The sequence below is a fragment of the Amycolatopsis orientalis DSM 40040 = KCTC 9412 genome, from assembly GCF_000478275.1.
Lineage (GTDB): Bacteria > Actinomycetota > Actinomycetes > Mycobacteriales > Pseudonocardiaceae > Amycolatopsis > Amycolatopsis orientalis.
The window spans coordinates 1-57,120 of sequence record NZ_ASJB01000050.1; the positions used below are offsets into that span (position 1 = coordinate 1).

The following is a 57,120-nucleotide window of genomic DNA, read 5'->3' on the forward strand; positions in this document are numbered from 1 at the left end:
GGTCGCGTGGGTCGTGAGTGGTAAGTGTCGTTAGAACGACACTTACCACTCACGACCCACGCGACCCACTTATCCACAGCCACCCCACCTCGCACCCTGCTTATCCACAGATCCGCTCGGCGCTCTCCAAATGCCCGGCTCGGCGGTGATCGTCGAAGGGTGCCCACTCACAAACGCTGGTCGGAGGAGTCGATCCCGGCCGAACAACGCCCCAGCTGGCCGGTCCTCCTGGGCGAGCAGCATGGAATCGTCTCGAGGCGGCAATTACGCGCCTACGGCCACACCATGTCGGACATCAGGGCGAATCTCGACAGCGGACGCTGGCGACGGGTCCTCCCCCGCGTTTACTCGACGTTCACCGGCGAGTTGTCCCGCCCGGCCAAGATCCGTGCCGCGTTGCTCTATGGCGACGGCTACGCGATCTTGAGTCATCGGACGGCCGCCGAGGAATGGAAAATCCTCCCGGTGATCGAAGGACCTGTCGAAATCACGGTTCCGTACACCTTCTCCGCGGTCTCGCAGGCTCCCCTGGTCATAGTGCATCGATCCCGCGCGTTGCCGCACATCGCCGCCGGAACGAACCCTCCACGGACCAGGGTCATGGACACGATCCTCGATCTGGCCACCGCGCAGCGAACACCACAGCGGGCGACGAACACCATTGTCGACCTGCTCGGCCGGACCAGGATTTCGGTGACCGCCATGCAGGCGTGCGTACTCGCCCGGCCACCGTTCCGCTATCGGCCCGCCATCCGGTACGGCATCGCACTCGTCGGCGGCGGGCTCATGTCGGCACTCGAAGTGGCGTACCAGGAGAAAGTCGAGGACGACCACGGATTACCACGGGGGAATCGGCAAACTCCTGTCGAGGTGGACGGCAAAACGCTCTGGGAGGACGTCACTTACGATCCTCATGGGGCCGCGGTGACCGTCAGGCTCGATGGCCGGGCCACGCACTCCACGCCCGGCGTCGCCTTCCGGGACCGCCGTCGCGACAACGCCGCCGAACTGGCCGGACGGGCAAGACTCGTCTACGGCTGGCAAGACGTCCAGGACTCGCCGTGCGCGGTGGCCGCCGAGGTCCGCACGATCCTGATCCGGGAGGGTTGGGATCCCACCGGTGCACGAGAAGTGACTTGTACGAAGTGCGGGCGGCGGGACCGAGTGGGTCGTGAGTGGTAAGTGACGTTCTAACGTCACTTACCACTCACGACCCACGCTCGCTTCTAGCCAGCCGACCGGTTCAGACTCTAAGTTGACTTTCCTCGACGATGAACGCCTGGGGGCGTCCGTGAAGACGGGTGCGCTTCGGAGAGACTGGGGAAATCAATGCGAAGAACATCGGTTCGCGCACTCGGCGCCCTGACGGCGGCCTTCACGCTGGCCGGACTGGCGACCGCGATGCCCGCGAGCGCTGAGACAGGACCCGATCTGCGAGTGACGGCGACGGTTCAGGGCGGGCACTGGCTGCCGAATGACCAGATTCCCATCGACGTGACCATCACCAACGTCGGTGACGTCAAGGCCGAGGGAGTCAAGGGCCAGGTCTGGATGTACGCCGGACCCTACTTCTCCATTTGGCCGAACGCCTGGGGTGACCTTTACGACCGGGGAGCCGGGGCCTCTTTCGCTCCAGGAGAAACCCGGACCTACCGGGTACACGGGACGGTCGGCACGCTCGACCAAGGCGATCCCGTGTTCCGTGTCCGGGTGATCGGCACAGCCGATGCCGACGAGTCGGACAACGCTCCCGAGGTCACAGCGGGTCTGGTCCCCGCGGGTACCACCGACCGCGTCGCGGGGCATCTCTACGGCGACGCCGATCACGACGGACGTCCTTCCCACGGCGAAGACCTGGCCGGGGTAGAGATCCGGCTGCGCAGCGGGGGGCCTGGAGTGACCGAGCGGGTCACGACCACCGATGACACCGGCCGGTTCACCTTCGACGGGGTCCCCGTCGACCGCTACTACTCCGTGTACTTCGAGAGCTTCCCCAGTGGCTGGGTGAACCCGAGTTTCGGGCCTCTGCGGGTCGACGGAACAGGGCAGCACACCGCGCTCGAAATCCGTGCCGGGCGGCCGTTGACCGACTCGCTTCAGGCGAGCGCACGCCTCGATAAGGCGAGCTACGCCGTCGGCGAGACCGCCACCGGGACGGTCACCATCACCAACGTTAGCGACCGTCGGCTCACGAACCTTTGGGTCGGCTGCGATCCCGTCGGCGCGGGCACCCATCTCGTGATGCCACCGGGACAGTGGGGCGACTTTGATCCCGCGAAGCAGGCAGGAGTGCTCACTCCGGGCCAACGGGTCGAACTCACAGCGTCGGGCAAGGTCACGGACAAGTCGAGCTATACCGGCCAAGCCCATCTCACCTGCTACATCGCAGCGGGGAACGACACCTCCGGCCCTGTTGCGGAGACCGCGAGCAAGGTGCCCGGCAAGCGCGTGGACGACCGCGGGCAGGTCTGGACGGACAAGAACGGCAACGCTCGGGTGGACACCGGAGAAGGGGTCCCGAACTTGACGGTCGCTCTCGTCACGAAGGACAACAGGCTGGTGTCGCTGGCCCGGACCGATACCAACGGCTTCGCGACCTTCCCCCAGGTTGGTGTCGGCACCTACCGTCTACGTGTGGCAGGGGCGTGGAAGAGCATCGGCGACACGGAAACCTACGTCATCGCTCCGCCCTATCGTCTTGGCGATTGGTCCCACCAAGTGGCGCCCCGCTGAACAAACGGCCCCGGAGTGGCGATTTCCCTCCGGGGCCGTTACCACTCACGAGACTTTCGTCAGCCCTGGACGAACTTCGTCGCCAGGCCCTCCCCCACGGACGTCGCCTTGTCGTGGTTCTCGATGGGCGACACCTTCGAGTTCTTGAAGCAGATGTAGGTGACCCCCGAGTCGACGCCGCCGTTCGCCGGGTCCGGGTTGATGCCCAGCGCCTTCGCGGTCGCGTAGGACGCTTCGCCGATGATGTCCTTCGGGCCGGTGTCACCGATGACGGTGTACAGCACCTTGTTGTTGTAGATCACCGCGCACGAGCCGGCGCCCTTGAGCCCGGCCTTCTCGAAGTTCCACGTGCTGCTGATACTCGGCACGACGATGTAGGGCGTCTGGTCGGCGATCAGGGCCTTGCCGTCGGATCGCGGGTACGCGGTGTCGGGCTGGAACCACGGGTCGGTGTTCTTGTTGCACCGCGCCGTCGGCTGCCCGTCGCAGTCGATGTCCATGTCGGCCTTCCAGAACACGGCGCTTCCCGCGTCGCAGACCGCGATGGTCCGGCCGGTTTCGTCGTCGGTCTTGTACTTGCCGTTCGAGACCTGCTTGCAGCTCGCGGTCTTCGCCAGCAGCTGCTGCGCGGTCGGGCCCGCCTGGATGGCGACGTCGCCCGCGGAGGCCGGCGCGGCCGCGGCCACCGCCGCCGGGGCCAGTCCCGCGGCCATCACCATCGCCGAGAACAGGAGCAGTTTCCGCATCGCGAGTACCCCTTAGTTAATAAAGCTTCTTTATCGAGGGTGCTCAGGATGCCGTCGCGCAGGAGCGGACTCAAGGGCTGTCAGGGTGTTGTTTTCCCACTACGCAACGAAAACCAGTCAAAAGTGGGCAAGCTTGGCGACCCGCGTCACGAACCTTCCCGCTCGGCGGTACAGGCTTTCCCGGTCACCGAGCACGCCGTCGATCCACTGCTGGTCAACATCGTGCCGGACCTTGATCCGCGGCCGCAGCAGGCCGTCGCGCGACGCCGTACCGCCTTCGGTCGTGTAGATCCTCGTCGCACCGGAATGCCGGAGCCTGCTGAGCACCCGCCGGTCGTAGGCACCGAACGGCGGCGCGTACGACCGCACCGGCGCCCCGCTCAGATCGGCGAGCAGCTTCGGCGCCGTTTCGAGTTCGCGTCGCGCGTGCCTGCCGTCGAGCCGCCGCCAGTCACGGTGCTCCCAGCCGTGCGAGCCGATCGACATCCCGGCGTCGGCCAGCTCGCGGAGGCCGTCCGCGTCGACGAAGCCCCGCTGGCCGATGCGGCCCGCCAGCGGGAAGAACTCCGCCGTGAGCTCGCGTTCGACCAGCCGCGGCAACGCGATCTCGACGTCGGAGGAGTTTCCGTCGTCGAAGGTGAGCCCGACGTCTTCCCGTCCGGCCACCGTGTCGAGTACCCGCTCGAACTGCTCGACCGTCACCCATGTGTCGTCTTCGCCTGGACCGAGCGTGCGCACGGGCTTGCCCACGCCGCCAATCGCCAGGATCACCATCCGCGCCTCATTCGGGACCGAGTGTGTTTCCCGATTAATCGTGTTGGCGAATGGAGTAGTTACATCATCCAGCGAAGTGTCCACGAACGGGTTACTTGCGGATCTCCAGGGTGCAGCACTTCGGGCCGCCGCCCGCCTTCCTGAGCTCGGAGATGTCCACGAAGACGGGTTCGTAGCCGCGTTCGGTCAGCCGGGCGGCCAAGCCGGTCGCTTCGACCGGCAGGACGACGTTGCGGCCGTCGGAGACCCCGTTCAGCCCAAAGCATTCGGCGTCGGCGCGGTCCGCGATTACCGCGTCCGGGAACATCCGCGCCAGCACCTTCCGCGACCCGGCGGAGAACGCCTCCGGGTAGTAGGCGATCTGGGCGGAGGTGGTGTCGGTGGCCTCGGCGAGCACGAACAGCGCGGTGTCGAGGTGGTAGTAGCTCGGGTCGATCAGCCGCAGCGAGACGACCGGGACGCCGAGGACCTCCTGCGCTTCGGCGTGCGCGGCCGGGTCGGTCCGGAAGCCGGTGCCGGCGAGCAGGACCTTGCCGGTCCAGGCGAAGTCGCCTTCGGCCTCGTTGATCTTCTCCGGCATGGTGATGTCGCGGTAGCCGTGCTCGACGAACCAGCGGCGGAAGTGCTCGGCCTCGGCGGCGCGCTGCGGGGCGCGGAACCGGGAGCCGAGGACGCGGCCGTCGACGACGGTGCCGGAGTTCGCGGCGAACACCATGTCGGGCAGGCCGGGCTGGGCGTCGATCTCCTCGACCGTGTGGCCGAGGCGGCGGTACGTGTCACGGAGTTCGGACCACTGCGCCATCGCGGTGTCCGCGCTGACCGGGACGGTGGGGTCCATCCACGGGTTGATGACGTAATCCACCGCGAAGTACCGCGGCGGGCACATGAGGTAGCGGCGCGTCGTGGGCACACGGGGCTGCTCTAGTACCGGCATACACGAAGGGTAAGGCTCACCTAATTCCGCAATCAATCGCTGTTCGCTGCGCGTATACCTGCTAAACATTGCGTGTGAACACCATCGACCAGCGAATCGTTTCATGTCTGATGGCCAACGCGAGGTCCAGCTACGCCGACATCGGGAAAGTCGTCGGTCTTTCCGCGCCCGCGGTGAAGCGGCGGGTGGACAGACTGCTCGAAACGGGCGTCCTGCGCGGCTTCACCGCCGTCGTCGACCCCGAGGCGCTGGGCTGGGGAACCGAGGCGTTCGTCGAGGTCACCTGCAACGGCAACATCACCCCGGCCCGCATCCGCGCCCGGCTGGAGCCGCTGCCCGAGGTCGTCGCCGCCTACACCGTGTCCGGCGCTGCCGACGCGATCGTCCACCTGCGCGCCTCGGACATCCACCATCTGGAGACCGCGCTGGAACGGCTGCGCGGACTGGAGATCGTCGACCGGACGGTCTCCACCGTCGTCCTTTCCCGGTTGCTGGAACGCCCGCCGACCCCCGAGGCGTGAAACCCTCGACCCCGTGACCGATCAAATCCGCTCCAGCCATGACGGCGGCGTCGCCGTGCTCACCATCGACGCGCCCGCGACCCGCAACGCCCTGACCCTCGACCTCTCCGCGCAACTGGCCGACGCCGTCGGGCGGGCCGAAGCCGACGAGAGCGTCCACGCGGTGGTCATCACCGGTGCGCCACCGGCCTTTTGCGCGGGCGCGGACCTCGACACCCTCGCCGGCGCGCGGGAGGACGGGCTCCGCGCGATCTACGACGGCTTCCTCTCCGTCGCCCGCTGTTCCCTGCCGACGATCGCGGCGGTCGGCGGCGCCGCGGTGGGCGCCGGACTGAACCTCGCGCTCGCCGCGGACGTCCGCATCGTGGGACCGAAGGCGAAATTCGTGGCCAGATTTCTCGACTTGGGCATCCATCCCGGCGGCGGGATGACGTGGATGATCCAGCGGCTCGTCGGCCCGCAGAAGGCCGCCGCGATGACCCTCTTCGGCGAGGTCGTCGGTGCCGAAGCCGCTGTCGAAGCCGGGCTAGCGCTCCGGCTCGTCGAAGGGGATCTGGTCGACGCCGCTCGTGAGCTGGCGAAACCCGCCGTCGACGCCCCGCGCGACGTGCTACTCGCGACGAAGCGCACGCTTCGGCACACCGCCGGCCTGACCGACCATTCGGCCGCCGTCGACGCCGAGATCGCGCCGCAGCTGGCGTCGCTCACCGCGCCGGCGTTCACCGAACGACTGGCCGGGTTGCGGGCTTCGCTGTCCAAGCGCTTGTCCAACCGCTGATCGCTTCTCGATCGGACTTCACTACGCTGGAAGGAGATACGGCTCACAATCGGGCCGCATTGTTAACCGTTACCATCGGTAACACATAAACCGGATAATCCCCGCTCAGCGACGAGCTCAGGACACTCGAGGAGTAGGTCCAGGCCGTTCTTTACGGCAACCTGGGAAGTGTGCCGAGGGCTAACCTCGGGATATGACACCTGTGACCTGGCCGACATCGCCGGGCGAGGCACGCCGATCTCCGGCTTGGCCGGGGACGACCGCACGTCGGGAGAGAGGGAATCCCTGACCTATGAGCACGAGTGCGAACGGCAACGGCTCCTTGTCGGCCGTCAGGCCCACCGAGGTCGCCAAGCTGGACCGGGTGGTCATCCGGTTCGCCGGTGACTCCGGTGACGGCATGCAGCTGACGGGTGACAGGTTCACCTCGGAGGCGGCCGCCTTCGGCAACGACCTGTCCACCATGCCGAACTTCCCCGCGGAGATCCGCGCGCCACAGGGCACCATTCCCGGCGTCTCGAGCTTCCAGGTGCACTTCGCCGACTACGACATCCTGACGCCGGGCGACCGGCCGGACGTCCTGGTCGCGATGAACCCCGCCGCGCTCAAGGCGAACCTCGCCGACGTCCCGTCAGGTGGGACGATCATCCTCAACACCGACGAGTTCACGAAGCGGAACCTGGTCAAGGTCGGCTTCGAGAACGACCCTCTCGACGACGACACCCTTTCGGCCTATCAAGTCCACCGGGTCGCGATGTCGACGTTGACCAGAGGCGCGCTCGAAGAGACCGGACTGTCCAAAAAGGACGCCGAACGCGCGAAGAACATGTTCGCGCTCGGGCTGCTCTCCTGGATGTACCACCGGCCGACCGAGGGCACCGAACGCTTCCTGCGCGAGAAGTTCGCGAAGAAGTCCGACATCGCCGAGGCCAACATCCTGGCCTTCCGCGCGGGCTGGAACTACGGCGAGACCACGGAGTCCTTCGCGACGACGTACGAGGTCGCGCCCGCGAAGCTGAACCAGGGCACGTACCGCCAGATCACCGGGAACACCGCGCTGGCCTACGGGCTGGTCGCCGCCGGACAGCAGTCCGGGCTGCAGATCCTGCTCGGCACCTACCCGATCACCCCGGCGTCGGACATCCTCCACGAGCTGTCCAAGCACAAGAACTACGGCATCCTCACCTTCCAGGCCGAGGACGAGATCGCCGGCATCGGCGCCGCGCTCGGCGCCTCCTACGGCGGAGCGCTGGGCGTCACCTCGACCTCCGGTCCCGGTGTCGCGCTGAAGTCCGAGGCCATCGGTCTCGCCGTGATGACGGAACTGCCGCTGGTCGTGATCGACGTCCAGCGTGGCGGCCCGTCCACCGGGCTGCCGACCAAGACCGAGCAGGCCGACCTGCTGCAGGCGATGTTCGGCCGCAACGGGGAATCGCCGGTCCCGATCGTCGCGCCGCTGTCCCCCGCGGACTGCTTCGACGCGGCCCTGGAGGCCACCCGGATCGCGCTGAAGTACCGCACGCCGGTGTTCCTGCTGTCGGACGGCGCGATCGCGAACGGCTCGGAGCCGTGGCTGATCCCGGACGTCGAGAACCTGCCGGACCTGCGGGTGGAATTCGCCACCGAGCCGAATGCGGAGGACGGTTCCGGGGAATTCTGGCCGTATGTACGCGATCCCGAGACCCTCGCCCGCGCGTGGGCGGTGCCGGGTACGGCCGGGCTGCAGCACCGCATCGGCGGGCTCGAAAAGGCCGACAAGACCGGCCACATCTCCTACGACCCGGACAACCACGACAAGATGGTCCGGCTGCGCCAGGCCAAGATCGACGGCATCGACGTGCCGGACCTCGTCGTCGACGACCCGAGCGGCGGCAAGGCACGGGTGCTCGCGCTCGGCTGGGGCTCCTCCTACGGGCCGATCGGCGCCGCGTGCCGCCGGGTCCGCAAGGAGGGCATGCCGATCGCGCAGGCGCATCTGCGGCACCTCAACCCGTTCCCGGGCAACCTCGGCGACGTACTCCGTTCGTACGACACCGTGGTCGTCCCCGAAATGAACCTCGGCCAGTTGTCGATGCTCTTGAGGGCGAAGTACCTCGTGGACGTGAAGTCGTACACGAAGGTCGCGGGGCTGCCGTTCAAGGCCGAGGAGCTGCAAGGCGTGTTCACGGAGATCATCACCAGTACGGAGGCGGCGAAGTGACCGCGATTGATCTGGGGATTCCCACCCTCGGCGGTTTGGACCTCGTGCCGACCGAGACCGAGCCGCAGAAGGCCAAGGACTACAAGTCGGACCAGGAGGTCCGCTGGTGTCCCGGCTGCGGCGACTACGTCGTGCTCAACGCCGTGCAGTCGTTCCTGCCGACACTCGGCCTCAAACGCGAGAACATCGTGTTCGTCTCGGGCATCGGATGCTCGTCCCGGTTCCCGTACTACCTGAACACCTACGGCATGCACTCGATCCACGGCCGCGCGCCGTCGATCGCGACCGGGCTCGCGACCGCCCGGCCGGATCTGTCGGTGTGGGTCGTCACCGGTGACGGCGACGCGCTGTCCATCGGCGGCAACCACCTGATCCACGCGTTGCGCCGCAACGTGAACATCAAGATCTTGCTGTTCAACAACCGGATCTACGGCCTCACCAAGGGCCAGTACTCGCCGACGTCCGGGCAGGGCATGGTCACCAAGTCCACCCCGATGGGCTCGGTCGACACCCCGTTCAACCCGCTCTCGCTGGCGATCGGCGCCGAGGCGTCGTTCGTGGGCCGCGCGCTCGACTCGGACCGCAAGGGCCTGACCGAGGTGCTGGAGGCCGCCGCGAAGCACCGCGGGTCGGCGCTGGTGGAGATCTACCAGAACTGCCCGATCTTCAACGACGGCGCGTTCGACGTCCTCAAGGACAAGGACGAGGCCGCCTCCCGGCTCATCCCGCTGCGCGGCGGCGAGCCGATCAGGTTCGGGCCGCAGGGCGAATACGGCGTCACGCGTGGCGGCTGGGGCGGACTCGAGGTCGGGAAGGTCGCGAACATCGGCGAGGAGAACCTCGTCGTGCACGATCCCACGATCGAGGACACCGCGTACGCGTTCGCGCTGTCGCGGATCGGCGACCAGAACCTGAACCACGTGCCGACCGGCATCCTGCGGCAGGTCGAGCGGCCCACCTACGACGACCAGGCGCGTGCCCAGGTCGAGGAGGCCCGCGCGGCGCGCAAGCCCGATCTGCAGGGGCTGCTGCGTGGCAAGGACACCTGGACCGTCGTCAGCTAGCCGGCGGTTCCGGCCCCGAACGCCATGAAAGGTCCTTTCCTTGCGAAATTTGCAAGGAAAGGACCTTTCATGGCGTTTGTCAGGCGAGCGGGCGGAAGCCGACCCGCTCCGCGTCGGTGGCGGAACGGAACCACACCTCGGCGACCATCTTCGGGAACTGCGGCGAGTCTTCGGTGCAGTACCGCAGCGCCGTCACGCTGGCCTTGACCGCGAAGTCGTCGGCGGGACGTCCGCCGCCCGGACGCGGCATCGCCGAACCGGGGCCGAACGGGCCCGGCGGGACGGACTCCGCCACCGGCGCGACCTGCCGCGCGGGCGGGGGCTCCGGCGCGGGCATCGCGTCACCCGGCTGGACGGCGGGCTCGAACAGCGAGCCGCTCTGCCCGCCGGACAGATCCGGCTCACGGCGTTCGATCGCCCGCATCGACGGCTGGATCGGCTGGGGCGGCTCGAAACCGCCGCGGACCGTGCCTCGCGGCGTGCGCTTGGGCAGCACCTGGGTGGCTTCGGCGGGCGTCTCGGGCTCCGAGTCGAGGAGACCGGCCTGCGCCTCTTCGTCGGAACCGAACGCGTACGCGGGCGGATCCTGCAGCTCCTCTTCCCGCTCGAACCAGTTGGTCTCGACGGGCGGCTGCTCCGTCTCCACGCGCGAAGCGGGGCTGAACAGCGAGACCGGCTCAGGCTGCGTCTCCGCGCCCTCGGGGTCCAGCTGGATCTCCAGCCGGGACCGGTACGGCCCCTCGCCCGGCAGCATCGGCTGAGGCTCGGGTTCCGGCTCGGGCCGGGGCTCCGGCTCGACGTCCAGCTGCGACGCCGGCTGCAGATACTCGGTCGCCGCTGCGGCGTACGGGTTCACCGGCTCCGGCTCGGGCTCCGGCTGGGTCGCCGGGATGTACTGGGTCCGCTCGGCGGGCTCCGCCTCGGGCTCGGGGTCGAGCCGGTCCGACGGGATGTACTGCGTCTGCGAGGCCGCGGGCTGTTCGGGCTCCGGCTCCACGTCGGACGTGGTGCGGTACTCGGCCTCGTAGTCCTCTTCGGGCTCGAAGGTCCGCGTCGCGAGCGGGGTGTGCACCGGCTCGGGTTCGGGCGCCGTCTCCTCGGCGAAGTCCTCCCGGACCTCCTGGGCGGGCTCCGGAGCCTGCTCCTCGGCCGGTTCGGACCAGCGCTGCGCGGGCTCGTGCTCGGTGAGCGTCTCGGGGTAAGCGGGCTTCGGCTCCTCGGCGGCCGCGAACTCCTCGTCCAGCTCGTCGTCCGACGGCTTCGTGAAGTACGCGGTCCCGCCCGCGGCGGCCGCGGCCCCCGCGCCGAGGGACACCCCGGCGGGCAGCCGCGACGTCTCGGCGTGCGCGGTGGCCAGCGAGCTTTCCAGCTCACGGATGCGCTTGCGCGCCGGAAGCACCAGTACCAGCCAGGTGAGCAGCGCCCCGACGACGAACGCCAGCAGACTCCACAGCCAAACCTGTCCGAAAATGGACATCTATCTTGCCCCTTGTTAATGCGTTCGCGCGACGAGGTAGTCGGCGACCGATTCGCAGGCGTCCCGGGCGGGCGACGCGGGCAGCGCCGCGAGCTCGGCACGCGCCCGCCGAGCGTAGTCGGAAAGGGTTTCGCGTGCGCGTTCGAGTCCGGACGAGGCCCGCAGCAGGTCCAGGGCCTCGGCGACGAGCTTGTCGTCGGAGATCGGGCCCGAGAGCAGCTCGACCAGGCGCGGGTCGGTCGCCGGGTCGGCCAGCGCGTACAGCATCGGCAGCGTGCTGACGCCTTCGCGCAGGTCCGTGCCCTGCGCCTTGCCCAGCTCGTCCGAGGGCGACGCGATGTCGATGACGTCGTCGGAGATCTGGAACGCCGTCCCGATGATGTCGCCGAAGCGGCGAAGCGCGTCGATGTGCTCGTCGGCGGCGCCGGACATCATCCCGCCGAAGCGGCCGGAGGTGGCGATCAGCGAACCGGTCTTCTGCGCGATGACCGTGAGGTAGTGCTCGACCGCGTCGTCGCCCTCGGCCGGGCCGACCGTCTCGCGCATCTGGCCGGTGACCAGTTCGCCGAAGGTCTCGGCGATGATCCGGGCGGCGTCCGTGCCGAGGTCCGCGACCAGCCGCGAGGCGTGCGCGAACAGGAAGTCGCCGGTCAGGATCGCGATGGTGTTGTCCCAGCGGGCGTTGACGCTCTCCGCGCCGCGCCGCATGGTCGCCTCGTCCATCACGTCGTCGTGGTACAGCGTCGCGAGGTGCACCAGCTCGACCGCCGCCGCGGCGATGACGACCTGGTCGCCCTGCTTCGGCCCGAACTGCGAGGCCAGCAGCGTGAACAGCGGGCGGAAACGTTTGCCACCCGCCTCGACCAGGTGCGAAGCGGCGTCCTCGACGGCCTTGACGTCACTGCGGACGACCTCGCGGAGGAGGGTCTCGACGTCGGCGAGCCCGGTCGCCAGGGTGCGCAGAAGCTGTTCGTCGGCGATCTGGAGCCCCACGGACGCGCGCAGGTCCTCGATGGCACCACCTGGGGCAGGTGAAGACACAGACACGTCGGCTCCGCTCTCTTTGACACCGGTTCGGGATTGCTTCCAGCGTAGTGGCTACCCGCTCGGGCCTGTTGACGTGCTGTCCAGGGGAAACGGTGACGAATATGACACCCCCGCCGAGTATCCTGCCGACCTTGGCTCGAACTGGGGGAAGTAGATGACCGCACCGGACGATTCCGGCGAAAGACCGCCGTGGGCACCTCCCGCCGAAGACCACCGGGAGCAGCGTTCGACGGTGTGGATCACCGTCGTCCTCTTCGCCGTCTTCATGGCGGTGATGCTGGTCGTGGCCGTGCTGGTGGTGGGCGGCGTGAAGGATTCGAAGGCGGGCGCCGTCCAGACCCGTCAGCAGACCGTCCCGCCGACCTCGGCGGCCACGTCGTCCGCGTCCTCCGCTCCGCCCGCCACGAGGCAGGAGGTGCCGGTCCGCAAACTCGAGACGGCGGCCAATCCCCTCGTCGCTCCCGGGGTGGCGATGCCGAAGGTGACCTGCGAACTGCCCAGGCTCCGCGGCACGCAGGAGCAGCTGGACGCGTTCTACCTGGCACTGATCCCTTGCCTGGAGCGGGCGTGGCATCCGGTCCTGACCCAGGTCGGCGAACCGCGGATCCCGGTGGCGGTGAACCTCCACGACGTCTCGAACACCGCCTGCGGCCCACCTCCGCCCGCCTCGGAGGCCATGGGCTTCTACTGCTCGGACGACAAGACGATCTTCGTCCCGTTGCCGAGGCAGCTCGCCGACGGCGGCCCCGATCTCCTGAACCAGCTGTTCCTGCTCGCCCACGAGTACGGACATCACGTCCAGGAGCAGTCGGGCATCCTCCGGAAACACGACATGCTCTACCGCGAGGCCGATGGCGACCAGTCGAAGATCCTCGACCTGAGCAGGCGGCTGGAACTGCAGGCCGACTGCTTCAGCAGCCTGTTCCTGGCCAACGCCGCGGGCAGCGGCTCGATCAGCGCCGGACTGATCAAGCCGGTCGGGCAGGCTGATTTCCAGGTCCCGGACAGCAAGACCCACGGCTCGGCGAAGAACGCCGCGCTGTGGCAGAAACGCGGCCTGAAGGCCAAGGACACCTCGGCGTGCAACACCTTCGCGGCCCCGGCCGCCGAGGTTTCCTGAACGACTAGCGGCGGCGGATCTTGATGTCGTCCATGCAGGTCGCCTTCCCCGCGACGTCGCGGTACGGATAACCCTTCGCGTCCAGCAGCTCCATGACCTTCAGTTCGGCCTCGTCGAGCACCTCGCGCTCTTCCTCGCCGCGCAAGGTGACGCGGTAGGTGAACGCGCCGAGATGCGCGCTGTAGGTGAGCAGGCCGTCCTCGGTGAACCCGATCGCCTGATGGTCGCCAAGCTCGGCGAGCAGCCGGGCGCGGGTCTCGGCGTCGGGGTGGTCGAACTTGCCGTTGACGAGGACGCGGTAGGTCGGCATGCGTTCGAATATACAGATCTGTATCCGGATACGAACCTGAATATCCAACGGGTGCCCATGATCCACGTCCGAGTGAAACGACCGTCACGCGCGCAACGGGCGAATCCGACACGCAGATAGTGATGACAAAGGAAGAACGGCCGATCCGGCTCGCTCTCCATCACGTGAGGAGGACGTGCAATGCGCATCACCATCGCAAGTCGGGCCGGCCTGGTCGGCGCGCTGTTGCTGGCGGGTCTCGGCGCCGGTGTGGCACCGGCGGCCGCGGCGAACCCGGCGGGAGCGGCCTCGCTCGGCTCCGCCGCCTTCACCAAGGGCACCTCGACGCCGATCTCGATCTCGTCGCTCGCCGGCTGCGCGGTCGAGGGACCGACGACCAACTCGTCCGGGGTCGTGACCAGGACCGGGATCACGTTCGGTGGCGGCACCTCGACCTGCACGACCACCGTGGTCGACCCGGAAAACGACGTCACCACCACGAAGTCGGAGGCCAAGGGCCAGAACTTCGAGCTGTCGGCACTGGTCTCGTCGAGCGGGCCGCGGATCAAGATCCGGAGCTACTCGGTCAGCTGCACGGCGACGCAGAACAACACGAACGCGACCTGGTCGTACGGCGGCGCCACCGGACTCGGCACACTGCCGTCGCCGGTCCCGGTCGGCTACGTCAAGCCGATCACCAAATCCGACGGCACCCTGCTCGCCGAGGCGATCTTCAACGAGCAGGCCTTGCCGGGCGACGGCAGCATCGGGCTGACCATGCTGCGGATCAAGTTCGCCCCGGCCTCGAACATCACCGGCGAAGTGATCGTCGGTCGCGCGGCCTGCTCCCCCACACCCTGACCACATGCCGGGAGAGGGGCGTCCGGGTTTATCCCGGGCGCCCTTTTCTGTAGTGGCTTATATAAGTCTACGCTGATATCTTGGCGGCACCCGAGCCGAGGAGGACTCCCGTGGTCGACGTGACCAGCCAGATCAACTCCGTCCAGCGCAAGGTGGGCAACCGTGTGGTCGAAGCGGGCGAGGCGTCGACGGTCACCGTGAGCCAGGTCTACGCCACCGATCTGGACGACCTCTGGGACGCCTGCACCAACCCCGAACGCATCCCACGCTGGTTCCTGCCGGTCACCGGCGAGCTGCGGGTCGGCGGCAAGTACCAGCTGGAAGGCAACGCCGGCGGGGTCGTCGAACGCTGCGATCCGCCGAAGAGTTTCGCCGCGACCTGGGAGTACGGCGGCGATGTCAGCTGGATCGAGGTCCGGCTGAGCCCCGAACCCGACGGGCGCACGCGGTTCGAACTCGACCACACCGCGGTACCCAACGAGCACTGGAACCGGTTTGGGCCGGGCGCGGTCGGTATCGGCTGGGACATGATGCTGAACGGGCTCGCGCTGCACCTGGAATCCGGCGAGGCCAACGATCCCGAGGCGGCCATGGCCTGGATGGTCAGCGAAGAGGGCAAGCTGTTCATGACCCTGAGCAGCGAGGCCTGGTACGAGGCGGATGTCGCGGGCGGGACCGACGCGGACAGCGCCCGCACCCGGGCCGACGCCACCCTGGCCGCCTACACCGCGCCGCCGGAGAGCTGAAGATCCTCGGCGAGTTCGGGGGCGCGAAGCAGGTCGATGAGTTCGTCGTCCGAGCGGAAGACGGCACGCGCCCCCGGCATCTTCGCCTGCCGGAGCATCGCGTGGAGCACGTCGGCGTGCGGCTGGTCGAGCAGGGTCCAGGCCATCGCACGCCGCTTCACGTCGTCCCCGAGCGCGCGGGCCGTCCACCAGCCCACGACGAGCGCGCTCACCTGGTTGACCGCCGTTTCCCTGCCCCGCGCCAATTGCGCGCGGTTCAGCCCGCACACCTTGATCGTCTGTTCACCTTTTTCGGTGAGCGCGCGGTAAGTCCCGATCGACAGCACGAGGAACAGGTGTTCCAGCGGATCTTCGGCGGTGGGATCGATCAGCAGGCTGTGGCCGTCGTCGTCCACCGGGAACAGGTCGCGTTTGTGGTGGCTGTTGCAGTATTCACAGGCGAGCAGGTGGTTGAGCCAATCGAAGGCGCGCGCCGGGTTCCGCGCGATCGGCTCGAAATGGTCCACAGTGGACCCCAGCCCGTCGCCGCAGTACATGCAATAACCACGGCCGGCGGCCATCACGTCCAGCCCTGCCCGCAAAGACCGCCGCACGGCACGGGAAACCCGCCACAGCCGTCGCGCTTCCTTGCTGTCACCGGGCGGGATCCGCGCGGTCAGGTCTTCGAGATCGGCGACCACCCGCCCCGGCAGCGCGATCCGGCGGATCCCGATCACCGATCGTCGGCCTCGAACCGCCTGGCCACCTCGTCCACCCGGCTCGGCGGCGAGCTGCTCAGCATGCCCCGCAGACGTTCCCATTCCCGGACGCCGTTCGCGTCCGCCCGCCCGGACGCCACCTGGAACTCCAGCTCGGCGAGATGCTCCCGCAGTTCTACCGCCTGCGGCGAATAAGGCGTGTCGAGGCCGAAGAGATCGGAAAGCACGGCGTCGTCGCCCGTGCCGAACACGACTCGTTCGTACAGCTCCTCGGAGACCACGCGTGGCGGGACTTCTTCGTCCGGCCCGGAAAGCCGGATGAGCCCGCCGGGATCGGCGGCCTGGCACACATAGGGACTGTGCGTGGTGACGATGAACTGGATCCGCGGGAAATGCGCCTTGAACCACGAGCCCATGCGTTTCTGCCACGACACGTGGAGATGCGCGTCCACCTCGTCGATGATCACGACTCCGGGACTCTCGTGGTCGAGGCCCGCGCTGTCGAGTTGCTTGAGCAGATCGACGACGAGCGCGGTCACCGTGCGGTAGCCGTCGCTCATCTCGCGCAAGGGGAACCTGTCGCCCCGGTATTCGACCCAGAGCCCGTCCGAATCGACGTCCCGGATCCGGTAGCCACCGGGCAGGAGGCCGTCCCCAAGGATCTCGAGCGCCGCGTCCTTGAGTTCGCGGGCGCCCGCTTTTCCTTCCAGGGCACGGAGATGCTGGTTGATCAGCCAGGTGACGCCCTCGGCGAGCGAGGCGTCTTCGTGGAACAGGCTCGCCATCCGCGCCAGCGACCCGGCGCCGCGCATCCACGACTCGGCCTCGCCGCTACCGCCCGCGAGCCGCCGGAACGGCCCGTACGCCGCGCAGAACGGCTGTCCCGGCGGGAGACCGGAGATCGGCAGCAGCCCGGAATCGAGCCACCGGACCTCGACCGGCGCGGGCCCTTCCTCGCGCATCACCGACAGCTCGATGGACCCGTTCGTCGCCCCCGTCGAGATCCAGCTCCCGGCGTCCGACAGCAGCCCCCAGGCCACGTCCGGCGCCGCCGCGACCGCGATGGCCCGCAGCAGCGACGTCTTGCCGGAGCCGTTGCGCCCGGCGAGCACCACCCAGCCAGGGCCCGGCAGCCGAAGGTCGACGGTGCGGGCACCACTGAAGCCGCGGATGTTCTCCAGCCGGACCCGCTCGATGTACATGGAGGCAGCTTACGACGGCGCGGACCTCACCTGGTCACCCGAAAGTGGGTGACCATCACCAGTTCCATCACCGCGTGTGCCTTGGCGACGTCCACCATCGGGATCGCGCGCGACCGCGGCCACTCGTCGACCCCTCGCTCCCGCTCGGTCACGAGCAGCAGCCGGACATGCCCACGCGAGTCGAGATCGCCGAAAGGCGAGACATAGATGAGCAGTTCGCTCTCGTCCTTGTCGCGAAGGGTGACTCCCGGATTTCCGCTGAACGAGACCTGACGGTGGTCCTTGAAAGTGCGGTGCGGATCCGCGAGCCACTCCCCCGGCGCACCGCCGTTCGCGGTGGCCCCGGCCTCGATCTGGAGCCGATGCCGCGGTTCGACGAAGTAGCAGGAACCCGGCGTCGCGATCGGCTCGAACTCCGGCCCGTAGACCTTCTTGACCGCGTCGCGGAACACCGCGCATTCGACGTTCGGATCGGCCGCCCCCGCGGCGAGGATCCGCTCGGCGCCCGTGGGCACCGGCGCGTCGACGGCCGGATCGCAGTTCTCGCCCTTGCTGTTCGAAACCCAGTTCGCGCAGGCCCCGACGCGGGCGCTGTCCTGGCCGTCGGGCGGGTAGACGAGATCGCGAGGGAGCTTGGCGGCACCGGCGGTGGCGAAGTCGCGGAGGAGTCCGCAGTCCTTGCCGCGACTGGCGCTGCCGATCTCGAATCTGACGGCTCGCAGGAAGCTGACCGGAACCGTGATCGCGCATCCACTGATCCCGCCCTCACGATGGGACTCGATCTGGTAGGCCTTCACGCCGCCCAGGTCGACCACGGCCCCGTCGTTCCGGAGTGCCGTGTGACCGGGGTCCACGTCGCGGACGTAGACGATGTCGTAGCCCCCACGGAGCAACGTGCACTGTTTCCTGCCGTCCTTCACCTCCGCCTTCCGCTCGACGGGCCGGGTATTGCCTGCCTTCCTGCGGTCGTAGGCGGCCATATCGATCAGCTCGCAGAAATCGAGTGCGGCCAGCGCGGCGTCCACGGCTCGTTCGTCACGATCGGCGGGTCGAGGTTGTTTCGGCTGCCATTTCGGAAACTGCGGTGGCGGCGGGGTGGTGACCACGGAATCCGTACAAGCCGCCAATAGCCCGGCGAGCAGTGCAACAAGAATCACTCTTCGAAACTTCATTACGCGGAGTATGCGAACTCGTAGTGGCATCCACCAGCAGAAAGACCTTCCATCGACGCGCAACCACCCGAATGGTTTTCACTGATAGTCACCAGGAACGCGAGCGCTATTCAGTGGGGAACGGAACTTTATGCAGACGTGCTCGCCCACTGGGGAACCCTGGTAATCTTCCCGGCGTCGGATTACGCAGGGTGCATCGGGGTGGAGCGCCTTGTAGCCACGGGAGGGGCATATGACGACGGTGACTTCGGGGCGGGTTCGCCCGGTCAGCGGGGATCGGTTCGGCGCGGCAGGGGTGCATGGCCATGCCTGAGGGAACGCCCGTCTACCAACCCGGCTTCAACCCGGGCTCGATCTGCAAAGCCCCACCAACCGGTGGTTCTTACGGGACGCCGGTCGCGGAGGGCGCGGGGTTCAAGTACGACGAGGCGACCCTTCACGAACTGGTGAAAGAGTGGCGCGAGCTGGCCCAGGAGTACACAGACGACCTCGACCAGGCCGAGTACATCGCAAAGGTCAAGCCTCCAGGGCGGGAGTATGCGAGCGGAGACAACGCGACGATCACCCGCCTGTCCGGGCAAGCGCTCGTGGAGGCCCTTGGCCAGCGCGTCGCCTACTGCAAGAGCATGGCTGATAAATATGTGGCAGCTCTCGGCAAGTACGCCACTGCGGAAGATCACACCACCTCAGTCATCAACCAGCAGCCGAAGGGCATCTTCTGATGCGACGCACCACCCTAATTCTCAGCGCGGCAGCCTTCGCCCTCGCTGCCTGTTCCACTCCCACCAACGGCACGCCCACGCCCACCAACGGCGGATCAAGCCCGAGCTCCTCGACCTCGCCCAGCCTGCCGCCTGGTGTCCCCAAGGTCAATCACCCGATCGACGTGACACGGTTTAAACAAGACCCCTGCAAAGCGCTCACCAAAGCGCAGGTCGAAGAACTCCTCGGGTCTTCCGACACCGAAACTGTGCCTCGTCCAGACGGCGAAGCGGGTCCGGCATGCAGGTGGTCCATCCCCTCCACTGCCGAGCCCCGCATCAACGTGATCTTCGGCAACTCTCCAGATGGTGGTACCGCTAGCGTCTATGCGGCCAAGGGGAATGCTTACAAGCTCGTTGAGCCGCTCGCGCCGATTGACGGGTATCCAGTGACTGCCTACGGCGTCATTGACCGCCGCGCCGAAGGCGCTTGCTCGGTGTCGCTGGGCATCAGCGATACCGAAACCGTCGGCATAGCCGCAACACAGTCTGCAGCGAACGTTGGCAAAAAGGACCCCTGCAACGCTGCTCGTGAAGGCGCGATCCGGGTACTGGCCACCATCCGAGGGGGCAACTGATGACGGCAGGACCGCTCACAGCCGCCCAGATCTACGAGCAGGTCACCGGCGGCGAAGGCACCGGCTCGCTCTCCGAAGCACAGGTACGTGCCTACAACCTGACCAAACGACACCACGAGCGTGCGCAGAGGCTCACCGCGCTCACCCAGAAGACCATGGCCGGCTGGCAAGGTGAGTCCAGCAGGGCGGCCGCCGACGCGACGAAGCCCGTCGTAGAGGCAGCGCTCGACGACGCGATGCATCTGGCCGTCGCTCAGGCGGCCATCACTTCGCAGATGGACGCGTTCGGTACCGCGAAGAACTCCGTCAAGCCCGTGCCCCCGCAACAACCCGCGCCCACGGCCGAGGATGTCGTGGGGATCCTCGAAGGCAACGGCGGCTACTGGGACAAGGTCAAGAGCTACCAGGCCGACAGCCAGCACAACATCGACACCTTCTCCGTCTATCACTCCGCCAGCACCTCCAACGGCGACGAACTGCCCGCCCAGTACGCGCAGCTGACCGACCCCGGCGGCACCGTCACTCTGGACGACGGCAGCTCCGGGAAACCGGCGGCCAAGGGGTTCGGCGACGGTTCCGACGGGCGGGACCGCGGGATCGGCGAGCCCTACCGCGGGCCGGGCACCGGCGAGCCGGTGCCGGGTGGGCCGGGCACCGGCGGCCCGAACGTGGGCGGCCCGCAACCCGAACAGGGTGGCCCCCGGCCCGGGCAGAGCGGCCCGCAGCCGGTCCAGCCGGGCACACACCTTCCGCAGCCCGACGACGGAACCCGCGCGAACTCGTACACGCCGCCTCAGGTCAACCCGGTCGTGCCGCCCGCGGCGAACGCCGACTTCGGGCCGACCGGCAAGCCGATCAACACCTTCAACCAGCCAGGCACCCTCCCGCCCGGGTACACGCCGTTCGGGCCGGGAACCGGTGGCACGCCGGGGTCGCCCGGTGGACGAACGGCAGGTGGCCCCGGATCGCCCGGCGGGTACCGGAGTGGAGTCCCCGGCGGACCGGGCGGCACAGGGCAGCCCGGTCCGGGTGGTCGTAGCGGCACCGGAGCGCCGGGTCAGCCCATGGGCGGCCGTGGCACGGCGGGATCCGCCGGCGCCGCCGGTCGCGGCGGGGCGAACGGGATGCCGATGGCGCCGGGCGCGGCCCGCGGCAAGGGCGAGGAGGACAAGGAGAAGAAGGCTCCTGCGTACCTTCAGAACCCGGACCCGGACGAGACCTTCGGCGGCTACATCGAGAAGCCGATGCCGCCGGTGATCGGCGAAAAGAAGGCGCAGCAGTAGCACCACAGTCCCAGGGGAGGGAGAAACGTGGTGCTCTCGCGCCCGGTCGAGATCACGCTCGACACCTTGTTGACCGCGTTCCGTCACGCCCGCTGCGGGGATCCGCATCTGATCTTCGCGGGCGGCCTGCGGTACGTGCCGCCGTCGTCGCGGAACGGCGAAGACAGGGCGGCGTTCGAAGAACTCGGCGGGCTTGGCTTCACCGAGGGCAAAAGGCTGACCAGCGATTTCGAGGACGTCCTGCACATCCTCGACCGGCCGCACACCGAGTACTACGCGACCGTCCGGACCGAGGCGGAGCAGTACAGCGTGCTCGTCGCCGTGCGCGGACGGGCGGCGGTCACCGCGATCTGCGAGGACCACCGGGTATGGCTGAAGGGTGTGCGGACCGACGACCGCGCGGCCGCGCTCGTGATGAACCTGCCCGAGTATCCGCCCGCCCACTTCGCGCCGTTTTCGTTGCCACAGGACGACTTCAAGCCCGGTGCCGGAAGCGGCCTCTACGACGACGAGGCCGAGGCACGAAGCCGTGACGCGCGACGGCTGGACGAGGTCTTCGAGCAGCCGTACTTCGGCGTCGGGTTCTTCGCCGCGGCGAAGCATCCCGATGGCGGCAAACGTGTCGAAGCCACCGACGGCCTGACGTATCTGGACATCGACGCCGGACGGGTGGCCATGCACGTGACCGGCTCGGCCACGAACCGGTACATCACCGTCCTGCCCGGCGAACCCACGCTGCTGGCCCAGAAGGTCGCCGCGTTGCGGGCCAGCCTCGACCACTGACGCTCGTGAGTGGTAATGACGGTTCTAACCCTCATTACCACTCACAAGCCGCTACGGAACCGGCGGTATCAGGCTTTCGATCAGGCGCACGGACCGTGCCGGGTCCAGCGCTTTGGCGTCCACAGTGGACTGGAGGTAGGGATCGACGTCCCCTGGCCGATGCAGGAACACCCCGCAGCGCCGCTGGTCCAGATACACCACCGGCCGGTCGTCGCCGAACTCCAGCAGGACGTGGGTGCTGGGATGGCCACCGGCGGTGAAGGGAACGACCCGCAGGTCGACGGCCGGGCGCCGCGCCAGCGCGACGAGATGCCGGAGCTGGTTCGCCATCACGTGCGAGCCGCCGACCTGACGATGCAGAGCCCCTTCATCGAGGTAGGCGACGAATTTCGGCGGATTCTTTCGGTCCAGCACCTTCTGTCGCTCGCGGCGCGATTCGAGCCGCGCTTCGATTTCCCCTGCTGGAACGTCCGCCGCGACCAACGATGCCCTGGCGTACGAAGGAGTCTGCAGCAGCACCGGCAGCGACGCGACGCAGGACGCGACGATTCTGGTGGCGTCGAGTTCATACAGGGCAAGGGTTTTCCGCTGACACGCCAGACCGGCGTCGCCGGTTTCCAGCCAGCTCGGCCGATCGGCGTCACGAGCCAGCCCGATCAGCGCGTCGCGCCGCGCTCCGGTGACCTGGTAGACGGCGAGCAGTGCCGATACCTCTTCGGCCGATGCCGGGCGTAAGCCGGTTTCGATCCGGCTGATCGTCGACTGGGACCAGGCCAGTTTGTCGGCCACCTCGGTCATGGCGAGTCTGCTGCTCTTCCGCGCGAGTCGAAGTCCCTCGGCGAGTGCCCGTGCTCGGGGGCTGGGCTTCGGCTTCGGCATGGCGAGCAACCTGCCAGGTGCGGCCCGGCAATTCAGTGCCCGATACGCGTGAAGGCCCCCTTCCCACGGCTGAGCCGAGGGAAGGAGGCCTTCACGCGCGAACGACTACTTCAGGGCGAAACCGCCGGAGCCCGCCCAGTCGAGGGCGAACGCCGGGATCAGGCCGAGCACCAGCGTGACGATGACGCCGAGCGTGATCGCCGTCGTGGTGAACGCGCCGGGCACGGTGACGGTCGGACCGTCGGGCGCCGGCTCGGAGAAGTACATCAGCACGATCACCCGCAGGTAGAAGAACGCGGCGACGGCGCTGAAGACCAGGGCGACGACGACCAGCGGCGCCATCCCGTCGGACAGGGCGGCCGAGAACACCACGAACTTGCCGACGAACCCACTGGTCAGCGGGATACCCGCCAGCGCGAGCAGCAGGAAGGTGAACACCCCCGCCAGCACCGGCGACCGTTTCGCAAGGCCAGCCCACGCGGACAGGTGCGTCGCCTCGCCGTTCGAATCCCGCACCAGCGAGACGACACCGAACGCGGCGAGCGTGGTGAAACCGTAGGCCAGCAGGTAGAACAGCGTGCTCGACAGGCCTTCCTCGGTCATCGCGATCGCACCCACGAGCAGGAACCCGGCGTGCGCGATGGACGAGTAGGCGATCATGCGCTTCACGTCGGTCTGGGTCAGGCCCAGCACCGCGCCGATCAGCATCGAGATGATCGCGACGCCCCAGAGCACGCCGCGCCATTCCCAGCTGGTCGACTCGAACGCCACCGAGAACACCCGCAGGATCCCGCCGAACGCGGCGACCTTGGTGCAGGCGCCCATGAACGCGGTGACCGGGGTCGGCGCGCCCTGGTAGACGTCCGGGGTCCAGGTGTGGAACGGGCCGACCGACCCCTTGAACAGCAGGCCGACCGCGAGCAGCCCGAGCCCGGCGAACAGCAGCGTGTCCGACCGGTCCGAACCGGCGGCCGCGTTGGCGATGTCCGACAGCTTCACGGAGTTCGCGTAGCCGTAGAGCAGCGCGAGACCGTAGAGGAAGAACGCCGACGAGAACGCGCCGAGCAGGAAGTACTTGACCGCGGATTCCTGCGAGAGCAGGCGGCGGCGCCGCGCGAGCCCGCACATCAGGTACAGCGGCAGGCTCAGTACTTCGAGCGCGATGAACATGGTCAGCAGGTCGTTGGCCGCGACGAACGACATCATGCCGCCGAGCGCGAACAGCGTCAGCGGGAAGACCTCGGTCTGCATACCGGTGGTGCCGACCTGCGCGCGGTCCTGGACCGTGCCGGGGCGGATACCGGCCTGTGCGACGAACGCGCCGCCGGGTTCGACCGAGCGGTCCGCGATCAGCAGCAGCGCGCCCAGTGCCAGCGCCAGCAGTGTGCCCCACAGGAACAGCGAGGGCCGGTCAACGGCGATCGCACCGCTGAAGGTGGTCACGCCGCCCTTCGGCGCGGACGAACTGACGTACCAGGCGAGGAAGACGCCCGCGGCCCCGATCCCCAGCAGGGACAGGAAGACCTGCGACGGCCACCGCATGTGCTTGGGCAGGAAGGCTTCGAACAGCACGCTGACGCATGCCGCCGCGAAGATGATCAACACCGGTGTGACGGCGAAGTAATCGATCGACGGCACCTGCACCGGTGGCGCCTGAGTCAAGAAGAGCACTGTTACTTGCCTCCCTGTACGGACGACATCGTCGCCTGCACCGACGGGGTGATCGTGTCGAGCACCGGCTTGGGATAGAACCCGAGCGCGATGATCAGCACGACCATCGGCGCCAGGATCGCGATCTCCCTGCCGCCGAGGTCCTTGATGGCCTTGGTCGCCCCGAGTTCCGGAGCCATCGCCGTGCCCGGTCCGCCGCCGGCGCCGATCAGGGCGTCACCGCGGACGGGGCCCTGCATGACGCGCTGGTAGAGCCAAAGCACGTACGCCGCGGCCAGCACCATGCCGACCGTCGCGATGATCGTGTACACCGGGTAGTCCACAAAGGACCCCAGCAGCACCAGGAACTCGCTGATGAACGAGTTCGTGCCGGGCAGGGACAAGGTGGACAGACCGGCGATGAGCAGCATCCCGCCGAGCAGCGGGGTCACCTTCGCCATGCCGCCGTAGTCGGAGATCCGGGTGGATCCGCCGCGCATCACGATGAGGCCGACCACCACGATCAGCATGCCGGTGGCGAGGCTGTGGTTGAGCATGTACGACACCGAGCCGACCATCGCCTGCTCGTTGAAGGTGAAGATGCCCAGCGCGATGAAGCCGAAGTGGGCGATCGACACGTAGGCGATGAACCGCTTCATGTCGCGCTGCCCCGCGGCGAGGATGGAGCCGTAAAGGACACCCGCGACGGCGAGCACCAGCACCCACGGCGCGAGTTCCTTGCTGGCCTCCGGGAACATCGGGAGGCAGTAGCGCAGGAACCCGAACGTGCCGACCTTGTCCAGCACACCGACCAGCAGCACCGCGACGCCGATGGGCGCCTGGCCCGCGGCGTCCGGCAGCCAGGTGTGGAACGGCACCAAAGGGGCCTTGATCGCGAACGCGAGGAAGAACCCGAGGAACAGCCAGATCTGGGTGCCCGTCGGGGCGTCGCGGACGACGGTGACGAGCGTTTCCCAGTCGAAGGTGCCCTTGCCGAGCTTGTCCGACGCCAGCGAGTACGCCCCGATCGCCGAGGCCAGCATGATCAGGCCGCCGAGGAACGAGTACAGGAAGAACTTGACCGCCGCGTACTGCCGGTTCGCGCCGCCGTAGCCGCCGATCAGGAAGTACATCGGGATCAGCATGATCTCGAACAGCACGTAGAACAGGAAGACGTCGGTCGCGGCGAACACCGCGATGGTCAGCGCCTCCTGCACCAGGATCAGCGACAGGAACCCGCCCGCCGAGCGCCCGGCCGGGAGCTTGTCGGTCAGGCCCAGCGCGCCGACCACGATCGGCACCAGCAGCCCGATGACCGCGATCATCACCAGCGCGATGCCGTCGATGCCGAACGAGATGTGGATGCCGAAGTTCGGGATCCAGTCCATCGAGGACTTCTGCTGGATCCGGTCCCCGGTCGGCGAGTAGCTCGCCCACATCGGGATCACCAGCAGGAACGTCAGGAGCGACACCACGAGCGCGGTGAGCGTCGCGAGCCTGTCGTTCTTCTTCATCCCCGCGACGACCGCGGCGCCGACCAGCGGCAGCAGGATGGTTGCGAGTACCCAGGTCATGCGAACCTCACCAGCAGAAGTGCCGCCAGAAGCAGGAATGTGCCGCCCAGCATGGACAGTGCGTACGAGCGGACGAAGCCGGTCTGCAGGCGGCGCAGGCGCCCGGACCCGCCGCCGAGCGCGGCGGCGAGGCCGTTGACCGCGCCGTCGACGCCGCGGTTGTCCACGTAGACCAGCGCGCGGGCGAGCCAGGTGCCCGGACGGGCGACCAGCGTCTCGTTCAGGGTGTTGCCGTAGAGGTCGTTGCGCGCGGCCTTGACCACGGCCGAGACCCGCTCGGGCCGTTCCACCGGAACGTCCTTACGACCGACGAAGAGCCACGCGGCCACCGCACCGAGAACGGAGAGCGCCACGGTGAGGATCGGGACCAGCGCGTGCGGGATGACGCTGTGGCCACCCTCTTCGAGCGGGCCGACCACCGGGGAGAGCCATTCGGCGAACCGGTCGCCGAGGGCGAAGAACGCGCCGGCGCCGATCGAACCGACCGCCAGGATGATCATCGGCCACTTCATCACCGCGGGCGATTCGTGCGGGTGGAAGTCGCGGCCGTCGCTGCTCTTGATCTCCTTCCAGCGTTCCTTGCCGAAGAAGGTCATCACCATCAGGCGGGTCATGTAGAACGCGGTGAGCCCGGCGCCGAGCAGTGCCGCGCCGCCCATCACCCAGCCACGCCAGCCGCCCTGGCTCAGCGCCGCTTCGATGATCGCGTCCTTGGTGAAGAAGCCGGACAGCGGCGGGATGCCGATCAGCGCCAGGTAGCCGAGCGCGAAGGTCCAGAAGGTGACCGGCAGGTGCTTGCGCAGCCCGCCGTACTTCCGCATGTCGACCTCGTCGTTCATGGCGTGCATGACCGAACCGGCCCCGAGGAACAGCCCTGCCTTGAAGAAACCGTGGGCCACCAGGTGCATGATGCCGAGCGCGTAGGCGATCGGCCCGAGGCCGACGGCGAGCATCATGTAGCCGATCTGGCTGACCGTGGAGTACGCCAGGACCTTCTTGATGTCGTCGTAGGCGCAACCGATGATGCACCCGATCAAGAGCGTGACCGTACCGACGAGGGTGACGATCAGCCTGCCGTCCGCGGTGGCGTTGAAGATCTCGTGCGCGCGGGCGACCAGGTAGACGCCGGCGGTGACCATCGTCGCCGCGTGGATCAGGGCCGAGACCGGGGTCGGGCCCTCCATCGCGTCGGGAAGCCATGCCTGCAACGGGAACTGACCGGACTTACCGCAGGCGCCCAGCAGCAGCAGGATCGCGATGGCGGTGATGGCGCCGGTGGGGATCTTGTCGATCGCGCCGAAGACCTCGGCGTAGCCGGTGCTGCCGACGTACTTGAACATCAGGAAGATCGCCAGCGCGAGCCCGACGTCACCGACGCGGTTCATCAGGAACGCCTTCTTCGCCGCGGTGGCCGCGGACGGGCGGTCCTGGTACCAGCCGATGAGCAGGTACGACGCGAGGCCGACCCCCTCCCAGCCGAGGTACAGCGTCACGAAGCTGTTGCCCAGCACCAGGATCAGCATCGAGGCGACGAACAGGTTGAGGTACGCGAAGAACCTCGACCGGTCGCGGTCCTCGGCCATGTAGCCGATCGAGTAGAAGTGGATCAGCATGCCGACGCCGGTGATCAGCAGCACGAACGTCAGCGAAAGCGCGTCGATCCGAAGCCCGAAGTCGACCTGCAGCGCCGAAACCGGGATCCACGAGAACAGTTTGACGTCCGCGACGTTCTTCGTGTCGGCCGTGAAGAAGAGGATCAGGCCGTACACAAAGGACAGTGAGACGGTCGCACTGCCGAGGAGGTGTCCCCAGCCCCTGGCTCGCTTACCGGCCAGCAGAAGAATAAGGGCGCCGAGGGCGGGGAAAGCCACCAGCAGCCACGATGATGCGGTCAACTCGGTGCTCCTAGTACTTCAGCAGGTTGGTGTCGTCGACCGAAGCCGAGCGCCGGGTGCGGAAGATCGCCATGATGATCGCCAGCCCCACCACGACCTCCGCGGCGGCGACGACCATCACGAAGAACGCCATCACCTGACCGTCGAGCGACCCGTTGATCCGGGCGAACGTGACCAGGGACAGGTTCGCCGCGTTCAGCATCAGCTCGATGCACATGAACACGACGATCGCGTTGCGGCGTACCAGCACCCCGACCGCGCCGATGGCGAACAGCAGCGCGGACAGGAGCAGGTAGTACGTCGGGGTCATTCCTTCTCCCCTTCAGACTTGCCGACGAGAGCGTGGGCGTCGGGGCCTTCACCGGTACCCGCGACCTGCTTGCGCTCATCTTCCAGCCGCGAAGCCGACGTCGACTCGATGATCTCCGAGAGCGACTCCGGGGCGATCGAACCGTCCGGCAGCAGCGCCGGGGTGGCGACCGAGTTGGCGGTCGCGAAGACGCCGGGGCCGGGCAGCGGCGAAGGCCGGTCGTGCTTGCCGGTGAACCGGTCGACGACGAGTTCCTTCTGGTTCTTCTTGCCGCCCTTGGCATGGCGGTCGGTGAACGCGAGCACCATCGCGCCGAGCGCGGCGGTGATCAGCAGCGCCGAAGTCAGCTCGAACGGGAACAGGTACTTGGTGAAGATGAGCCGTCCCAGCCCGCCGGGGCCGCCGCCGTCGAGGTTCGCCGGGTCGAGCGGCATCGCCGGGGTGACGTTGGCCAGCGCGCGGGCCAGTCCCGCCGCGAGCAGCCCGCCGACGCCGATGCCGAGCAGCGTCGCCATGACCCGCTGTCCCCGCAGTACTTCGACGACCGAGTCCGAACTCTCCCGGCCGACCAGCATCAGCACGAACAGGAACAGCATCATGATCGCGCCGGTGTAGACGATGATCTGCGTGAAGCCGAGGAACGGCGCCTGCTGGATCATGTACAGCGCGCCGAGGCACAGCATGGTCAGCACCAGCCACAGCGCCGAGTGCACGGCGTTGCGGGAGAAGATCATGCCGAGGCCGCCGAGCAGCGCGAGCGGGCCGAGCACCCAGAAGGCGATGGTCTCGCCCGTGGTGATCCCGGCCGAGACGTCCGTCTGCGCGAGGAAAGCCGTGATCACTTGACGGCCTCCGCTTCGGTGGCCCCGGTGGGCTGCTTGCGCGCGAGTTCGGGACCGTTGACGTAGTAGTCCTGCTCGTTGTCGCCCAGCCGCATCGGGTGCGGCGGCTGCTCCATCCCGGGCAGCAGCGGCGCGAGGAGGTCTTCCTTGGTGTAGATCAACCGCTGCCGGTCGTCGTCGGCCAGCTCGTAGAAGTTGATCATCGTCAGGGACCGGGTCGGACAGGCCTCGACGCACAACCCGCAGCCGATGCAGCGCAGGTAGTTGATCTGGTAGTCGGCGCCGTACCGCTCACCGGGCGAGTAACGCGCCTCTTCGGTGTTGTCGCCGCCTTCGACGAAGATCGCGTCCGCCGGGCAGGCCCACGCGCACAGCTCGCAGCCGACGCATTTCTCCAGCCCGTCCGGATGCCGGTTGAGCTGGTGCCTGCCGTGGTAGCGCGGAGCCGCGGGGGCGCCCGCCTCCGGGTACTCCTCGGTGGCGACCTTCTTGAACATCATCCCGAAGGTGACACCGAAACCCTTGATGGGATCAAACATCCCCATCGCCGGCCTCCCTTCCACTGGAAACCGCCGCGGGCTTGCGTTTGGCAGCCCGGGCTTCGGCCTTCGCGAGGGCCTTCTGACGCGGGCTTTTATCCGGGACCACCAAATCAAGTGGCGGTACCGGGAACCCGCCGCCGGTCACCGGGACGTAGTCGTCGTCCGGGACCTTCTTGTCCGGCAGCAGCAGGCTCAGGATGACGACGACGAGGATGAGCGCGCCGCCGCCGATGAGGATCTGCGGGGTGGACAGCCCGCCCGAGTTCTTGATCGCGCGGACCGTGACGATCACGACGATCCAGACCAGGTTGACCGGCACCAGGACCTTCCAGCCCAGCCGCATGAACTGGTCGTACCGCAGCCGCGGCAGTGTGCCGCGCAGCCAGATGAAGCCGAACAGCAGGATGAACAGCTTCGCGGCGAACCAGATCAGCGGGAGCCAGCCCTGGTTGAGGGCGTGGTCGGCGCCGACGAACGGGAACTTCCAGCCACCGAGGAACAACGTGGTCGCGAACGCCGAGACGATCACCATGTTGACGTACTCGGCGAGGAAGAACATCGCGAACTTCATCGAGCTGTACTCGGTGTGGAAACCGCCGACCAGCTCGGATTCGGCCTCGGGGAGGTCGAACGGCGCGCGGTTGGTCTCACCGACCATGGAGATCAGGTAGATCACGAAACTCGGCAGCAGCAGGTAGAAGTACCAGCCGGTCTGCTGCGAGTCGACGATCGCCGACGTCGACATCGACCCCGAGTAGAGGATGACGCCCACAATGGACAGACCCATGGCGATCTCGTAGGAGATCACCTGAGCCGCGCTTCGCAGGCCACCGAGCAGCGGATACGGCGAGCCGGACGACCAGCCCGCCAGCACCAGGCCGTAGACGCCGATCGAGGAGCAGGCCAGGATCACCAGCACGCCGACCGGCAGGTCGACCAGCTGGAGCACGGTCCGCTCGCCGAAGATCGAGACGACCGGCCCGAACGGGATCGCGGCCAGCGCGATCAGCGCCGGCACCGCGGAGATCACCGGCGCGAGGAAGTACACCTTGCGGTCGGCGGTGTCCGGGATGATCTGTTCCTTGAACGGCAGCTTGATCGCGTCCGCGAGGGACTGCAGGTAGCCGCCGGGGCCGACGCGGTTGGGGCCGGGACGGTTCTGCATCCGGCCGACCGCCTTGCGCTCCCAGACGATCAGGAAGATCGTCAGGATCGGGCCGATCAGCAGGATGACGACCGTCTTGATCAGGATCAGCCACAACGGGTCGTCCGCCAGCAGCGCCGCCCGCTCGGCGGCGTCCGGCATCTGGCTGAGCAACGGAGTCACTTCTCACCTCGGCATTCTTCAAAGCCGCGCGACCGCGATCGCGTCGCCAGGGCGCACTCTGGCGATCCCGGCACAGCTGACGAGTCGGGGCGCCCTGCCGCCGCGATAGCGGGGCCTTCGGCCAGCGCGCGGCGTCGTGCTCGGTCACCTGGGCAGAGCAACATCGAACTCACGCCTCCACCCTGGTGAGGGTGACGGCCGAACCGTGTCCAGCGCCGAGAGAGGCGCGGACGGCCGAGCCGTCGGAGTTGCCCGGGAGCCACACGACGCCGTCCGGCAGGTCCGCGATCTCGACCGGCAGCGTGATGGAACCGCGTTCGGTGGAGACCTTGACGGTCTTGCCCAGGCCTTCGGCGGTCTTCGCCGAGAGCTTGGCGACGACCTCGCGTTGCGTGCCCTTGAGGTGCGGCTCGTCGTCCTGCAGCGAACCGTTGTCGATCAGCTGGCGCCAGGTGGCGAGGAGAACCTTGCCGTCGCTCGCGATCGCGGCGGCGGAGGCTGCCACCGGCTCGAAGGTCGACGGCTCGGTCGTGCCAGGGAGCTTCGCCAGATCGGCGGCGGCAGCAGCCGGGGTCTGGGTGAACAGGTCCGCGTCCATCTCGACGGCGAGGGTGTCGAGCACCCGGCAGTCCGGCAGCGCGCCGGTGCCTTCGAGGGTGACGGCGAACTCGCGGCGGCGGCCTTCCCAGTTCAGGTAGCTGCCCGCCTTCTCGACCGCCGGGGCGATCGGGAGGACGACGTTCGCGTGCTCGGTGACCGCGCTGTGCCGCAGTTCCAGGCTCACCACGAACGCCGCGTTGCGCAGCGCGCTCAGGGCGAGTTCCGGGTCGGGCAGGTCGTACGGATCGACCCCGCCGACGACCAGACCGACCAGGTCACCGCGGTCCAGCGACTTGAGGATGCCGGTGGTGTCCAGCCCGGCCTCGGCGGGAAGCGTGACGCCCCAAGCCTTTTCGATCTCGGCGCGAGCCGCGGCGTCGGTGACCGGACGGCCGCCGGGCAGCAGCGTCGGCGCCGCGCCCGCCGCCAGTGCACCGCGTTCACCCGCGCGACGCGGGATCCACGCGAGCCGGGCGCCGGTGCGCTCCACCAGCCGGTGCAGGGCCGAGAACAGACCCGGGACCTCGGCGGCGCGCTCGCCGACGAGGATCACCGCTCCTTCGGCCGAAAGCGCCTGGTCGACGTCCTGCGCGTGCTGCGCGATGCCGTCGATCGCGGCGGCTTCGGCGCCCGGCGCGCAGGCCAGCAGTTCACCGAAGGTCTTGCGGACCGACGAGGTGGTCCACTGTCCCAAGTGGACGACGCGCGTGCGGTTCTTCCGAGCCGCCTTGCGCAGCCGCAGGAACACGATCGGCGCTTCGTCCTCCGGCTCGAAAGCGACGCACAGCACCGTGCGCGCCCGCTCGATCTCGCCGAAGGTGACGCCGCTTTCCGGCGTCGTCCCGACCACGTGCGTCGCGAGGAAGTCCAGTTCCTCGGCCGAGTGCGGGCGGGCGCGGAAGTCGATGTCGTTGGTGCCCAAGGCGATCCGCGCGAATTTCGAGTACGCGTACGCGTCCTCGACGGTCAAGCGGCCACCGGGCAGGACACCGACACCGCCCTTGTTCTTGCTTTCAGCCAGCCCCGCCGCGGCGATCCGCAGCGCGTCGGTCCACGACGCCTCTTCGAGTTCGTCGGTGTCCGGGTTGCGGACCAGCGGGCGGCGGATGCGGTCGTCGGCGGTCGCGTAGCGGAACGCGAAACGGCCCTTGTCGCAGATCCACTCTTCGTTGACCTCGGGGTCGTCGCCCGCGAGCTTCCGCATGACCTTGCCGCGGCGGAAGTCGGTCCGCTCGGCGCAGCCGGACGAGCAGTGCTCGCACACGCTCGGCGAGGACACCAGGTCGAACGGCCGCGAACGGAACCGGTACGCGGCCGACGTCAGCGCGCCGACCGGGCAGATCTGGATGACGTTGCCGGAGAAGTACGACTGGAACGGCTGGCCCGACGTGGTCCGGGAAGCCAGGTCCAGCACGTCCGCGGTCTCCGCCGTGCCGATCTGCTGGTGGGCGCCGCGTTCGAGCAGCTCGATGAACGGGTCGCCGGCGATCTCGCGGGAGAACCGGGTGCAGCGCTGGCAGAGCACGCAGCGCTCGCGGTCCAGCAGCACCTGCGAGGAGATCGGCAGCGGCTTCGGGAACGTCCGCTTCGTGTCGACGAACCGGGAGTCCGCGCGGCCGTGCGCGAGCGCCTGGTTCTGCAGCGGGCATTCGCCGCCCTTGTCGCAGATCGGGCAGTCCAGCGGGTGGTTGATGAGCAGCAGCTCCATCACACCCTGCTGGGCCTTGTCCGCGACGGCAGAGGTCAGCTGGGTCTTCACGACCATGCCGTCGGCGACCGTCACGGTGCACGAGGCCTGCGGCTTCGGCATCGGGCGACCGCCCATTTCGACCTCGACCAGGCACTGGCGGCAGGCGCCCGCCGGGTCGAGCAGCGGGTGGTCGCAGAAGCGCGGGATGACCGTGCCGAGCCGTTCGGCGGTACGGATCAGCAGCTCGCCCTTGGGCGCGATGACCGTTTCACCGTCGATGACCAGCTTGACGTGGCCCTCGGGGACCGGGGTCTCTTCGACCTCGGTCCCGGGCTTGTCGGGTGCGATCGTCATGCCTGCGCCCCCACCAGTTCCTGCTCCTGCTTCGGAGCCTTGTTCTTTTCACACAGCGCGAGGAATTCCTCGCGGAAGTACTTGATCCCGCTCTGGATCGGCGAAACGGCGCCGTCGCCGAGGGCGCAGAACGAGCGGCCGAGGATGTTGTCGCAGACGTCGAGCAGGGTGTCGATGTCCTCCTCGGTGCCGTTGCCCTCGACCATGCGCTCCAGGATCTGCGCCAGCCAGTAGGTGCCCTCACGGCACGGCGTGCACTTGCCGCAGGACTCGTGCTCGTAGAACTGCGTCCACTTCATCACGGCCCACGGCACGGAAACGGTCTCGTTGAAGACCTGCACGGCCGTCGTCCCCAGCATCGACCCGGCTTCCGCCGCCCCTTCGAAGTCCAGCGGAACATCGAGGTGCTCGGCGGTGAACATCGGCGTGGAGGACCCACCCGGCGTCCAGAACTTCAGCGGGATGCCGTCCTTCATGCCGCCGGCCATGTCCAGCAGCTCGCGCAGCGTGGTGCCGAGCGGGCATTCGTACTGGCCGGGCTTCTCGACGTGGCCGGAGATCGAGTAGATCTTCGGACCGGGCGACTTCTCGCGGCCCATCTGGCGGAACCAGTCCGAACCGCCGTTGACGATGTACGGCGCGCTGGCGATGGTCTCGACGTTGTTCACCGTGGTCGGCGCGGCGTAGAGACCCGCGGCGGCCGGAAACGGCGGCTTGAGCCGCGGCTGGCCGCGGCGGCCCTCCAGCGAGTCCAGCAGCGCCGTCTCCTCGCCGCAGATGTAGGCCCCGGCGCCCGCGTGCACGGTGATGTCGAGGTCGAATCCGGAGTCGAGGATGTTCTTGCCGAGGTAACCCGCTTCGTACGCCTCGCGCACGGCCGCGTTGAGACGGCGGATGCAGTGCAGCGCCTCTCCGCGGACGTAGATGAAGCAGTGGTGCGAGCGCATCGCGTACGAGGCGATGATGCAGCCCTCGATCAGCGAGTGCGGGTCCGCCATCATCAGCGGGATGTCCTTGCAGGTACCCGGCTCGCCCTCGTCGGCGTTGATGACGAGGTAGTGCGGCTTGTCCTCGTTCGGCGGCATGAAGGACCACTTGATGCCCGCCGGGAAGCCCGCGCCGCCGCGACCCCGGAGGCCGGAGTCCTTGACCAGCTGGACGATCTGCTCGGGAGTGGCCTTGAGCGCCTTGCGGATCGCGGTGTAGCCCTCAAGGGCTTCATAGGACTGGATCGTCCAGGAGTTGGGCGAAAGCCAGCGCTTCGTGAGGACCGGAGTGATGGGATCGGCCATTACTTCTTCTCCACTTCAGGCAGTGGGACGTCCTTCATCGCGGGCGCGGTCCAGCCGCGGTCCTGCGCGACCTGAGCTCCCCGCAGGGTCTCGACGGCCTGCGAAGGACCGTCGACGTCCGTGCGGTACTGCTGCGCGTCCTCCGGGAAGAACCCGGCGAGCTGCAGTTCGGCGCCCTTGAAGTTCGTCAGCGGCGCGCCGCGCGTCGGCGCGGGCTTCTTGCCCGCCTGCAACGCGTCGACCAGCGCGACGGCCTTGTCCTCGGTCTGGTTGTCGAAGTACTCGTAGTTGACCTGGATGACCGGGGCGAGGTCACAGGCCGCGAGACATTCGGCGTGCTCCAGCGTGATCGAGCCGGGCTCGTTCGGCGTGCCCGCGGTCTCGTTGTGCCCCAACGGCTTCTCTTCGGAGCCGAGATGCGTCTGGAGCTTCTTGTAGATCGCGTCGCCGCCCATGGCCGCGCAGAGCGTATTCGTACACACACTGACCAAATGCTCGCCGCAGGGACGGCGCTTGTACATGGTGTAGAACGTCGCGACCGCGCTGACCTCCGCGTCGGACAGGTCCAGCTGCGAAGCGCAGAAGGCGATGCCCTCCTGGCTCACGTACCCCTGCACCGACTGCACGAGGTGCAGCATCGGCAGCAGCGCCGACCGCGACTGCGGGTACCGCGAGATCAGGTTCTGCGCCTTGGCGTAGGTGTCGGCGTCGAAGATGTCTTCGAGCTTCGCGTTCTCCAGGATCCCTTCCGCCTCGGCGGGATCCGGCGCGATCGCGATCACGTCGACGTCACCGCCGGCGGCGATATGGGTCTGCTCGGCCAGGCTGGTGCCGGGCTCGGGCGTCGGTGTCGTTCCGGGCTGGGTGCTCAACGGTCCACTCCCCCCATGACGGGGTCGATCGAGGCGATGGCGGCGATGACGTCCGCCACCAGGCCGCCTTCGGCCATCGCGGGCATCGACTGCAGGTTCACGAAACTCGGTTCGCGCACGTGGACCCGCAGCGGCCTGGTGCCGCCGTCGGACACGAGATGCGCCCCGAGTTCGCCACGCGGCGATTCCACCGTCGTGTACACCTGGCCCGGCGGGACCTTGAAGCCCTCGGTGACCAGCTTGAAGTGGTGGATCAGCGATTCCATCGACTGGCCCATGATCTTGCGGACGTGCTCGAGCGAGTTGCCCATGCCGTCGCTGCCGATCGAGAGCTGCGCCGGCCAGGCGACCTTCTTGTCCTCGACCATGACCGGGCCCGGCTCGAGCTTCTTCAGGCACTGCTTGATGATCCGCAGGCTCTGGTGCATCTCCTCGACGCGGATCAGGTAGCGCGCCCAGCAGTCCGCGTCGGTCGAGGTCGGGATGTCGAACTCGAACTCGTCGTAGCGGGAGTACGGCTCGGTCTTGCGCAGGTCCCACGGGAGGCCGGCGCTGCGCAGCACCGGACCGGTGACGCCGAGCGCGAGGCAGGCGTCCACCGGCAGATAGCCGACGCCCTTGAGCCGGTTGCGCCAGATCGGCTGACCGGTGAAGAGCTTGTCGTACAAGGGAAGCCGCTCGTCCATCGTCTTGACGAACGCGCTGACCACCTCTTGGTAGTCGTCCGGCATGTCCTGCGCGAGGCCACCGGGCCGGATGAACGCGTGGTTCATCCGCAGGCCGGTGAGGTGCTCCAGCAGGTGCAGGACCTCTTCACGCTCACGGAAACCGAGCGTCATCGCCGTGGTGGCACCGAGTTCCATCCCGCCGGTGGCGATGTAGACCAGGTGCGAACCGATGCGGTTGATCTCCAGCAGCATCACGCGCAGCAGTTCGGCGCGGCGCGGGGCTTGGATGCCGAGCAGCTTTTCGACGCCGAGGCAGTACGCGAGTTCGGTGGAGAGCGGCGCGAGGTAGTCCATGCGCGTCACGAAGGTGACGCCCTGGGTCCACGTGCGGTACTCGCAGTTCTTCTCGATCCCGGTGTGCAGGTAGCCGATGACCGAACGGAGCTGGGTGACGGTCTCGCCCTCCATCTCCAGCACGAGCCGGAGCACGCCGTGCGTCGACGGGTGCTGCGGGCCCATGTTGATGACCATGCGCTCGTCGTGGCGGGAGTCCTCGATGAGGTCTTCCCAGTCACCGCCGGAGACGGTGTAGACACGGCCTTCGGTGGTCTCGCGGGAGTCGGCTTCGGGGACGCTGTTGCTGCCTTCGGGCGAAGTGTCCGTGCCGGTGGTGACGTCGGAGAGGTTTTCGGTGCTCACGAGTAAGACCTCCGCTGGTCCGGCGGCGGGATCTCCGCGCCCTTGTATTCGACGGGGATCCCGCCGAGCGGGTAGTCCTTGCGCTGGGGGTGACCGTCCCAGTCGTCCGGCATGAGGATGCGGGTCAGTGCCGGGTGGCCGTCGTAGACGATGCCGAACATGTCGTAGGCCTCCCGCTCCTGCCAGTCGGCGGTCGGGTAGACCCCGACCAGCGACGGGACGTGCGGGTCCTCGATGTCGAGGGTGACCTCGAGCCGGATGCGGCGGCGGTAGGTCATCGACGTGAAGTGGTAGACCGAGTGCAACCGCTGCGGGACGTCGACGCCGTAGTCCACGCCGGAGACCGAGCTGAGCAGTTCGAAGCGGAGACCGGTGTCGTCACGGAGGACCTTGGCGATCTCGACGAGGTGCTCGCGGGCGACGTAGAAGGTGATCTCGCCGCGGTCGACCGTGGTCTGCAGGACCGCGCTCGCCGGAACCTTGTTGTCCGCCAAGGCCGCGTAGAACTCGTCGGCGAATTCGTCGAACCAGCCGCCGTACGGGCGCTCGGCCGGGGGCGGGCTGTACGCGGGGAGGCGGACGCCGCCGTAGCCGGAGGTGTCACCGGTGCCGTGGACGCCGAACATGCCCTGGCGCTCTTTACCGGTGACGACCGGTTCGGCCGGGCGGGTGCCGCGCGGTTCGAGGCCGCCTTCGGGCCGTTCGGCGCTGGACTGCTCGCCGCCGGTCTCCGGGGTTTCGGGGGAGTTTTCTTCGGGCACGTCGCTCACTTCTTCGCGTACTTGATCGAGGAGGCGATCAGCTCGGTGCGCTCACCACTGGCGGCGCGGATCGCGGCCCGGCGGGCGTTGATCGGCTCGTCCTGGATCTTGGCGTGCAGCTTCAGGATCGCGTCGAGCAGCATCTCGGGGCGCGGCGGGCAGCCGGGGAGGTACATGTCGACCGGGACGATGTGGTCGACGCCCTGCACCACGGCGTAGTTGTTGAACATCCCGCCGGACGAGGCACAGACGCCCATCGCCAGCACCCACTTGGGTTCGGCCATCTGGTCGTAGATCTGGCGGAGCACCGGCGCCATCTTCTGCGTGACGCGGCCGGCGACGATCATCAGATCCGCCTGACGCGGCGTCGCGCTGAAGCGCTCCATGCCGAACCGGGCGATGTCGTAGCGGGAACCGCCGACGGTCATCATCTCGATCGCGCAGCAGGCGAGACCGAAGGTGGCGGGCCACATCGAGTTCTTGCGCGCCCAGTTGACCAGGCCTTCGAGGCTGGCGAGCAGGATGCCGTTGGGGAGTTTTTCTTCGAGGCCCATGCTTCTCTAGTTCCAATCCAGGCCGCCGCGACGCCATACGTAGGCGTACGCGAAACCGACCGTCGCGATGAACAGCACGATCTCCACCAGGCCGAACATGCCCAGCGCGTCCGCGGAGACCGCGAACGGGTAGAGGAAGACCATCTCGATGTCGAACAGGATGAACAGCATCGCGGTGATGTAGTACGCGACCGGCATCCGGCCGCCGCCGACGACCGGCTGCGGCGACGGTTCGATACCGCATTCGTAGGCCGCGAGCTTCGCCTTGTTGGCCCGGCTCGGGCCGACGAGCGGGCCGAGCAGCACCGAGAGCACCGCGAAGCCGAGAGCGAGGACGAACAGGAGCACCAGGGGGAGGTACATGTCGAGATTGGGGACCGTCGGGGTACCGGCCTGGGCCAGCACGGGCAACATCAGCACGGGGTTTTCGCCATCCTTTCCGCGCCGCTGCGGTTTTCGAGTCGGGGTTCACCGCTTCCCTCGTCGGCACCCTAAGGGACCTGGGTCACACCGCCGAGGGTTAGGCAACCCTTACGGGCCGTGCATGACGGCCCCCTTGCTTGTGAAATAGTTCACAAGCCTCCGGTCGAGGATGTGAAGCGATTCACAAAGCATGGCCCGAGTGTAGGACGCGACTCACATTCTTGTCCCTAGGCCCCGTGCTATAAGGCTGCCCTAACTTGACCGCACGGCCAGTACGGTTACTTCCGGCGTGCGGTATCGATGACCTGCGACGTCGTCCCCAAGATCGAGTCCGGGAGTCCGTTTGACCACATTTGTCCTGTGACCGATACCACTGTGCGGCGTACCCGTGACTGGTCCAGACGTGTGGCGCCACCTGCGCGTGAAGGCCCCCTTCCCTCGGCTGAGCCGAGGGAAGGGGGCCTTCACGCGAGGTACGAAAGGGTCAGCGCGGGGAGGGGGTGGCTCGCGCCAAGGCGGCGATGAGGCGGTCCACGCCGTCCCCGCCCTTCGCGTCGTAGCAGCCCGAAAGTCCCTTGTAGACCAGCGGAAGGATCGAGTTGATCCGCAGCCCGTACTTCGTCGCGGCGTGCATGACCTTCGGCTTCCCGATCAGCTTCGCGAACACGTTGCCGAGCCGGTAGTAGCCGCCCATCAGCTCGCCGACGGCGCGCGGGTAGCCCTCCAGGGCCCGCTCACGCGACGGTCCCTCACGCCGCGCCAAGGCCTGCACGACGAACTCCGACGCCAGCTGCGCGGACTCCATCGCGGCCGAGATGCCCTCGCCGTTGAACGGGCTGACCATGCCGCCGGCGTCGCCGAGCAGCAGCAGGCCGTCGCGGTAGTGCGGGGTGCGGTTGAAGCCCATCGGGAGACCGGCGCCGCCGACCTTGCCGATGGCGTTCTCCTCGCGGTAGCCCCATTCCTCGGGCGTCCCGTCGAGCCACTGGCGCAGCAGCGCGCGGTAGTCGGTGCTGCGGAACGCGGCCGACGTCGACAGCATGCCGAGGCCGACGTTCACCGTGCCGTCGCCCAGCGGGAACGCCCAGCCGTAACCGGGGAGCAGCTTCGGGTCGCGCGGATCGCTGCGGTCCCACAGCTCCAGGTGGCCCTCGATGAACGGGTCGTCGTGGCGCGGGCTCTTGTAGTACTGCCGGACCGCGACACCCATCGGGCGCTTCTCGTTCTTCTGGATGCCGACGCTCAGCGCCAGCCGCGCCGAGACGCCGTCGCAGGCCAGTACCAGCGGAGCGCGGTAGCTCACCGGGGTCTTCTCGGGGCCGACCTTCGCCTCGACGCCGATCACGCGACCGGCCGGGCTGGTGATCGCGCCGGTGACGGTCGTGCGCTCGTACAGCCGCGCGCCCGCCTTGACCGCGGTCTTCGCGAGCAGGTCGTCGAAGTCCTGACGGGTCCGTGAAACGCCGTACGGCGGGTAGCTCGTCAGGTCGGGCCAGTCGAGTTCCAGCGTCAGCTCGCCGGTGAGGATCCGCAGGCCGCGGCTGTGCACCCAGCCCGCGTCCTCGCTGGTGTCGATGCCCAGGTCGATGAGCTGCTTGACACCGCGCGGGGTCAGCCCGTCGCCGCACACCTTCTCGCGCGGGAACTCGGTCTTCTCCAGCAGCAGCACGTCGACGCCCGCGCGGGCGAGGTACGTGGCGGCGGTGGAGCCGGCCGGTCCGGCACCGACGACGATGACTTCGGCGTCGTGGTCTGCGTTGCGACGGGTCATGCTTACGAATCTACAGTCGAGCGAAGCTCGTCCGTTGAGGGTGGCGGTGGGGAGGAAGGCGGAGCTACAGAGGGCTTCTTCGCACGGTGGATGGCGACGACGCCGAACGTGAGGTTCAGCCATTCCACCTCGGTCCACCCGGCGCTCGCGATGATCTCGCCCAGCGTCCGCTGGTCCGGCCACGCCAGCATGGATTCGGCCAGGTAGGAGTAGGCCTCGGGGTTCGTCGAGGTCCGGCTGCCGACCCAGGTGAGCAGCCGCAGGATGAACTTGCGGTGCAGGAACCGGATCGGCGGGAATGTGGGCGTCGACACTTCGCAGATCACCAGTCGCCCACCCGGTTTGACCACGCGCGCGATCTCGGTGAGCGCCGCCTTGGTGTCGACGAAGTTCCGCAGCGCGAGCGAGATGGTCACCGCGTCGAAGCTCTCGTCCGCGAACGGCAGCTTCAACGCGTCGGCGGCCACCATCGGGACGCCGCGGTGCTTGCCCGCCTTGAGCATGCCGACCGAGAAGTCCGCGGCCAGGCACCAGGCCCCGTTGCGCGCGTACTCGACGGTGGACACGCCGGTGCCCGCCGCGAGGTCCAGCACCTTCTCGCCGCGTTTGGCGTCCAGCACCCGGGCGGTGGTGGTGCGCCAGCGGCGGTCGAAGCCGAAGGTCATGAACGAATTCGCGCGGTCGTAGCCATCCGCGACGTCGTCGAACATGGCGGCGACTTCGTGCGGATCCTTGTCAAGACTCGCTCGGGACATACCCGAACACTACTTCGCGAACCCTGAGGGGCGCCGTCGGCCAAGCAGGAGCAAAGCGGCGCCCCGTAGGTTCACCTGGTCCGGTTCAGCAAGGCCGGGGCACGGTGCGCACCGGCCCTCGCCGCTTCACCGGCGAGGATCCGCCGCTCCAGCAACCGCAGTTCCGGCCCCGGTTCGAGGCCGAGCTGATCGATCGAGACCCGGCGCGCCCGCCGGTACGCCGCCAGCGCGTCGGACGTGCGCCCGGCCCGCCACAGAGCGTCCATCAGGAGGTACTGGGCACGCTGCCGCAGCGGATGCCGCCGCACCAGACCGGCCAGCTCGACGGCCGCGCTCGCGTGCCGTCCGAGATCGAGTTCGGCCTGGTAGAGCTCTTCGAGCAGGACAAGGCGGTACTCCGAAAGGCGCATCGTCTCGTCCGAAAGCAGGGGGACGTCCAGGCCCTCGTAGGGCGCGCCGTGCCAATGCGTGAGCGCCTGCCGGATCAGCGAAGCCCGCTGGGCGGGGTCGGTGGACTTCAGTGCCTGACCCGCCAGCGTCTCGAAGGTCTCGACGTCGAGTTCGCCGGGGTGGACCTCCAGCCGGTAGCCGCCGTTGTCGAAGCCGATCCGTTCGGCCTCGGGCAAGGCCTGCCGCAGCTTGTGGACGTGCCAGTGCAGCTTCGGCACCGCCCGCGGCTCCCACCGGCTCTCCCACAGTGCCTCGGTGAGCACGTCCACCGGGACGAAGGTGTTCGCCCTCACCAGCAGCACGCCGAGCAGCGTTCTCCTCATCCGGCCGCCCAGCGGTACCGACCGCGGACCGGAAGAGATGGTGAACGTTCCCAGTACTTCGAACCTCACGTGCCGTCCTCTCGCTCGATGGCGTGAGGGGACGATGAATGCCGGTTGTACAAATTGGATACAAATGATCTTGGTGTGATCAGGCGAGCGCGGAGAGCATCCCCTGGACCGACCGCGGCCAGGCGAATTCCTCCGCGCGCGCCCGCGCCGCCGCGCGCCGCGCGTCTTCGGGACTCTCCAGTAAGCCGGTGACGGCGCCCGCGAACGCCGGGGCGTGATCGTCGACGGCCTCGCCGCAGCCGGGGCGCACGATCTCCCGCAGCGCCGACGACGCCGAGACCACCACCGGCGTCCCCGAGGCGAGCGCCTCCAGCGCCGCCAGCCCGAACGTCTCGTGGGGACCGGGCGCAAGGGAGACGTCCGCGCTGGCCAGCAGCCGGGCGACGTCGCCGCGGCCGGAGAGGAAGCCGAGGAAGGTCACCGGAAGCCCGCGCGCCCGCCGTTCCAGCGCCCGCCGCCGGGGCCCGTCGCCCGCGATCACGAGCCGCACCCGGTGTCCTGCGTCGGTCAGCTCGGCGACGGTGTCCACGCTGCGTTCGACGTGCTTCTCCGGCGACAGACGTCCACAGTGGACGAGCAGGGCGTCCGCGTTCCCGGACAGCGTGTGCCGCCAACCGTCGTCACGCCGGGCGGGGGCGAACGTCGCCAGATCGACGCCGAGCGGGACGCGGCGCACGTTCGGCGCGGCGATCCGGTCGAATTCCGCGCGGGCGAACGCCGTCGTGCAGACGACCGTGTCGTAGCGCCGCGCCATCCGCCGGTTCGCGACGTCCGCGACGCGCCGCGCGACGGGCTCGGGCATGAGGAACTGCTCCAGCAGCCTGTCGAGCCGCTCGTGGGAGATGACCATGCTGGGCACGCCGTTGCGCCGTGCCCAGACGCCCATACCGCGCAGCGTGAGCCTGTCGGACACTTCGAGCCTGTCCGGCTCCAGGCGTTCCAGCACCGCGCGCACCCGGTGCGGATCGACCGCGCGATAGCCACCGGTGCCCGGGATCTGCGGCGCCAGAAGGGAAAATCGGCGTACTCCCGAGGGCAGCATCTCGTCCGCGTAGCGCCGCCCGGGCACCACGAGGGTCACCTGATGCCCACTGGCCACGTAGCCCGCGCCGAGGTGGTGCAACGCCGTCCGCAGCCCACCCGAACGCGGCCCGTAGAAATTGGCCAGCTGGATGATGTGCATTTCAGGCCGCGCGCGCGACTTTGCCCTGGACGGCCTCGTAGTGGCCGACCAGTTCCCGGCAGACGGCGGGCCAGGTCCGGCCGAGCACCACCTTGCGCGCCTTCTCCCCCAGCCTGGCGCGCAGCGCGTCGTCGCGCAGGTCGTCGACCTTCTCCACCAGCGCTTTCGCGAAGCCGTCCCGATCGGCGGGCAGCAGATAGCCGGTGCGGCCCGGGAGGACCAGGTCCTTCGGGCCGCCCGCGTCCGGCGCGAGCACCGGCAGTCCGGACGCCATCGCCTCCTGGACGGCCTGGCAGAACGTCTCGTGCGGTCCTGTGTGGACGAAGACGTCGAGGCTCGCGTACGCGGCGGAAAGCTCTTCGCCGTATCGGGCGCCGAGGAAGGCGGCGCCCGGAATCCGCTCGCGCAGCATCGGCAGCTCCGGCCCGTCCCCGACGACGACCACGCGGACCCCGTCGACCCCGGCGAGCGCGGTCAGCCGCTCGACCTCCTTCTCGGGCGCGAGCCTGCCGACGAAACCGACCAGCAGTTCCCCGTTCGGCGCCAGTTCGGCACGCAGCGCGGGGTCGGCGTGCACCGGCGAGAACCGCTCGATGTCGACGCCACGGGCCCAGCGGTGCACCCGCGGGATCCCGTGCAGCCTCAGCTGTTCCACCGAATCCGACGACGGCGCGAGCGTGCGGTCGGCCCGCGAGTGCAGGCGGCGCACCCAGCGCCAGGCCGCGCGGGCGGCGATGCCGAAGCCGTACGCGGCGGCGAAACCGGCGATGTCGGTCTGATACACCGCGATGCACGGCACCCGCAGCCGTCTGGCCGCGGCGAGCCCTCGGGCGCCGACCACGAACGGCGAGGCCAGATGCACCACGTCCGGCCCGAAATCGGCCAGCGCGGTCAGCACCGTCCGGGTCGGCACGCCGACCGGGAGGGAGTTCACGCCGGGGAAGTCGAGGGCGGGGATGCGCACGACCGGGGCGCCGAGGTACTCCCCGGGGCCCGGCCCGGGGGCGATGATCAGCACGTCGTGCGCGCGGTCGCGGAGGTGTTCCACGACGCGGAGCACGGAGTTGGTCACGCCGTTCACCTGGGGCAGGAAACTTTCGGTGACTATCGCGACTCGCACGGGGTCACTGTCGCATCCGGTTGTGACACCCACCCCAACAGAAACGGAACAGACGACATGTCATCTCAAGGTCGTGTTCCGTAAACCAGCCTCGGCCACACTAGTCAGGCATGACCCTCCTGTCGTCAAGGCCGCCGCAGCCCGTCGAGCCCGGATTGGTGTCGAAGGCACTGGAAGTGGCCGGGCGGCTGGCCAACGACGCGACCGACGTGATCACCGCGACCGCCGGCCGGGGCGCCCATCCCGATCTGACGGACTCCCCGTTCGACTGGGTCACCGACACGGACCGGATCCTCGAACGCCACACCCGCCGCGTGCTGACCGCGGAATTCCCCGGTGTCCCCGTCGTCGGCGGCGAATTCGGCGCCGACCACGGTGCCGACGTCGCCGAATACCGCTGGGTGGTCGACCCGGTCGACGGCACCGCGAACTACGTCGCCGGTGTCCCGTGGTGCGCCTACAGCCTCGCCCTGATCGACGCTTCGGGGCCGGTGGTGGGCGTGGTCGCCGACCCGTACCGCGCCCAGATCTACGCCGCCGCCCGTGGCCGCGGCGCCCGCGCGAACGGCAAGCCGATCAGGCTGACCGACCGCAGCGGCACCGCCGGGGCGATCGTCTGCACGGAACTCACGCGCAAGGGCGTCTGGCCGGGGATGGGCCAGTTCATCGAACGCGCCGCCGCCGCGCACGCCGGGGTCCGGGTGCTCGGCTCGGCGGCGCTGGCGATCGCGCAGGTCGCGCTGGGGCACGCGGCCGCCGCAGTCCTGCACAGCTACCGGGAATGGGACGTCGCCGGTTCGGTCGCGCTGGCCATCGAGGCGGGGGCCGTGGTGCTGGACCGGCACGGGGAGGACTCCGCGCTGCCCGTGGACGCACTGCTGGTGGCGGCGCCGGGGGTGGCCGACGAGGTGCTGGGGTGGTGGCGGGACTCCGTCGGTTGAGCCTCTTTGGGAGCCGGGTGGCTGAAGGGAACTTTCCCCGCGTCTTACGCGGCGAAGGGCGCTTTCGCCGCGTTTCATGCGGGGAAAGCGCCCTTCAGCTCTCAGACGGTGGCGAGCTCAGGCGGTGCGTTCGGGCTCCGGGGCCGGAACGGCCTCCACCACCGAAGCCTCCGCGAGAGAGCGCCGGTACGCCAGCCGCTGCCGCCGGATCCACCACAGCAGCGGCCCCGCGATCAGCCACGTGAAGAAGACAGTGCTGCCCAGCGGCAGCAGCGTGTTGACCACCGACCGCCCGGCCACCCGCGCGAGTTCCGGGTCGCCGAGGTCGTACTCGATGTTCACCAGCTGCCCGGCGGCCAGCCCGGCCGGGTAGAGGACGCCGTTGGCCGGGCTGTGCACGACGCCGTCCGGAGTGGCGTAGTTGATGATCGTGCGGTCGAACGTCACCGACTCGACCTGCGCGGTCGCCTGGCCGGGTTGCGCTTCGATCGCGTTGTCGTTGCGGATGGCGGCGAACAGCAGCGAGACGCAGAGCACGGTGACGAGTGAGGCGACAACGAGGGCGGCATACCACCCGATGCGCCTCACCCGCTCCGTTTTGGCCGTCACGCCGCGAGCGTAGCGCTACCCGTCAGTGGGCGTGTCGCTCGGCGAGGAATTCATGCGTCGCCCTGATCTGCGGGTAGGACTTCGGCACGGAAGGCGCCGAAGCGGCCCGAAGCGCCGAAGGGGCGACCCCGTTCGGCCCCACCGCGGGCTTGCCCTTGGTGTACAGCCAGGTCTGGAACAGGTCGTACAGCGGCTTGCCCGAGATCTTCTCGGCGAGCGCGATGAATTCCGGGATCACCGCGGACTTGTGCTTCTTCACCTGCTGCCAGGTCTGCAGGATGCGGAAGAACGTGTCGTCGCCCACAGCCTTGCGCAAGGCGTGCACCGCGAGCGCGCCCCGGTCGTAGACGGCCGCGTCGAACTGGTTCTCCACCCCCGGGTCGGCGGGCAGGACCTGCCAGAACGGGTCGTCGGCCGGGGCCGAGTCGTAGATGTACTGGGCGAGTTCGTCGGCCGTGCCCTCGCCGGTCTCCTCCGACCACAGGAACTCCGCGTAGGAGGCGAAGCCCTCGTTCAGCCAGATGTCGCTCCACTTGCCGAGCGTCACGCTGTCACCGAACCACTGGTGCGCCTGCTCGTGGGCGACGACCGAGGTGTTCGAGCCGGACCGGAACGCGCGGGCGCCGTACACCGGCCGCGTCTGGTTTTCCAGCGCGAAGGTGATGCCGGTGGTGGCGACGCCGCCTTGCGCTTCGAACGGGTAAGGGCCGAACTTCGACGCCAGGAACCCGGTGATCTCCGGCGTCCGCTCGATGCTGGCCTTGGCCGCGCCGAGCGAGTCGCCGAGGTCGGCGCCATAGGCGGTGACGAACGGCTGCCCCTCCGGCGTGGTCTGCTCGTTCACCTCGAACTTGCCGACCTCCAGCGACGTGAGATACGTCGCCTGCGGTTTGGTGCTGCGCCAGTTCCAGCGGGTCCAGCCCGGCCGCTGCGCCGTCTTGCGCACGAGCGTGCCGTTCGACAGCGCCGCGACGTCGTTCGGGACCTCGACCGAGACGTCGTAGGTGGCCAGGTCGGTCGGGTGGTCGTTGGACGGGAACCACCAGGCCGCGCTCTGCGGTTCGTCGACGGCCAGCGCGCCGTCCGGGGTCTTCTTCCAGCCGGTGATGCCGTCGATCTTCACCTTCGACGGCGTGTCCGCGTAGGCCACGACGACGGTCGCCGTCTGGCCCTTCTTGAGCGGCGTCACGGGTGTGACGGTCAGCTCGCCGGTGCCGTCGGCCGACGTCACGAACCGGGCGGGCCGGTTGTTCACCCGGACGCTCGACACCTTCAGCCCGAAGTCGAGGTTGAACGCCGAGAGGTCCTGTGTGGCGGTGAGCAGGATCGTCGTGGCCCCGGACAGCAGGTCGGTCGACGGCTGATAGGTCAGCCGGAGGTCGTAGTGCGCGACGTCGTAGCCGCCGTTGCCCGCGTGCGGGTAGTACGGGTCGCCGACGCCGATCGAACCGGGCGCGGGTGCGGCGGCCGCGGTGCCCGCGAGCAGCACCGAGACGACGCCCGCGGTCAGTCCGGCGAAGCCGGCGCGAGTGTTCAAGCGCATTGCGAATCCCTCCCAGGATTGGTCAGCGCGCTCGAACGTAGCCAGACGATCATGGCGAAGACACGTCCGAAGGAGGGGTTCCTAGCCCTTGAACCGAGACGAAAAATACCTAGACAGCGCGCACCGCGGACGACACCGCCGTACGGAGGCGCGCGTGCAGTTCACGATGGCGCGTTCGGTCCACGCGGACCTCCACCACACGCAGACCGGGCGCGGGCTTCAGCGCGGCGCGGAACTCGGTGAGCGTCTCCGCGACGACGTGCGGGACGCGGTAGCCCGCGCACAGCGCGCCCAGATCGGCGCCGTGCGGCGTCCCGAAGACGCGCTCGAAGCTGGCGTTGTGCTCGGGCGCGCCCTGCTCCAGCAGGGAGAAGATGCCGCCGCCGTCGTCGTTGAGCACCACGATCGTCAGGTCGGGGCGCTGCTCGGCGGGTCCGGTCAGCAAGCCGCTGGCATCGTGCAGGAAGGTCAGGTCCCCGAGCAGGGCGTACGAATGTCCCCTGTGGACGGTCGCGGCGCCGATCGCGGTCGAGACCATGCCGTCGATCCCGGCGACCCCGCGGTTGCGGTGCACGAGGACGTCGGGCCGCAGCCGTCCGGCGAGCGCGACGTCACGGGTCGGGTTGGAGGAGCCGACGACCAGCAGCGACCCCTCCGGGACGGCGTCGATGAGCTCGGAGGCCAGGCGCAGCCCGCTCGGCCACGGTTCGGCGGACAGCGCTTCGGCCACCGCCGTCGACGCCGCCTTGTCCGCGCGTTGCCAGCTGGCGAGCCATTCCGGATCGGCGGGTTTGGTCGGCTCGTCGAACCACTGGCCGACCTGACGGACGTTGTGCGCGGGCGCGGGCCAGTCGGAATCGGGCCGGACCAGCAGCACCTCGACGTCGGGATCGGACAGGACCCGCTGGACCTGCCGGAACACCGTCGGACGGCCGATGCACAGCACCTGCTCGGGCTTGTGCCGCGAAATGAACTCCTCGACGCCCAGCAGCCACGCGCCGGACGAGATCGCCGTCGCGCCCGCCAGCCCGATACCGCCGGTTTCGGAGACGACCGGCCAGCCGTGCAGCTCGGCCCATTCGCTGGCGGCCTGCACCCCGGTGTCGCAGGCGATGACCAGGCCGGAGCGGGCCGAGGGCACCACGAACGAGGGAAGCGCGCCGAAGTCGGGGAGTTCGGTCCAGCGGGCCCCGTCCGGCCGCCCTTCGAGTGATTCGAACCACTCGCCGTCGTCGTCGAGATCGGGGACGAGCGGCTCGCGGAACGGGATGTTCAGGTGCACCGGCCCGCAGCGCCATTCTCCGTACGCGGCGTTCCAGGCGCGGCAGATCTGGCTGCGCCAGTACGAGTTCTGCCCGGCGCGGCGTTCGCCGACGGCGAGCTCGTCGAAGTAGCGGATGGCGTTGCCGTAGAGCTGGTGCTGGTCGATGACCTGGCTCGCACCCGCGGCCCGCAGTTCGGGCGGGCGATCGGCGGTCAGCACGATCAGCGGGACACCGGCGCGATCGGCCTCCAGCACGGCGGGGTGGAAGTTCGCGGCCGCGGTGCCGGAGGTGCACAGCACGGCGACGGGGCGGCCGGTGCGCGCGGCGATGCCGAGGGCGAGGAAGGCGGCGCCGCGTTCGTCGATGCGGACGTGCAGCTGGAGACGTCCGGCGGCCGCCGCGTCATAGAGCGCGATCGACAGCGGGGCGTTGCGTGAGCCCGGGCAGAGGACGACGTGCGAGACGGTGTTGCGGACGAGTTCGTCGACGATGACCCTGGCCTGCGCGGTGGAGGGATTCACCGGCAGACCTCGGGTTTGACACTACGACTCACGGCCACACGTCCTATTCTCCCAAACGTGGATGACGCCCAGGTTTCCGAGCTGTTCGACCCGGCCTTGTGGACCGAGGTCGAAGGTTTCGACTTCACCGACATCACCTATCACCGCTCCTCTGAGAGCCGATCAGGCAAACGCGTCGTGCGTGTCGCGTTCGACCGTCCCGAGGTCCGCAACGCCTTCCGTCCGCACACCGTCGACGAGCTGTACCGCGCGCTCGACCACGCGCGGATGAGCTCGGACGTCGGCTGCGTCCTGCTCACCGGTAACGGCCCGTCGCCGAAGGACGGTGGCTGGGCGTTTTGTTCCGGTGGTGACCAGCGTATTCGCGGACGCTCCGGGTATCAGTACGCGGATGGGGAGACCTCCGACACGATCGATCCGGCGCGGGCCGGCAGGCTGCACATCCTCGAGGTCCAGCGGCTGATCAGGTTCATGCCGAAGGTGGTCATCGCGGTGGTCCCGGGATGGGCCGCCGGCGGTGGGCACTCGCTGCACGTGGTGTGCGACCTCACGCTCGCCTCGGCCGAGCACGCGCGGTTCAAGCAGACCGACGCCGACGTCGGCTCGTTCGACGGCGGCTACGGCTCGGCGTACCTCGCCAAGCAGGTCGGGCAGAAGTTCGCGCGGGAGATCTTCTTCCTCGGGCGGGAGTACACGGCCGAGCAGATGCAGGCGATGGGCGCGGTCAACTCCGCCGTCCCGCACGCGAAGCTGGAGACCGAGGCGCTGGACTGGGCGTGGACGATCAACGGCAAGTCGCCGACCGCGCAGCGGATGCTCAAGTACGCGTTCAACCTCACCGACGACGGCCTGGTCGGCCAGCAGCTCTTCGCCGGCGAAACCACCCGGCTGGCGTACATGCAGGACGAAGCCGTCGAAGGCCGCGACGCGTTCCTGGAGAAACGCTCCCCCGACTGGTCGGCCTCCCCCTACTACTACTGACCCCCGATCGCGTTTAGCCCGCTAACTGCGCTCCGCTCGCGGGTCGCCTTTAGCGGGCTAATCGCGACCCGTCCGCGCACCCACCCCACGTCGCGTTTAGCGGGCTAAACGCGCTCCGCGCATGCCCCCACCCTTGGGTCGCGTTTCGCGGACTAAACGCGCTCCGTCCCTGCGTCGCGTTTAGTCGGCTAAACGCGACATGCGCGCCCCCGGCCACTCGACCTGCGTTTAGCGGGCTAAACGCGACCCGCGCGCCCGGCCGACCCACCCCACGTCGCGTTTAGCGGGCTAAACGCGACCCCGTCCGCGTCCCGTCCCCGGGTCGCGTTAAGCGGGCTAAACGCGACCCGGGGGCGGTCGTAGGGTGGGGGGATGCGTGCGGTGGAGGTGGACGGGAGTCCGGAGTCGATCGCCGAGCTGACCGCGGCACTGGCCGAGGCGCTCGGCGGCGGCCCCACCGTCCTCCCCTACGCCTCGGCGGCCCTCCGCGACGCGATGGAGCCGACGCGCCCGGCCGAGCCGGGGACCGCGGTGATCATCGCCACCTCCGGCTCCACCGGTGAACCCAAGGGCGTCCTCCTGTCGGCCGCCGCACTCACCGCCTCGGCGAACGCGACCCACGCGCGGCTCGGCGGGCCTGGGCACTGGCTGCTCGCGACCCCGGCGCAGTACATCGGCGGGCTGCAGGTGCTGGTCCGCTCGCTGCTCGCCGGGACGACGCCCGCCGCGCTCCACACCTCCGGTTTCCGGCCCGACGACTTCGCCGAGGCCGCCGCGCCGCTCCTCGCGCAGGACGGCCCCCGCTACACCGCGCTCGTGCCGACCCAGCTCGGGCGGCTGCTCGACGACGGCGGACCGGGGCTGGCGGCCGCCCGCGCCTTCGACGCGATCGTGATCGGCGCCGCGGCGACCACCGCCGGACTGCGGGAGCGCGCGGCCGACGCGGGCGTGACGATCGTGCCCGCGTACGGCATGAGCGAGACCGCGAGCGGCTGCGTGTACGACGGCGTGCCGCTCGACGGCGTCCGGATCGAACTCGAGGACGACCGGGTCTGCGTCGCCGGGGACGTCCTCGCGCACGGCTACCGGCTCCAGCCGGAGCTGACCGCGGAGGCGTTCGACGGCGGCCGGTTCCGCACCTCCGACCGCGGGCGGCTGGGCCCCGGCGGACGGCTGGAGATCCTCGGCCGCGTCGACGACATGATCAACACCGGCGGGGTGAAGGTCGCCGCCGCCGCGGTCGAACGGGTGCTGACCGCTCAGCCCGGAGTCCGCGACGCGTGCGTGGTCGGCGTACCCGATCCCGAGTGGGGCGAAGCGGTCGTCGCGCTCGTCGTCGGTGCCGGATGCGACGTCGATTCCCTGCGTGCCGCGTGCCGCGCGGAAGCCGGTGCCGCGGCCGCGCCGAAACGGGTCGAATTCGTCGAAGAACTACCGTTGCGGGGTCCCGGGAAGATCGATAGGGCGGCTGTCCGGAACCTCCTACTAAGGTCGTGAATTTCCCACCGATTACTGGGACTTTGTTGACATGATCATTACCCGCGGGTTTACGTCTTAAGCATGACGCGCTGGACACGCACAGTATTGGCCTGCACCGCCGTCACGATGGGCCTGGTCGCTTTGGCCGGACCCGCGCTGGCGGACGAACCGGAAACCGCCGTTCCGAACAGCGGCACGCTCACCTGGACGCTCGAAGACGTCGTCGACGTGAAGTGAAGTGAACGCGTTCCGTCCTCTGCTTGCGGTGGTTCGACGCCGCAAGCAGAGGACGAAATGCGAGCAGCCCCACGTACCGGCCGGTAGTGGCCAAGGCCAGAATGACGGCATGGCGACTGCTGGTGAATGGATCGAAGGGGCGCGCCCGCGGACGCTGCCCAACGCGGTGGCGCCGGTGGTCGCCGGGGTCGGCGCGGCGGTCGCGCTCGACGGCTTCTCGTGGACCCGCTCGGTGCTCGCGCTCCTGGTCTCACTGGCCCTGATCGTCGGCGTCAACTACGCCAACGACTACTCCGACGGCATCCGCGGCACCGACGAGAACCGCGTCGGCCCGCTGAGGCTCGTCGGCTCCGGAGTCGCGAAGCCGAAGGCCGTCCTGACAGCCGCTTTGGTGGCTCTCGGCCTCGCTGGGGTCCTCGGCCTCGTGCTCGTCGCGATCAGCGGGCTGTGGTGGCTGCTGGCGATGGGCGCGGTCTGCATCCTCGGCGCCTGGTTCTACACCGGCGGCAAAAAGCCCTACGGCTACTACGGTTTCGGCGAGATCGCGGTCTTCGTCTTCTTCGGACTGGCCGGCGTCCTCGGCACGGTCTACGTCCAAGCCGGACAGCTCAGCTGGACGGCGTTCGGTTGCGCTGTCGCCGTCGGCTCGTTCTCGACCGGCGTGCTGACCGCCAACAACCTCCGCGACATCCCGACCGACATCGAGGCAGGCAAGCGCACGCTCGCCACCCGGCTCGGCGACCGGGGCACGCGGCGGCTCTATCTGGTGCTGGTCGCGGTGCCGTACGTCGTCAGCGCGCTGCTCGCCTTCGTGACGCCGTGGACGCTGCTGGGCCTGGTGACCGCGCCGCTGCTGCTGAAGTCGGTCAAGGCCGTCGGTGGCGGCGCCCAGGGACGCGCGCTGATCCCGGCGCTGCGGGACACCGGGTTCGCCATGCTGGGCTGGGCGATCCTGACGACGGTCGCACTGGCGCTGCAGAACGCCTCGTGAGTGGTAATGACGGTTAGAACCGTCATTACCACTCACGAGACCCTCAGATCTCCGGCGAGAACTTCCCGCTCACCAGGAACTTCCGGCACTTCTCCAGGTACGGAGTGATGTCGATGTCCTTCTGCGCCAGCCAGCCGTCGTCGTAGTACGTGTTGGCGTACCGCTCGCCGCCGTCGCACAACAGCGTGACGACGCTGCCCGCCTGGCCTTCCGAGATCATCCGCGAGATCAGGGTGAACGCGCCGAAGAGGTTCGTCCCGGTCGAGCCGCCCGCCCAGTGCCCGGTCCGCTCGCGCAGCACCCGGATGGCCGCCAGCGAACCGGCGTCCGGCACCTGCAGCATCTCGTCGATCACGCCGGGCACGAACGACGGCTCCACCCGCGGCCGCCCGATCCCTTCGATCCGCGACGGCATCCCGGTCGCGTAGTCGAGCGCCCCGGTCTCCCAGGCGCCGTAGAACGACGAGTTCTCCGGGTCGACGACGGCGATCTTCGTGGTGTGGCGCTTGTAGCGCACGTAGCGGCCGAAGGTCGCGCTCGTACCGCCGGTCCCGGCGCCGACCACTATCCACGTCGGCACGGGGTGCCGCTCGGACTGCATCTGCGCGTAGACCGACTCGGCGATGTTGTTGTTCCCGCGCCAGTCCGTCGCGCGCTCGGCGTAGGTGAACTGGTCGAGGTAGTGGCCGTTGCACTCGGAGGCGAGCCGCTCGGCCTCCGGATACATGTCCGGCGCCCGGTCGACGTAGTGACACTCGCCGCCGTAGAACTCGATGAGCGCGATCTTCTCCGGCGAGGTGCTGCGCGGCACCACGGTGATGAACCGCAGGCCGAGCATCCGCGCGAAGTACGCCTCCGAAACCGCGGTCGAGCCGCTGGATGCCTCGACGAGCACGGTGTCCTGCCCGATCTGGCCGTTCACCAGGCCGTACAGGAACAGCGAGCGCGCCAGCCGGTGCTTGAGCGAGCCTGTCGGATGGACCGACTCGTCCTTCAGGTAAAGGTCGATCCCCCACTCCGGCGGCAGTGGGAAGACGTGCAGGTGCGTGTCCGCGCTGCGGTTCGCGTCGGCCTCGATGATGCGGACGGCTTCGCGGACCCAGCTACGGCTGTGCAGGCGGCTCACGCTGCCCCGTCCACCCGGTCGCCGCGCAGCTGGGAGCGCAGTTCGGCACGCGCGCGAGCGCGGTCGGCGTTGCGGCGGGCGAGCCCGGCGGTCACCCGCGCGTTCAGCGGGCGGAACAGCAGCAGGCCCAGCGGCAGCCCGACGACCAGCCCGATCAGCAACGCGACCAGCAGCGGGACGTTGACCAGCAGCAACCCGCCACCGATGACACCGACCAGGAGGAACCTGGCCAGCACGTACAGCGTCAGGTCACGGGCGAGGTGATCGGCGGTTTCCGGAGTGTCGCTCACATCAACGCAGGCTACGCGCTGCCGTTGCGGCCGTCGTCCAGACCCGCGTTGTTGGGCCGTCCCTCGAAGCGGGTGGAGAGCACGACGGTGGTGTTGGTCCGGCCGACGCCGGGGATCCGCCGCAGCCTGCCCAGCGTCCGCTCCAGGTCGTCGACGGTCGCCACCCGCACCTTGACGACGAACGCCTCGTCACCCGCGACGGCGTAGCAGCTTTCGACCTCGTCCAGCGCCCCGAGCGCCTCCGCGACGTCGTCCTCGGTCGCGGTGTCGGTGGGGTGGATGCCGACCAGCGCCGTCACGCCGAGTCCGACCGTGCTGGGGTCGACCATGGCGTGGTACCCGGTGATCACGCCGGCGGCTTCGAGTTTGCCGACCCGCTCGTGCACCGATGACGCCGAGAGTCCGACCGATCGGCCGAGGTCGGCGTAGGTAGCCCGCCCGTTCTCCCGCAATGCCGCGATGATCTTCCGATCCACCTGGTCCACCGCTACACCTTAGGTGCCATGCGGCGATTCGCATGACCAGGGCGCGTTTTCGTACATCTGTGACAAGACCACGGCACGCACCGGCGCATGTCGCGGTTGTCGGTTTTGACCTTTAAGGGCTCTTTACTGTTGGACAACCGTTCGAGTACCTGACGGGTGAGATGCAACGATTGCCGTGTTGGCTACCCGGCACGACGGGCATCGGGCCCGCCTCCGGTTTAGCACTGGAACCGTGAAGGAGGCGGAAAATGACCGCGACGATGGGCGGAAGGTTGCTCACCCCCGGTGAAGTGGCGGCACTGTTCCGGGTCGACCCCAAGACCGTGACCCGGTGGGCGACCGCGGGCCGGATCGGCTCGATCCGCACTCCCGGTGGGCACCGCCGATTCCGCGAGGCCGAGGTGAACGAGCTCCTCGCCGAGCTGACCACTGACGCCAGCGAGCCCGCCCGCAAGGTCTGACCTCGCATTTCGCTCATAAAGGACTCCGGTGACGAAGGGCTCGTAAAGGCCCTTCGTCACATTGGGGTATCCGTAGGTCCCCCCGCGCGCGGCAAAGAGGCTAGCCTCGTGGGACTGAGCAACGTCCTCCACGCGGAAAGGGACCGAGCATGATCTATCTGCTCGCGGCCATCGGAGCGCTCACCGTCGCCGTTGTCTTGTGGCGCGCGTTCGGGATCGAGCGCGTCGGGGTGCCCTCGTCGCGCCCGACACTGGCCCCGGACGACGACCCCGACTTCCTGCGCAAGCTCGGTGAGCAACAGCGCAAGAGTAAAGACGAGGACAAAGACTAAGAGCAGGACTAGGGCTGGATCTGGCGGTACTGCTGGCCCCCGAAACCGTCGGCGACGGTGGCGGCCAGTTCCAGCAGCGCCAGCCGGGTGTCGGCGTGAAGCCGGTCCAGTTCGATCTCGGCGCCTTCTTCCAGGTGCGGGTCGAACGGGATCCGGCAGACCGACCGGACGCGTGCGCCGAAGTGCGCGGAAAGCTTGTCGAGGTCGACGGAGCCGCCCTTCGGACGCACCGAGTTGATCACCGCGACCGACCGTTTGACCAGGTCGCCGTAGCCGTGCGCCTCAAGCCAGTCGAGGGTGGCCGACGCACTGCGCGCGCCGTCCACGGAGCCTGACGAGACCACCACCAGCGCGTCCGCGACGTCCAGGACGCCCTTCATCGCCGAGTGCATCAAACCGGTCCCGCAGTCGGTGAGCACGATGTTGTAGAAGTGCTCCAGCAGGTTGACCGTGCGCCGGTAGTCGTCCTCGGAGAACGCCTCGGAAACCGCCGGGTCCTGCTCGCTGGCGAGGATCTCCAGCCGGCTTCCGCCCTGCGAGGTATACGAGCGGACGTCGCTGTACCTGGTGATCTTGTCCGCGTCCCGCAGCAGGTGCCGCACGGTCGCGGTGGTCTCGATCGGGATCTTCTGCGACAGCGTCCCGCGGTCCGGGTTCGCGTCGACGGCGACGACCCGGTCACCGCGCAGCGACGCGAACGTCGAGCCCAGCGTGGTGGTCGTGGTGGTCTTGCCGACGCCGCCCTTGAGGCTCAGCATCGCGATCTTGTAGCACCCGCGCAGCGGCTGGTTGATCTGTGCGATCAGCTCGCGCTTCCGGGTGTCGGCCGGGCTCTCCCCCGGGTTGACGAGCTTGCCGGTGCCCAGGTAGAGCGCCTTGCGCCAGCCCGATTCCGGCTTGCGCTTCTGCGGTTTGACCAGGCTCGCCGTCGCGAGTTCGTCCGGCAGCGCGTGCCTGCCCTGCGGCTGCGGGAGCCCCGGCACCCCGGGCTGCTGGACAGGCTGCTGGGGCACGTACTGCTGCTGCGGCGGGTACTGCGCCTGCTGGGGCTGCTGAGGTGCCTGTTGGGGATGCAGCGGGGGCAGGTTCTGGTCGTAGGGCTGCTGGTACTGCCCGTGCGACGGCTGCGGCAGCGGCGGCTGCTGAGGCTGCTGCTGAGCCGCCGGCTGCTGCGGGTACTGGGCCTGCTGCGGGTACTGCGGCTGGACGACCTGCGTCGGCTCGGCCTCGAAACCGCTCGCGTTCGGATGCGGCGCCGAGTCCGTCCTGTCCTCGGAGAACAACTCCGAGGGCTGGGCGCTCTCGGTGGGTTCGGGGTGGCCAGGAGCCGATTCTTCGCTGGGTCCGGTCACCGCTGAATTCCTCCTCCGCGCACGTCTTCCCCCACTACCTCAGTATTGACGGTAGTCGTCGCGCGTGCAGCGGTGACGGTCAGCCCCCGGCGTAGGAATGCAGCCCCGAAGTCACCAGATTCACGAAGAACAGGTTG

The 57,120-nt window shown here is 68.6% G+C and carries 57 protein-coding genes (1 of these 57 only partly in view); 20 read left to right on the forward strand and 37 right to left on the reverse strand.

Annotated features, from left to right (window positions below):
• The first annotated feature begins 159 nt into the window (after window positions 1-159).
• Entirely contained in the window at window positions 160-1,182 is a 1,023-nt protein-coding gene (locus L324_RS16130) for a putative endonuclease domain-containing protein (RefSeq protein ID WP_037308307.1), read from the forward strand.
• 147 nt (window positions 1,183-1,329) lie between these two features.
• Window positions 1,330-2,733 carry an SdrD B-like domain-containing protein gene (locus L324_RS16135; RefSeq protein ID WP_037308309.1) on the forward strand — a complete coding sequence of 468 codons (1,404 nt, stop codon included), beginning with the start codon at window positions 1,330-1,332 and terminating at the stop codon, window positions 2,731-2,733.
• 59 nt (window positions 2,734-2,792) lie between these two features.
• On the opposite strand, the gene L324_RS16140 is transcribed toward L324_RS16135, so the two are convergent.
• From L324_RS16140 to ddaH, 3 genes are all read right to left on the reverse strand, one after another.
• Entirely contained in the window at window positions 2,793-3,479 is a 687-nt protein-coding gene (locus L324_RS16140) for a glycoside hydrolase family 75 protein (protein ID WP_037308310.1), read from the reverse strand.
• 117 nt (window positions 3,480-3,596) lie between these two features.
• On the reverse strand, window positions 3,597-4,253 hold the full coding sequence (locus tag L324_RS16145; RefSeq protein WP_037308312.1) for a polysaccharide deacetylase family protein: 657 nt from the start codon (window positions 4,251-4,253) through the stop codon (window positions 3,597-3,599).
• Between the two features lie 91 nt (window positions 4,254-4,344).
• A complete protein-coding gene (ddaH, locus tag L324_RS16150) occupies window positions 4,345-5,187 on the reverse strand; it encodes a dimethylargininase (protein WP_173426375.1) in 843 nt (280 codons plus the stop codon).
• Window positions 5,188-5,261: 74 nt separating this feature from the next.
• Between ddaH and L324_RS16155 the strand changes: the two genes are divergently transcribed.
• The 4 genes from L324_RS16155 (at window position 5,262) to L324_RS16170 (ending at window position 9,750) form a co-directional block, all read left to right on the forward strand.
• A complete protein-coding gene (locus tag L324_RS16155) occupies window positions 5,262-5,708 on the forward strand; it encodes an Lrp/AsnC family transcriptional regulator (RefSeq protein WP_037308316.1) in 447 nt (148 codons plus the stop codon).
• Window positions 5,709-5,721: 13 nt separating this feature from the next.
• On the forward strand, window positions 5,722-6,486 hold the full coding sequence (locus L324_RS16160) for an enoyl-CoA hydratase (protein ID WP_037308318.1): 765 nt from the start codon (window positions 5,722-5,724) through the stop codon (window positions 6,484-6,486).
• A gap of 292 nt (window positions 6,487-6,778) precedes the next feature.
• Window positions 6,779-8,686: a 2-oxoacid:acceptor oxidoreductase subunit alpha gene (locus tag L324_RS16165; protein ID WP_037308321.1), complete on the forward strand. Its 1,908-nt coding sequence runs from the start codon at window positions 6,779-6,781 to the stop codon at window positions 8,684-8,686.
• Window positions 8,683-9,750 (forward strand): 2-oxoacid:ferredoxin oxidoreductase subunit beta, encoded by a 1,068-nt coding sequence (locus L324_RS16170; RefSeq protein WP_037308324.1) that lies wholly within the window; start codon window positions 8,683-8,685, stop codon window positions 9,748-9,750. The genes L324_RS16165 and L324_RS16170 overlap by 4 nt, the downstream gene beginning before the upstream one ends.
• 79 nt (window positions 9,751-9,829) lie before the next feature.
• Here the strand turns inward: L324_RS16170 and L324_RS16175 are convergent, their stop codons facing one another.
• Window positions 9,830-11,227: a sunset domain-containing protein gene (locus L324_RS16175; protein WP_037308326.1), complete on the reverse strand. Its 1,398-nt coding sequence runs from the start codon at window positions 11,225-11,227 to the stop codon at window positions 9,830-9,832.
• 15 nt (window positions 11,228-11,242) lie between these two features.
• Window positions 11,243-12,268: a polyprenyl synthetase family protein gene (locus tag L324_RS16180; RefSeq protein WP_037308329.1), complete on the reverse strand. Its 1,026-nt coding sequence runs from the start codon at window positions 12,266-12,268 to the stop codon at window positions 11,243-11,245.
• 160 nt (window positions 12,269-12,428) lie between these two features.
• Here L324_RS16180 and L324_RS16185 point away from each other — a divergent pair, with 160 nt between their 5' ends.
• Window positions 12,429-13,394, forward strand: coding sequence for a neutral zinc metallopeptidase (locus L324_RS16185; protein WP_037308332.1), 966 nt, complete (start codon window positions 12,429-12,431; stop codon window positions 13,392-13,394).
• 4 nt (window positions 13,395-13,398) lie between these two features.
• Here the strand turns inward: L324_RS16185 and L324_RS16190 are convergent, their stop codons facing one another.
• The gene (locus L324_RS16190; RefSeq protein WP_037308335.1) at window positions 13,399-13,704 is read right to left on the reverse strand and encodes a DUF6204 family protein; all 306 of its coding nucleotides are present in this window, start codon (window positions 13,702-13,704) and stop codon (window positions 13,399-13,401) included.
• A 180-nt stretch (window positions 13,705-13,884) separates the two neighbouring features.
• On the opposite strand from L324_RS16190, the gene L324_RS16195 reads away from it, so the two are divergent.
• The gene (locus L324_RS16195; protein ID WP_037308337.1) at window positions 13,885-14,544 is read left to right on the forward strand and encodes a hypothetical protein; all 660 of its coding nucleotides are present in this window, start codon (window positions 13,885-13,887) and stop codon (window positions 14,542-14,544) included.
• A gap of 110 nt (window positions 14,545-14,654) precedes the next feature.
• Window positions 14,655-15,290, forward strand: a complete 636-nt coding sequence (locus L324_RS16200) for an SRPBCC family protein (RefSeq protein WP_037308340.1) — start codon at window positions 14,655-14,657, stop codon at window positions 15,288-15,290.
• Here L324_RS16200 and L324_RS16205 read toward each other — a convergent pair.
• From L324_RS16205 to L324_RS16215, 3 genes are read right to left on the reverse strand one after another with little or no spacing between them, the layout of a single operon-like run.
• The gene (locus L324_RS16205; protein WP_037308343.1) at window positions 15,266-16,006 is read right to left on the reverse strand and encodes an HNH endonuclease; all 741 of its coding nucleotides are present in this window, start codon (window positions 16,004-16,006) and stop codon (window positions 15,266-15,268) included. The genes L324_RS16200 and L324_RS16205 overlap by 25 nt on opposite strands.
• Window positions 16,003-17,190 carry an AAA family ATPase gene (locus L324_RS16210; RefSeq protein ID WP_037308346.1) on the reverse strand — a complete coding sequence of 396 codons (1,188 nt, stop codon included), beginning with the start codon at window positions 17,188-17,190 and terminating at the stop codon, window positions 16,003-16,005. The genes L324_RS16205 and L324_RS16210 overlap by 4 nt, the downstream gene beginning before the upstream one ends.
• Window positions 17,191-17,216: 26 nt before the next feature.
• Window positions 17,217-18,215, reverse strand: a complete 999-nt coding sequence (locus L324_RS16215) for a hypothetical protein (RefSeq protein ID WP_235783549.1) — start codon at window positions 18,213-18,215, stop codon at window positions 17,217-17,219.
• A 452-nt stretch (window positions 18,216-18,667) separates the two neighbouring features.
• Between L324_RS16215 and L324_RS16220 the strand changes: the two genes are divergently transcribed.
• Genes L324_RS16220 through L324_RS16230 form a run of 4 tightly spaced genes read left to right on the forward strand, consistent with a single transcriptional unit; the run spans window position 18,668 to window position 21,767 of the window.
• Window positions 18,668-19,084 (forward strand): hypothetical protein, encoded by a 417-nt coding sequence (locus tag L324_RS16220; RefSeq protein ID WP_037308488.1) that lies wholly within the window; start codon window positions 18,668-18,670, stop codon window positions 19,082-19,084.
• Window positions 19,084-19,701, forward strand: a complete 618-nt coding sequence (locus L324_RS41660; protein WP_081736360.1) for a DUF3558 domain-containing protein — start codon at window positions 19,084-19,086, stop codon at window positions 19,699-19,701. The genes L324_RS16220 and L324_RS41660 overlap by 1 nt, the downstream gene beginning before the upstream one ends.
• The gene (locus tag L324_RS43885) at window positions 19,701-20,984 is read left to right on the forward strand and encodes a PPE domain-containing protein (protein ID WP_037308350.1); all 1,284 of its coding nucleotides are present in this window, start codon (window positions 19,701-19,703) and stop codon (window positions 20,982-20,984) included. The genes L324_RS41660 and L324_RS43885 overlap by 1 nt, the downstream gene beginning before the upstream one ends.
• A gap of 27 nt (window positions 20,985-21,011) precedes the next feature.
• A complete protein-coding gene (locus tag L324_RS16230; RefSeq protein WP_037308353.1) occupies window positions 21,012-21,767 on the forward strand; it encodes an ESX secretion-associated protein EspG in 756 nt (251 codons plus the stop codon).
• 51 nt (window positions 21,768-21,818) lie between these two features.
• On the opposite strand, the gene L324_RS16235 is transcribed toward L324_RS16230, so the two are convergent.
• From L324_RS16235 to L324_RS16330, 20 genes are all read right to left on the reverse strand, one after another.
• On the reverse strand, window positions 21,819-22,646 hold the full coding sequence (locus tag L324_RS16235; RefSeq protein WP_037308356.1) for a helix-turn-helix domain-containing protein: 828 nt from the start codon (window positions 22,644-22,646) through the stop codon (window positions 21,819-21,821).
• Window positions 22,647-22,751: 105 nt separating this feature from the next.
• Window positions 22,752-24,317: an NADH-quinone oxidoreductase subunit NuoN gene (gene nuoN / locus L324_RS16240; RefSeq protein WP_037308360.1), complete on the reverse strand. Its 1,566-nt coding sequence runs from the start codon at window positions 24,315-24,317 to the stop codon at window positions 22,752-22,754.
• A gap of 2 nt (window positions 24,318-24,319) precedes the next feature.
• Window positions 24,320-25,870, reverse strand: coding sequence for an NADH-quinone oxidoreductase subunit M (locus L324_RS16245; RefSeq protein ID WP_037308364.1), 1,551 nt, complete (start codon window positions 25,868-25,870; stop codon window positions 24,320-24,322).
• Window positions 25,867-27,765: an NADH-quinone oxidoreductase subunit L gene (nuoL, locus tag L324_RS16250; protein ID WP_037308367.1), complete on the reverse strand. Its 1,899-nt coding sequence runs from the start codon at window positions 27,763-27,765 to the stop codon at window positions 25,867-25,869. Before nuoL ends, L324_RS16245 begins: the two co-directional genes overlap by 4 nt.
• Before the next feature lie 10 nt (window positions 27,766-27,775).
• Window positions 27,776-28,075: an NADH-quinone oxidoreductase subunit NuoK gene (nuoK, locus tag L324_RS16255; RefSeq protein ID WP_005151882.1), complete on the reverse strand. Its 300-nt coding sequence runs from the start codon at window positions 28,073-28,075 to the stop codon at window positions 27,776-27,778.
• A complete protein-coding gene (locus L324_RS16260) occupies window positions 28,072-28,917 on the reverse strand; it encodes an NADH-quinone oxidoreductase subunit J (protein ID WP_037308373.1) in 846 nt (281 codons plus the stop codon). Before L324_RS16260 ends, nuoK begins: the two co-directional genes overlap by 4 nt.
• Entirely contained in the window at window positions 28,914-29,462 is a 549-nt protein-coding gene (gene nuoI, locus L324_RS16265; protein ID WP_037308376.1) for an NADH-quinone oxidoreductase subunit NuoI, read from the reverse strand. The genes L324_RS16260 and nuoI overlap by 4 nt, the downstream gene beginning before the upstream one ends.
• Window positions 29,449-30,786, reverse strand: coding sequence for an NADH-quinone oxidoreductase subunit NuoH (gene nuoH, locus L324_RS16270; RefSeq protein WP_037308379.1), 1,338 nt, complete (start codon window positions 30,784-30,786; stop codon window positions 29,449-29,451). Before nuoH ends, nuoI begins: the two co-directional genes overlap by 14 nt.
• Window positions 30,787-30,955: 169 nt before the next feature.
• Complete coding sequence (locus tag L324_RS16275) at window positions 30,956-33,430, reverse strand: NADH-quinone oxidoreductase subunit G (RefSeq protein ID WP_037308382.1); 2,475 nt, start codon at window positions 33,428-33,430, stop codon at window positions 30,956-30,958.
• Entirely contained in the window at window positions 33,427-34,722 is a 1,296-nt protein-coding gene (nuoF, locus tag L324_RS16280) for an NADH-quinone oxidoreductase subunit NuoF (RefSeq protein ID WP_037308387.1), read from the reverse strand. The genes L324_RS16275 and nuoF overlap by 4 nt, the downstream gene beginning before the upstream one ends.
• Entirely contained in the window at window positions 34,722-35,594 is an 873-nt protein-coding gene (gene nuoE / locus L324_RS16285; RefSeq protein ID WP_037308390.1) for an NADH-quinone oxidoreductase subunit NuoE, read from the reverse strand. The genes nuoF and nuoE overlap by 1 nt, the downstream gene beginning before the upstream one ends.
• Complete coding sequence (locus L324_RS16290; RefSeq protein ID WP_037308394.1) at window positions 35,591-36,961, reverse strand: NADH-quinone oxidoreductase subunit D; 1,371 nt, start codon at window positions 36,959-36,961, stop codon at window positions 35,591-35,593. The genes nuoE and L324_RS16290 overlap by 4 nt, the downstream gene beginning before the upstream one ends.
• Window positions 36,958-37,722 (reverse strand): NADH-quinone oxidoreductase subunit C, encoded by a 765-nt coding sequence (locus tag L324_RS16295; protein WP_037308490.1) that lies wholly within the window; start codon window positions 37,720-37,722, stop codon window positions 36,958-36,960. The genes L324_RS16290 and L324_RS16295 overlap by 4 nt, the downstream gene beginning before the upstream one ends.
• 5 nt (window positions 37,723-37,727) lie before the next feature.
• Window positions 37,728-38,276 (reverse strand): NuoB/complex I 20 kDa subunit family protein, encoded by a 549-nt coding sequence (locus tag L324_RS16300; protein ID WP_005151847.1) that lies wholly within the window; start codon window positions 38,274-38,276, stop codon window positions 37,728-37,730.
• 6 nt (window positions 38,277-38,282) lie between these two features.
• Entirely contained in the window at window positions 38,283-38,690 is a 408-nt protein-coding gene (locus tag L324_RS16305; RefSeq protein WP_037308493.1) for an NADH-quinone oxidoreductase subunit A, read from the reverse strand.
• A 493-nt stretch (window positions 38,691-39,183) separates the two neighbouring features.
• Entirely contained in the window at window positions 39,184-40,470 is a 1,287-nt protein-coding gene (locus L324_RS16310) for a geranylgeranyl reductase family protein (protein WP_037308398.1), read from the reverse strand.
• A gap of 2 nt (window positions 40,471-40,472) precedes the next feature.
• A complete protein-coding gene (locus L324_RS16315; protein ID WP_235783550.1) occupies window positions 40,473-41,225 on the reverse strand; it encodes a demethylmenaquinone methyltransferase in 753 nt (250 codons plus the stop codon).
• A gap of 71 nt (window positions 41,226-41,296) precedes the next feature.
• Window positions 41,297-42,067, reverse strand: coding sequence for an AfsR/SARP family transcriptional regulator (locus L324_RS16320; RefSeq protein ID WP_037308400.1), 771 nt, complete (start codon window positions 42,065-42,067; stop codon window positions 41,297-41,299).
• Between the two features lie 79 nt (window positions 42,068-42,146).
• On the reverse strand, window positions 42,147-43,250 hold the full coding sequence (locus L324_RS16325; protein WP_037308403.1) for a glycosyltransferase family 4 protein: 1,104 nt from the start codon (window positions 43,248-43,250) through the stop codon (window positions 42,147-42,149).
• 1 nt (window position 43,251) lies between these two features.
• Window positions 43,252-44,370, reverse strand: a complete 1,119-nt coding sequence (locus L324_RS16330; protein WP_173426376.1) for a glycosyltransferase family 4 protein — start codon at window positions 44,368-44,370, stop codon at window positions 43,252-43,254.
• Between the two features lie 110 nt (window positions 44,371-44,480).
• Here L324_RS16330 and L324_RS16335 point away from each other — a divergent pair, with 110 nt between their 5' ends.
• Complete coding sequence (locus tag L324_RS16335; protein ID WP_037308409.1) at window positions 44,481-45,311, forward strand: inositol monophosphatase family protein; 831 nt, start codon at window positions 44,481-44,483, stop codon at window positions 45,309-45,311.
• 117 nt (window positions 45,312-45,428) lie between these two features.
• Here the strand turns inward: L324_RS16335 and L324_RS16340 are convergent, their stop codons facing one another.
• The 3 genes from L324_RS16340 to menD form a co-directional block, all read right to left on the reverse strand.
• A complete protein-coding gene (locus tag L324_RS16340; protein WP_051173930.1) occupies window positions 45,429-45,920 on the reverse strand; it encodes a DUF3592 domain-containing protein in 492 nt (163 codons plus the stop codon).
• 22 nt (window positions 45,921-45,942) lie between these two features.
• Window positions 45,943-47,463 (reverse strand): M1 family metallopeptidase, encoded by a 1,521-nt coding sequence (locus L324_RS16345; RefSeq protein WP_037308412.1) that lies wholly within the window; start codon window positions 47,461-47,463, stop codon window positions 45,943-45,945.
• Window positions 47,464-47,572: 109 nt separating this feature from the next.
• Window positions 47,573-49,249 carry a 2-succinyl-5-enolpyruvyl-6-hydroxy-3-cyclohexene-1-carboxylic-acid synthase gene (gene menD, locus L324_RS16350; RefSeq protein ID WP_037308415.1) on the reverse strand — a complete coding sequence of 559 codons (1,677 nt, stop codon included), beginning with the start codon at window positions 49,247-49,249 and terminating at the stop codon, window positions 47,573-47,575.
• Between the two features lie 57 nt (window positions 49,250-49,306).
• On the opposite strand from menD, the gene L324_RS16355 reads away from it, so the two are divergent.
• From L324_RS16355 to L324_RS16365, 4 genes are all read left to right on the forward strand, one after another.
• Window positions 49,307-50,230, forward strand: a complete 924-nt coding sequence (locus tag L324_RS16355) for a 1,4-dihydroxy-2-naphthoyl-CoA synthase (protein WP_037308417.1) — start codon at window positions 49,307-49,309, stop codon at window positions 50,228-50,230.
• A gap of 372 nt (window positions 50,231-50,602) precedes the next feature.
• Window positions 50,603-51,727, forward strand: coding sequence for an o-succinylbenzoate--CoA ligase (menE, locus tag L324_RS16360; RefSeq protein ID WP_037308420.1), 1,125 nt, complete (start codon window positions 50,603-50,605; stop codon window positions 51,725-51,727).
• A 63-nt stretch (window positions 51,728-51,790) separates the two neighbouring features.
• A complete protein-coding gene (locus L324_RS43095; protein WP_162835867.1) occupies window positions 51,791-51,946 on the forward strand; it encodes a hypothetical protein in 156 nt (51 codons plus the stop codon).
• Window positions 51,947-52,055: 109 nt separating this feature from the next.
• A complete protein-coding gene (locus L324_RS16365; RefSeq protein WP_037308425.1) occupies window positions 52,056-52,937 on the forward strand; it encodes a 1,4-dihydroxy-2-naphthoate polyprenyltransferase in 882 nt (293 codons plus the stop codon).
• 43 nt (window positions 52,938-52,980) lie between these two features.
• Here the strand turns inward: L324_RS16365 and cds1 are convergent, their stop codons facing one another.
• From cds1 to L324_RS16380, 3 genes are read right to left on the reverse strand one after another with little or no spacing between them, the layout of a single operon-like run.
• Entirely contained in the window at window positions 52,981-54,063 is a 1,083-nt protein-coding gene (gene cds1 / locus L324_RS16370) for an L-cysteine desulfhydrase Cds1 (RefSeq protein WP_037308427.1), read from the reverse strand.
• Entirely contained in the window at window positions 54,060-54,353 is a 294-nt protein-coding gene (locus tag L324_RS16375) for a DUF4229 domain-containing protein (protein ID WP_037308431.1), read from the reverse strand. Before L324_RS16375 ends, cds1 begins: the two co-directional genes overlap by 4 nt.
• Window positions 54,354-54,364: 11 nt before the next feature.
• On the reverse strand, window positions 54,365-54,838 hold the full coding sequence (locus tag L324_RS16380) for an Lrp/AsnC family transcriptional regulator (protein ID WP_037308434.1): 474 nt from the start codon (window positions 54,836-54,838) through the stop codon (window positions 54,365-54,367).
• Between the two features lie 248 nt (window positions 54,839-55,086).
• Here L324_RS16380 and L324_RS16385 point away from each other — a divergent pair, with 248 nt between their 5' ends.
• Window positions 55,087-55,299: a BldC family transcriptional regulator gene (locus L324_RS16385; protein ID WP_005151795.1), complete on the forward strand. Its 213-nt coding sequence runs from the start codon at window positions 55,087-55,089 to the stop codon at window positions 55,297-55,299.
• A gap of 149 nt (window positions 55,300-55,448) precedes the next feature.
• The gene (locus L324_RS16390) at window positions 55,449-55,631 is read left to right on the forward strand and encodes a hypothetical protein (protein WP_037308437.1); all 183 of its coding nucleotides are present in this window, start codon (window positions 55,449-55,451) and stop codon (window positions 55,629-55,631) included.
• 8 nt (window positions 55,632-55,639) lie between these two features.
• Here L324_RS16390 and L324_RS16395 read toward each other — a convergent pair whose 3' ends face one another.
• Together L324_RS16395 and ccsB are read right to left on the reverse strand one after the other, a co-directional pair.
• On the reverse strand, window positions 55,640-56,983 hold the full coding sequence (locus tag L324_RS16395; RefSeq protein ID WP_037308440.1) for a MinD/ParA family ATP-binding protein: 1,344 nt from the start codon (window positions 56,981-56,983) through the stop codon (window positions 55,640-55,642).
• 79 nt (window positions 56,984-57,062) lie between these two features.
• Window positions 57,063-57,120 carry the final stretch of a c-type cytochrome biogenesis protein CcsB gene (ccsB, locus tag L324_RS16400; RefSeq protein WP_037308443.1) on the reverse strand. Its footprint extends 914 nt past the window's final position, so only the last 58 of its 972 coding nucleotides appear in the window; its start codon lies beyond the right edge, outside the window; it ends in the stop codon at window positions 57,063-57,065.

Excerpts from the sequence above, each read along its gene's own strand:
- L324_RS16345 (WP_037308412.1), bottom strand. The coding sequence starts at position 47,463 with ATGCGCTTGAACACTCGCGCCGGCTTCGCCGGACTGACCGCGGGCGTC.
- L324_RS16300 (WP_005151847.1), bottom strand. The coding sequence starts at position 38,276 with ATGGGCCTCGAAGAAAAACTCCCCAACGGCATCCTGCTCGCCAGCCTC.
- L324_RS16325 (WP_037308403.1), bottom strand. The coding sequence starts at position 43,250 with ATGCACATCATCCAGCTGGCCAATTTCTACGGGCCGCGTTCGGGTGGG.
- L324_RS16175 (WP_037308326.1), bottom strand. The coding sequence starts at position 11,227 with ATGTCCATTTTCGGACAGGTTTGGCTGTGGAGTCTGCTGGCGTTCGTC.
- L324_RS16390 (WP_037308437.1), top strand. The coding sequence starts at position 55,449 with ATGATCTATCTGCTCGCGGCCATCGGAGCGCTCACCGTCGCCGTTGTC.
- nuoI (WP_037308376.1), bottom strand. The coding sequence starts at position 29,462 with ATGGGGATGTTTGATCCCATCAAGGGTTTCGGTGTCACCTTCGGGATG.
- L324_RS43885 (WP_037308350.1), top strand. The coding sequence starts at position 19,701 with ATGACGGCAGGACCGCTCACAGCCGCCCAGATCTACGAGCAGGTCACC.
- L324_RS16210 (WP_037308346.1), bottom strand. The coding sequence starts at position 17,190 with ATGTACATCGAGCGGGTCCGGCTGGAGAACATCCGCGGCTTCAGTGGT.
- nuoK (WP_005151882.1), bottom strand. The coding sequence starts at position 28,075 with ATGACCCCGACGTACTACCTGCTCCTGTCCGCGCTGCTGTTCGCCATC.
- L324_RS16235 (WP_037308356.1), bottom strand. The coding sequence starts at position 22,646 with ATGCCGAAGCCGAAGCCCAGCCCCCGAGCACGGGCACTCGCCGAGGGA.
- L324_RS16275 (WP_037308382.1), bottom strand. The coding sequence starts at position 33,430 with ATGACGATCGCACCCGACAAGCCCGGGACCGAGGTCGAAGAGACCCCG.
- L324_RS16140 (WP_037308310.1), bottom strand. The coding sequence starts at position 3,479 with ATGCGGAAACTGCTCCTGTTCTCGGCGATGGTGATGGCCGCGGGACTG.
- L324_RS16220 (WP_037308488.1), top strand. The coding sequence starts at position 18,668 with ATGCCTGAGGGAACGCCCGTCTACCAACCCGGCTTCAACCCGGGCTCG.
- L324_RS16305 (WP_037308493.1), bottom strand. The coding sequence starts at position 38,690 with ATGTTGCCCGTGCTGGCCCAGGCCGGTACCCCGACGGTCCCCAATCTC.
- L324_RS16310 (WP_037308398.1), bottom strand. The coding sequence starts at position 40,470 with ATGACCCGTCGCAACGCAGACCACGACGCCGAAGTCATCGTCGTCGGT.
- L324_RS16315 (WP_235783550.1), bottom strand. The coding sequence starts at position 41,225 with ATGTCCCGAGCGAGTCTTGACAAGGATCCGCACGAAGTCGCCGCCATG.
- L324_RS16165 (WP_037308321.1), top strand. The coding sequence starts at position 6,779 with ATGAGCACGAGTGCGAACGGCAACGGCTCCTTGTCGGCCGTCAGGCCC.
- nuoF (WP_037308387.1), bottom strand. The coding sequence starts at position 34,722 with ATGGCCGATCCCATCACTCCGGTCCTCACGAAGCGCTGGCTTTCGCCC.
- L324_RS16245 (WP_037308364.1), bottom strand. The coding sequence starts at position 25,870 with ATGACCTGGGTACTCGCAACCATCCTGCTGCCGCTGGTCGGCGCCGCG.
- L324_RS16135 (WP_037308309.1), top strand. The coding sequence starts at position 1,330 with ATGCGAAGAACATCGGTTCGCGCACTCGGCGCCCTGACGGCGGCCTTC.
- L324_RS41660 (WP_081736360.1), top strand. The coding sequence starts at position 19,084 with ATGCGACGCACCACCCTAATTCTCAGCGCGGCAGCCTTCGCCCTCGCT.
- L324_RS16195 (WP_037308337.1), top strand. The coding sequence starts at position 13,885 with ATGCGCATCACCATCGCAAGTCGGGCCGGCCTGGTCGGCGCGCTGTTG.
- L324_RS16185 (WP_037308332.1), top strand. The coding sequence starts at position 12,429 with ATGACCGCACCGGACGATTCCGGCGAAAGACCGCCGTGGGCACCTCCC.
- L324_RS43095 (WP_162835867.1), top strand. The coding sequence starts at position 51,791 with ATGACGCGCTGGACACGCACAGTATTGGCCTGCACCGCCGTCACGATG.
- L324_RS16335 (WP_037308409.1), top strand. The coding sequence starts at position 44,481 with ATGACCCTCCTGTCGTCAAGGCCGCCGCAGCCCGTCGAGCCCGGATTG.
- L324_RS16385 (WP_005151795.1), top strand. The coding sequence starts at position 55,087 with ATGACCGCGACGATGGGCGGAAGGTTGCTCACCCCCGGTGAAGTGGCG.
- ddaH (WP_173426375.1), bottom strand. The coding sequence starts at position 5,187 with ATGCCGGTACTAGAGCAGCCCCGTGTGCCCACGACGCGCCGCTACCTC.
- menE (WP_037308420.1), top strand. The coding sequence starts at position 50,603 with ATGCGTGCGGTGGAGGTGGACGGGAGTCCGGAGTCGATCGCCGAGCTG.
- L324_RS16365 (WP_037308425.1), top strand. The coding sequence starts at position 52,056 with ATGGCGACTGCTGGTGAATGGATCGAAGGGGCGCGCCCGCGGACGCTG.
- L324_RS16145 (WP_037308312.1), bottom strand. The coding sequence starts at position 4,253 with ATGGTGATCCTGGCGATTGGCGGCGTGGGCAAGCCCGTGCGCACGCTC.
- L324_RS16190 (WP_037308335.1), bottom strand. The coding sequence starts at position 13,704 with ATGCCGACCTACCGCGTCCTCGTCAACGGCAAGTTCGACCACCCCGAC.